Genomic DNA, 55,110 nt, shown 5'->3' on the forward strand with positions numbered 1-55,110 from the left:
GACCGTCCTCGTGGACGCGGGCGTCGACGATGCGCGAGGTGGCATCGAACGAGCCGTCCTCCCAGACCTCGAGGTCGGGCAGGTCGGGCAGGCCGGGCAGGTCGGGCAGGTCGGGGGCGGCGCCCGCCTCGGGCCGAGTGCCGCTCACCGGCCGAGCTCCTGGAGGGCCGCGCGCAGCAGAGCCGACACCCCGGCGCCCTCGGCGGCCTTCGGGGCCACCTTGTCGAGGGCGTCCTCGGCCTGGCGCACGGTCCACCCGAGCCCGACGAGGGCCTCGCGGACCTGCTCGCGCCACGCCTCGCCGGTGTCGAGCGGGACCGGCTCGGCGGCGGCGCCGGAGCCGGGCAGGGCCCCGATCTTGTCCTTGAGCTCGAGGACGAGCCGTTCGGCGCCCTTGCGGCCGATGCCGGGCACCTTGGTCAGGGCGGTGAGGTCGCCGGTGCCGAGGGCGACGCGGACGGCGTCGGGCGAGTGGACGGCGAGGAGGGCGAGCGCGAGGCGCGGGCCGACGCCGGAGACGGTCTGGACGGTCTCGAAGACGAGCTTCTCGTCGTCGGTGGCGAACCCGTAGAGCGTCAGGGAGTCCTCGCGGACGACGAGCGTCGTGGCGAGCTCGGCCTCCTGCCCGTGTCGGACGGAGGCCGCCGTGGCGGGGGTCGTGTGCACGAGCATCCCGACGCCGCCGACGCGGACGACGAGGGAGTCGAGGCCGACCTTGAGGACGGTGCCGGACAGGGACGCGATCATCGGGGGCGGGCTCCTGGGAGGGTGCGGGCGTACGGGGTGGCGGCCGACGGCCGCTGGGCGGTGCGGGTGGTGGGGGCCGGACGCGTCCGGCGCGGGGTGCGCGCGAGCAGCTCGTCGCGGGCCTGCTCGAGGCGGTTCTGGGTGCCGCCGCGCCACACGTGGCAGATGGCGAGGGCGAGGGCGTCTGCGGCGTCGGCGGGCTTGGGCGGGGTGTCGAGGCCGAGGAGCCGGGTGACCATCGTCGTGACCTGCGCCTTGTCGGCCCGGCCGTTGCCGCTGACCGCAGCCTTGACCTCGGTGGGCGTGTGGAGCGCGACCGGCAGACCCCGCCGCTCGGCGAGCATCATGACGATGCCGGTGACCTGCGCGGTGCCCATGACGGTCGAGACGTTGGCGTCGGCGAAGACCCGCTCGATGGCGACGGCCTCGGGCCGGTGCCGCTCGAACCACAGGCGCATCTCGTCCTCGACGGCGACGAGACGGCGCGGCGTCGGGTCGCCCGCCGGCGTGCGGATGACCCCCACCTCGACGAGCGAGAGCCGCCGGCCGGGCAGGCCGTCGACGACGCCGACGCCGCAGCGGGTCAGGCCGGGGTCGACCGCGAGGACGCGCACGCCGGACCTCCTCGTGGGTGGACGTGGACGGGACCGGGACCGGCCTCGAACCGAACAGGTGTTCGGGAACACGCTAACTGCCCTCCCCCGCAACGGGCAGGAGGCACGCCGGTCTCCGGCGTGCCTCCTCACCCGCGGTCGGGCGTGCTCACTCCTCGTCGTCGAGCTGGGCCAGCACGTCGTCGGGGATGTCACCGTTGGCGAACACGTTCTGCACGTCGTCGCTGTCCTCGAGGGCCTCGATGACGCGGATCATCTTCTTCGCGCCGTCGAGGTCCAGCGGCACCTGGAGGTTCGGGACGAACGACGCCTCGGCCGACTCGTAGTCGATGCCGGCGTCCTGGAGCGCCGCGCGGACCGCGACGAAGTCGGTGGCCTCGGAGATGATCTCCCACGTGTCGCCGTTGTCGTTGACCTCCTCGGCGCCCGCCTCGAGCACCACCTCGAGGATGTCGTCCTCGGAGCCGGCCTCCTTGAGGACCGTCACGACGCCCTTGCGGTTGAAGACGTAGGACACCGAGCCCGGGTCGGCCAGCTGGCCGCCGTTGCGCGTCAGCGCGATGCGCACCTCCGCGGCGGCGCGGTTGCGGTTGTCGGTGAGGCACTCGATGAGGACGGCGACACCGTTGGGCGCGTAGCCCTCGTACATGATCGTCTGCCAGTCGGCCGCGCCTGCCTCGGCGCCCGACGCGCGCTTGACGGCACGGTCGATGTTGTCGTTGGGCACCGAGGTCTTCTTCGCCTTCTGGATGGCGTCGTAGAGCGTCGGGTTGCCCGCGGGGTCAGCGCCGCCCTGACGGGCCGCGACCTCGATGTTCTTGATGAGCTTGGCGAAGAGCTTGCCGCGCTTGGCGTCCTTGGCAGCCTTCTGGTGCTTCGTGGTGGCCCATTTGGAGTGGCCGCTCATGCAGTTCCCTCGCGTTCCGGTCTACTGGCTGTGCTGCGTGACGATGCTGACGAACTCGGCGTGGATGCGGCGGTCGCCCCCGACCTCGGGGTGGAAGGACGTCGCCATCAGGTTCCCCTGCCGAACCGCGACGATCCTACCGGCGGCGGGCCCGTCGCTCACACGGGCGAGCACCTCGACGGCGTCTCCGGCCTCCTCGACCCACGGCGCGCGGATGAAGACGGCGTGCACGGTGCCCTCGAGCCCGGCGAACTCGATGTCCTGCTCGAAGGAGTCGACCTGCCGGCCGAAGGCGTTGCGGCGCACGGTGACGTCGAGGCCACCGAGCGTCTGCTGGTCGGAGCGGCCGTCGGCGATGCGGTCGGCGAGCATGATCATGCCGGCGCAGGACCCGTACACGGGCAGGCCCTCGGCGATGCGCCGCCGAAGGGGCTCCTGCAGGTCGAACGCGCGGACGAGCTTGTCCATCGTCGTGGACTCGCCGCCGGGGATGACGAGCCCGTCGAGCTGCTCGACCTCCGTCGGGCGCCGGACGAGCGTGACGTCGGCGCCGAGGTCGGAGAGGGCGGTGGCGTGCTCGCGCACATCGCCCTGGACGGCGAGGACGCCGATGCGGGGTGCTGCCATGGAGGCGAGGGTATGACGCGCCCGCCACCTCGCGGACACCGGGCCCCGCCCGCGGGGTGTCCCGCACCCGAGACACTCCGTGGGCCCGAGGCCCTGACGTCGAGGCCTGCGCCCGGGATACGTTGCGGCCATGACCGTCAGCGCCCTCGACACCCTGCTGTCCGCCGCCGAGGTTGCGGACGCCGACTCGCCCCTGGCCGGTACGCGCGACCTCTTCGAGCTGCCCGAGGACGTCATCTACCTCGACGGCAACTCGCTCGGCGCCCTGCCGCGTGCCGTGGGCCCGGTCCTCGACGACGTCGTGCGCCACCAGTGGGGCCAGCGGCTCATCCGGTCGTGGAACGAGGCCGACTGGTGGGGCGCGCAGACCCGCGTCGGTGACGCAGTGGGCCGGATCGTCGGGGCCGCGCCGGGCCAGGTCGTCGTCACCGACTCGACGTCGGTCAACCTGTTCAAGGCGGTCGTCGGTGCGGCCCGCCTGCGCCCGGGGCGCACGGTCGTGCTCACCGACCCCGACTCCTTCCCGACCGACCTCTACATGACCGAGGCCGCCGCGCGCCTCGCCGGTCTCGAGGTCCGGCGCGTCAGCCCGCGTGACGCAGTGGCGGCCGTCCGCGAGGCGGGCGACGCGCTCGCCCTCGTGTCGTACTCGAGCGTCGACTACCGCACCGGCGAGCTGTGGGACCTGCGGCCGGTGACCGACGCGGCGCACGAGGTCGGCGCGCTCGCCTGCTGGGACCTGTGCCACTCCGCCGGCGTCGTCGAGGTCGACCTCGACGCGAACGGCGTCGACCTCGCCGTCGGCTGCGGCTACAAGTACCTCAACGGCGGTCCGGGCGCCCCGGCGTTCATCTACGTCGCCGCCCGCCACCAGGACGGCTTCGACCAGCCGCTCGCCGGGTGGAACGGGCACGCCCGACCCTTCGACATGAGCCCGGACTACGAGCCGCACGCCGGCATCACGCGGGCCCGCACCGGCACACCGCCGCTGCTGTCGGTGCTCGCCCTCGAGGCCGCCCTCACCGCCTACGACGGCCTGTCCCCCGCCGACGTGCGCGCGGCGTCGCTGTCGGTGACGGACACGTTCCTCGACGCGCTCGGGGCGCTCGGCGTCGACCTGCCCCTCGCGACGCCGCGCGAGCCGGCCCGACGCGGCTCGCAGGTGTCGCTGCGCCACCCGCAGGCCTTCGCCGTGGTCCAGGCCCTCATCGCCCGGGGCGTCATCGGCGACTTCCGCGAGCCCGACATCGTGCGCCTCGGCTTCGCCCCGCTCTACGTGACGCACGTCGATGCGGTCCGCGCGGCCGAGCACGTCCGCGACGTGCTCGAGGGACGCGAGTTCGAGCGTCCCGAGTTCGCCGAGCGCGGCGCCGTCACCTGAGCGCCGGTGTGCCGGCACCGCGACCGTGCGGTGAGGTGACGGTGGGCGAGCCCACCGTCACCTCAGGTCCGGACGCTGGTCCGGCCCTCTACTTGCAGTACACCTCCACGCGGTACGTGATGTCGTCGCCGTCGTTCCATGGAGCGACGGAGACCGACACCGAGTACTTGCCCGAGCCGTTCTTGTACGTCTCGCCACGCGAACCGACCACGTGGTCGATGGTGCAGCCGGACTGGTTCGACACGGTCACCGTGTGAGTGCCCTCCTCGACCGCCTCCACGTGTGCCTCGTCGTACGCGAGGACCGCGGGGTTGTACTCGGAGTACTTGACGTTGGTCGCACCGTTGGTGTCGACCCACCCGGCAGCCATGCCGAGCAGCGGCGTGGCCGAGCCGGACTTCCAGAAGCGGGTGTCGAGCTCGACGATCGCGTTGGCCTTCACCTTGAAGTTGTCCGTCTTGCTGTCCCCCGGCACGAAGCAGTTCTTGTTGCCGGACGCCTTGCAGTTGAGGTCCGCGGTCCGGGTGACCCACACCTTGTAGACCCCGCCCTTGTTCGGCGTGTCGGCGAACGGGAACAGCTGCACCGTGGTCCCGAGGTCCTCCTGGTCGGTGCTCGTCTGGTGGGCCCCCGTGGTGCACGGCGGACCTGCGAAGACGGTCGCGATCCGACCGGTGGCGTCGACGGTGAACTGCCGGCAGCTCACGTCGTCCTGTGAGAGCAGGACCTTGCCGTTCGGGTTGGTCACCTGGAACGAGTACGTGCCCGCCGGAAGCCCTGCGGCTCCGACGGGGGCGTTGATGCCGGGCCCACCGTTGAGGTAGACGTCCTGCTTGTTCTGGTAGTGGTTGAGGTTCACCGGTGCCCCCGTGACGTCGGTGGTGAAGATCGCCCCGGAAAGATTCCCTCCCGGTGCCCCCGAGGCTGATGCGGCCACCCCTAAGAGTGCCGCGGCGGCGACAGCCACGGCGGTGGTCAGCTTGCGCAACATTTGGCCTCCTCGACGATTCCCCTGACCAGTCGAATGTAGGCACTGGCAACGCCGCCAGTCCGCCAAAGAGCGGGACTGCCGGTTTTGAATCGTTCTGTGCCCCAAGGCGATCCGCGTCGCTTGTCGGATGTGACCCGTCTCGTTCCGCATTGGGGCCAGCTTGCCGGAGCCGGCGACATCAACCGCACACAGCCCGCGGTCACGACGGCGGGCGACGCCGTGATGGGTCCACGAGCACGTCGACGTTGGTGCTCCACTGCTCGACCGAACCGACGCCACGAGGCAGGGCGCGCACGGCAGGGTCGGTGACCGCGTCCTCGAGCGAGACCACCACGGCCTCGCGCACGCCGCGGTAGGGGCGGTCCCAGAACGGCTCGACCGGGTCGTCCACGGCCGGCAGCCCGGCCTGCTCCTGCTCGCGCCCCAGCAGACGCAGCGCCTCGACGATTGCGTGCTCTCGCTCGCGCCACCCGCCGGCCCCGAGCGCGCGCCCCAGGGGCGCGACGACGCCGCCCGTGCGCGGCAGGTGCGCCGCACTCGTGCCCAGCCACTTGGCGTACGGCGGCCAGCGGCGTTCGACGAGGTGGGCCAGGTGCAGGGCGACGTGAGTGAGGCGCACGGCCACGACGCGCGAGCCGACGTCGTCGCCCCGCTCCCCCGTGCGTCCGACGAACGGCAGCTCCTGCGCCAGCCGGGCCCAGTCGGTTGCGACGACGTACCGCCAGACGTCGTCCGGATACCAGGCGAGGGTCCGGCGGATCGCCGCGAGCTCGCCGACGTCGTCGACGAAGACCTCGCCGGCGGTCACCTCGAGGACGGCCTGTCCGGTGAGGGCGAGCCAGTCGCCGACGCCCAGCGGCTCGGTCGGGTCGACGCCGAGGCGCGAGAGCGCGAGGTCGCGCGCCGTCTGCACCTGCACGCGATGGCGAACCGTCGGGTCCCAGGTCGTGGCGAACCGCGTGGGCAGGCCACCGACGGCGTCAGGCAGCGCGGCCGCGAGGTACGCGTCGACGCCCTCGACGAGCTCGTGCGGCACGAGGAGGTTGAGCCGCAGGCCCCAGTCGTGGTCGCGCGACATCCCGTCGTCGAGCCCGAGCACGTCAGAGCCGCTGCCGAGCCGGCCTGCCGCACAGCGCAGCCCGGGCCACTCCCTCCGCACGATCGGCTCGACGACGTCGGTCCAGTAGGCACGTGAGAGCTCGGTCCCGGTGGCTGGCACGCCCCGATCCTGTCAGGCAGGGCGGGAGGACGCAGGTCGCCGCCGCGCCCAGGAGGGCACGGCGGCGACCTGGTCGGTCACGTCAGGAATGGCGCCCGGGGTCGACGTCGATGACGTCGTCCAGGTGGTCGGCCGAGAACAGCGACGTGCCGCGGACGCTCGCAGGCAGGCCGAGCGCGTCGACCGCCGAGACGAACAGCGTCGAGATCGGTAGGGACGACCCGTCGGGCGCGGGCTGGCGCACCTCGCCGAGCGCCGCCCCACGATCGGGCAGCCCGGCCCGACGCGCGAAGTCGTTCGCGCTCGACCGCCAACCGCGCACCCAGAGCCGGCCCATGAGGCCGCGCGGGGGCAGCCATCCCTCGCTGAACATCCGCGGTTCGGAGTCGCCCTCCGCGCTGGCCGCGAGGCCCGCGATCTGGGCGTTCTCGAACACCGCGACGACCGGGGAGCCGAGCCGTGCGCTCGTCCGGTCGGGCGTCTCGTCGGGCCAGCGGTCGGTGACGAGGTCGGGGTCGATCCCGGCGACGCTCCACCCGTCGAGCGTCCCGACGCGAGCCGGCACCGGCAGTGCCGAGGCCAGCTCCGAGGTCGACGCCCGGGTGAGCAGCGCGTAGGTCGGCCCCACCGTCACCAGCCGCGCTCGGAGAGGCGGTGCGGCTGGGCGATCTCGTCGACGTTGATGCCGACCATGGCCTCGCCGAGGCCGCGCGAGACCTTGGCGATCACGTCGGGGTCGTCGTGGAAGGTCGTGGCCTTGACGATGGCCTCGGCGCGCTGGGCCGGGTTGCCCGACTTGAAGATGCCCGAGCCGACGAAGACACCCTCGGCGCCGAGCTGCATCATCATCGCGGCGTCGGCCGGGGTGGCGATGCCGCCCGCAGTGAAGAGCACGACGGGCAGCTTGCCGGTCTCGGCGATCTCCTTGACGAGCTCGTACGGGGCCTGCAGCTCCTTGGCCGCGACGTAGAGCTCGTCCTCCGGCAGGCCCTGCAGGCGGCGGATCTCCTGGCGGATCTGGCGCATGTGCGTCGTCGCGTTGGAGACGTCGCCGGTGCCGGCCTCGCCCTTGGATCGGATCATCGCCGCGCCCTCGGTGATGCGGCGCAGGGCCTCGCCGAGGTTGGTCGCACCGCAGACGAAGGGCACCGTGAACTGCCACTTGTCGATGTGGTTGGCGTAGTCGGCCGGCGTGAGGACCTCCGACTCGTCGATGTAGTCGACACCGAGGCTCTGCAGCACCTGCGCCTCGACGAAGTGGCCGATGCGCGCCTTGGCCATGACGGGGATCGAGACGGCCTCGATGATGCCGTCGATCATGTCGGGGTCGCTCATGCGCGAGACGCCGCCCTGGGCGCGGATGTCGGCAGGGACCCGCTCGAGCGCCATGACGGCGACGGCGCCGGCGTCCTCGGCGATCTTGGCCTGCTCAGCCGTGACGACGTCCATGATGACGCCGCCCTTGAGCATCTCGGCCATGCCGCGCTTGACGCGGGTGGTCCCGGTGCTCGTGCCGGCGTGCCGGTCGGCCGCGGCCGCGCCGCCGGGCGTCTGGGTCGTGCTCACGATGTCCTGCCTTCGCTGTGTCGGGGGTGGCCCGTGGGAGGTCACGAGCCCCTCGACTCCAAGGGTAGGGCCCGCGGCGCGGTGCTCCTGACCGGGTCCGGGCGCGGCCGTCTCATTCGGTGACGAGCGCGGAGACCTCGTCGTCGAACTCGATGGTGTGGGGCATCGGGGTGTACCCGGCCAGGTGGAAGACGCGGACCGTCCACGTGCGGCGCACGCGCCGGACGTCGGTGACGGCGTCGTTGTGGAAGCGCCGAGCCAGCTGGACGCGCGTGCACGCCGACGTGACGCGTCCGATGACGTCACGACCGACGGGGTCCTCGCGCAGGTCGGCGACGAGCTCGGCCGGCAGCGCGACGTCGAGGGCCTCGGTGAGGTCGCTCTCGGCCTGCTCGCGCTCCTCCCCGTGCTCCGACGGGGCCTCGAGCGAGTCGGCGGCCGCGTTGGCCACGATGAGCGCCGTGGCGCCGTCGAGCAGCCCGCTGTTGGCCAGCTCGACGGCGGCCTCGGCCCGACGCACGAGGCGGGCATCGAGGGCGGCGAGGGTGCCGCTGAGGCGCACGTGCAGCCGGTCGAGCCGCGCGGCCGTGTACGACAGGTACCAGGCGATGACGACGAGGACGAACAGGACGGCGAAGACCCACGTCAGCAGCTCACTCACCGGGTCCTCCCACCGGGCAGGAAGCGGCTCCACCGGGCCGGCGGTTCGAAGCTGGCGGCCGCCCGTCCCTCGATGACGGTCTCGTAGACGGCCAGGATGCGGTCGGCCACGACGGACCAGTCGAAGATGCGGGCCCGCCGGGCTCCGGCCTCGGCGAGGCCGCGACGCCGCGCCGGGTCGCGGATCAGCTCGACGAGCACGCGCGCGAGGTCGGCCGGGTCCTCGTTGGTGAACATGGCCCCGGCCTCACCGCCGTCGAGCACCCGGGAGAAGGCGCCGAGGTCGCTGGCGAGGACGCAGGCGCCGGCCGACATCGCCTCGATGAGGATGATGCCGAAGCTCTCGCCGCCGGTGTTGGGGGCGACGTAGACGTCGACGGACGCGAGCAGCGAGGCCTTGTCCTCGTCGGAGACGGCGCCGAGGAGCTCGCACGCGGCGGCGACCTCGGGCGGCCAGCCCTCCGTGACCTCCTCGGGGTCTCCCGGCCCGGCGACGAGGACGCGCAGCCCGGGCACGGCACGCAGCACCTCGGGCAGCGCCGCTGCGAGGACCGGCAGACCCTTGCGCGGCTCGCCCATCCGGCCGAGGAAGGCGATCGTCGGCGCGGCCGGCGTGCCGATCCAGGCGCTGCGGCGCGGGGCCGCGGCGAACCGGTCGACGTAGACGCCGTTGGGGATGACGACCGCGTCGCCGCCGACGTGCGTCGTGACGGTGCGGCGAGCGTCCTCGCTCACGGCGATGCGCCCGGCGATCTTCTCCAGGCTCGGACGCACGATCGGGTACGCGGTCTGCATCGTGCGGGACCGCACCATCGAGGTGTGGAAGGTCGCGACGATGGGGCCCTCGGCGGCCATGAGCGCGAGCACGCTGATGCTCGGGGTGACGGGCTCGTGCAGGTGCAGCACGTCGAACTCGCCCTGCTCGAGCCAGCGCCCGACCTTGGCCGCCGTGACGGGGCCGAAGTTGAGGCGCGCGACGGAGCCGTTGTAGCGCACCGCCGTGGCCCGGCCCGCCGACGTGACGTAGTCGGGCAGCGCGGTCTCGCTGTCGGCGGGCGCGAGCACCGACACCTCGTGGCCGAGGCCGATGAGGTGCTCGGCGAGGTCGCGGACGTGGAACTGGACGCCGCCCGGCAGGTCGAAGGAGTACGGGCAGACGATGCCGACCTTCACGGCGTCGCCCCGGCGTCGGTGCTGGGGGTGGGAGCGGTGGCGGAGGCCGAGGGCGCCGGCGTGCGGGCCGGGTCGAGGTCGTCGACGAAGACGCGCTGGAGCATGTGCCAGCTCGACGTGTGCTCGCGGATCGTGACGGCGAGGTGGTCGGCGCACTGCTGGATGAGGTCGGCGGCCCGGACGGCGGTCGTGCCGGTGACGCGTGGCTCGAACCGCGGGCTGAACTCGATGACGGTGCGGTACCCGCCGAGGCCCTGGCCCTCGGGCGCCGGCTCGTACCAGATGCGGGCGGCGTAGAGCGGTGCGCCGGTCATGAGCGAGAGCACGGCGGGGCCCTTGGCCATCCGGGCTCGGTGTCCGAGCAGGTCGACCTCGACGCCGCCGTTCGTGAGGTCGCGGTCGGCGGCGAGGGCGATGATGCGGCCGCCGCCGCGGGCCGCGGCGAGCAGTCCCTGGAACGGGTCGTCCCCGCCCGTCAGCGGAATGATGTCCATGTCGATGCTGCGCCGGAAGGCGACGAACTCCTGGTACACCTCCTCCGGCTTCAGGCGCTCGGCGACGGTCGTCACGGGCATGAGGTTGCCGGCCGACCACGCGGCGGCGAGGTCGAAGTTGCCGAGGTGCCCGACGAAGACCACGGCTGCCTCACCGCGGGCGGAGCGCTCGGCGACCTCCTGCTGACCGCGGGCCTCGACGGCACCGTCCACCTGCTCCCGACGCAGCGACGGCAGCCGGAAAGCCTCGCAGTAGTAGCGCATGTAGGACCGCATGCCGGCGCGCACGAGGTCGTCGAGCTCGGCCTCGGACAGCTCGGGACGCACCCTGCGGTAGTTGGCGCGCAGCCGCTCGATGCCCGACCCGCCGCGGCGCACCGCTAGGTCGGCCACCCGGTCGAAGAGGCCGTAGGCGGCGCGCTCGGGCAGGGCGCGGACCGCGGACCACCCGAGCCGGAAGCCGAGGACGCTCAGCGTGTCCGTGGCCCGGCCGACGACCCCGCTCAACTGCGGGCCTCCCCCGCCTCGAGCGCCTGGCGCCGGACCGTCAGCATCCGCTGCAGGACGGTGACGAAGCTCGCGACCGCGAGCAGGCCGAGGACCACACCGAGCAGGAGCGTCGAGTCGAAGAGGTCGGCGAAGAACGCGGCGACGAGGACGGCGACGAGCCGGTCGGCGCGCTCGGCGATACCGACGTCGGCCGTGTAGCCGAGGCCCTCGGCCCGGGCCTTGGCGTAGGACACGACGCTGCCGAGGATGAGGCAGGCCAGGGCCAGTCCGGCCATGAGCTGGTTGTTGCCGCGGCCGGCGTAGTAGAGCACGAGCCCGCCGAAGATCGCGGCGTCGCCGATCCGGTCGAGGGTCGAGTCGAGGTAGGCGCCCCACTTGCTCGAGCGTCCGGACTCGCGCGCCATGATGCCGTCGACGTTGTCGGAGAAGACGAAGGCGGTGATGACGAGGACGCCGACCCAGATCTGTCCGCGCGGGAAGAAGGCGAGGGCTCCGACACAGACGCCGACGGTGCCGACGATCGTGACGACGTCCGGGCTGATGCCGAGCCGGAGGAAGAGGTGGGCGATCGGACCGAGGACCTTGGTCAGCGACGCGCGCAGGAGTCTGTTGAGCATGGTGGTGACAGCGTAACGACCGGGGCTCAGCGCTCGGGCCATGCGGCGACGAGCCGCGAGCGCGTCTCCTCGAGCAGGACCGGCAGCGCCTTGGTCTGGGCGACGATGGGCAGGAAGTTGGAGTCGCCGCTCCAGCGCGGCACGACGTGCTGGTGCAGGTGGGCGGCCACCCCCGCGCCGGCGACGGCGCCCTGGTTCATCCCGAGGTTGAACCCGTGCGGGGCCGACGACGCCTCGAGGGCGCGGACCGCCTGCTTGGTCAGGGCCGTGAACTCGGCGGTCTCCTCGTCGGTGAGGTCGACGTAGAGCGAGACGTGCCGGTACGGGCAGACGAGCAGGTGGCCCGGGTTGTACGGGAAGAGGTTCATGACGACGTAGCAGTGCTCGCCGCGGTGCACGACGAGGCCCTCGGCGTCGTCCTTGCCAGGGGCCGCGCAGAACGGGCAGCCGTTGCCGGCCTCGTCCGTGGGCTTGTCGCTGAGGATGTAGGCCATCCGGTGCGGGGTCCACAGGCGCTCGAAGCCGTCCTCGACGCGGGCGAAGCCAGCTGCCGGCTCGGGTGGCTCGGGCGCCTCAGGCGCCTCAGGCGCGCTCCCCTGCTCCGTCATGGTTGTCGATCCTAGGGCGCGGGCGTCCGGAGACGTGAGCGGCCCTGCGGTCTCACACACCGCAGGGCCGAATCCATTGAACCGTGTCGCCCGTGGCAGGGGAAATCCGACACGCCCCGGCGGCGCGACTCCAGGGAGGCTGCGCGGCCGGGCACGGCCTCGGACGCAGATCAGCCCCGCGGGTGTGAGATCCGCGGGGCCGAGGTCCTGAGGGCGCGCCGGAGCGCTGCCGGAGGCGTCCTGAGAGAGGTGAAGGCCCGGGAAGTATGAGTTCCCGGGCCTTCTGTTCTGTCCCACCGGAGTGGGTCAGAAACCGTTCCGCCGAAGCGGATCGGTAAGAACAGTTGTAACCCCGGGATCGGGTGCGGCGCAAGGGATCCGCGAAAGAATCCCGGGCTGTTTCCGGCGTGACGGCGTGTCGGTCGGGACACGCCGTCCCAGGCGTCCGAAGGAGTCGCCGAGCGGGCCGGCGCTTGCCCCGTGGCCGGCGCGAACCTAGGGTCCGGCTGTGCCCACCCCGGACGACGCCTACCCCTACCTCAGCGACCTGGTGAAGGCGCTGACCGGCGCCGACCTGCCGCTGCCGGTACCCATGTTCGGCCTCCTCGTGCTCCTCGCGGTCGGGGCGGCCACCGTCGTGCTGCGGATCGAGCTGCGACGCCGGTGGAGCGCCGGCGAGCTGGCCGGAGACCCGGGCGTCGACCCGACCCCGCCGGACGGCGACACCTCGTCTGGGCGCGTCGGGGTCCGCCGCACCTCCCGCGCCGTGACGTCCCTCGAGGGGCTCGACGAGTTCACGACGACCTTCGCCGCCGCCATGCTCCTGTCGGGCATCGCCGGGGCCAAGCTCTTCTCGGTGGCCGAGGACCCCGGCGCCGTGTTCGCCGACCCGGTCGGGCAGGTCTTCAGCAGCAACGGGTTCAACATCATCGGCGGCCTCGTGGTCGCCACCGCGGTGGGCGTCATCCTCCTGCGCCGCAAGGGCATCCGCGTCGCGCCGTTTCTCGACGCGGCCGCGCCGGCCCTGATGCTCGGCTACGCGGTCGGGCGGATCGGCTGCCAGGTCTCGGGCGACGGGGATTGGGGCGTGGCGGCGGGCCTCGCGGGCAAGCCGGGGTGGCTGCCGACGTGGCTCTGGGCCCAGCAGTACCAGGGCAACATCCTCGGCGTGCAGATCCCGGCCCCCGGCGTCCACCCGACCCCGATCTGGGAGACGGCGATGGCGCTCGTCCTCTTCGGCGTCCTGTGGGCGCTGCGCCGCCACCCGTACCGGGCCGGCTGGCTGTTCAGCCTCTGGATCGTGCTCGCAGCGGCCGAGCGGCTCGCCATCGAGCCGTTCCGCGTCAACGAGCTGCACGGCCCGCTGCACCTGAGCCAGGCGCAGTACCTGTCGGCGGTGTTCCTCGTCGTCGGGCTGGCCGGTGTCGTGCGGTTCCGAGCCCGGCGCACGACGGCGCCGGACCCGGAACGCGTCGACCTCAGCCGAGCGTGACGGCGTAGACCTCGAAGCGGTCGTCGCCCGGGAGGATGATCGACTGGAGCTGCTTGGCAGGGTCAGCGGCCACGGTGGTGCCGAACAGCTGGACCGGCGGCCCGTCGACTCCTGAGCCACCCTTGATGCGGTGGTCCATGGCGATGGCGACCTGGTTGCCGTTGTGGCCGCTGCCGGCGGCCCAGTCGGTCAGCGAGATCGGCACCGACTGGACGCTGCCGTCGGTGTAGGTGAGGCGCAGGGCCGTCGAGACGTCGCCGTTGTGGGTCGAGCCGATGACGTGGATCGCGGTCCGGCTCGCCGCGGGCACGAGGATCGTCTGCCCCCGGCCCTCGACGAAGTTCGGCGTCGTGCCCGAGGTGACGGGCGCGGCGTACGTCACGCCGTTCCAGTCCCACGTGGTCCCGGTGGGCAGCAGCGCCGCGTCGTAGCTCCACCCGCTGTTGTCGAAGTTGCCCTCGCTGGGCGAGGACACCGTCGCGGTGCCGTCGTGGTTGCGGGCCGGGGCGAGGTCGACCGCGCAGCCGGTCGCTCCGGGCACGCACGCCAGGGCCTGCTGCAGCTGCACCGTGACGACCTTCGTCACCGGGTCGACGCCCGGGGCCGAGGCGGTGACCTGCACCTCGTGGGACCCGACGCCGAGCCCGGCGGGCAGGGTCAGGGTCACGGGCACCGACGCGCTGGACGGCACGCCGTTGCTGTGCAGCACCTCGGCGCCGTCACCGCTGCCGCCGACCGCGGCCGACCAGCCCTGCGGGGCCGCGACGTCGACCTGCACCGGCAGGCTCTTCGGCGCCTGGCCGACGAGGTCGACCGAGAGGCGGGCCTCACGCGCGCCGGTGGGCACGACGACCGGGTTCGGACGCGCCGTCATCGACAGCGACAGGCGCGGATCGCGGCCGGCCTGCACGGCCGAGGGCGGGACGTCGGCGGGCGTCGTGCCCCAGCGACTCGGCGTCGTGCCCACGGTGTGGGCGATGGTGCCGCCGCCGCGCAGCGCGTCCCAGCCGACCCAGCTCTTGGTGCTCTTCGCCCCGTTGACCGTCAGCGTCTGCACGTAGCGGTTGTCGTCGGAGACTCCGGGCGCCGTGACGGTCAGGCGGCCGCCCTGTCCGGTGCGGACCGACGCTGGGGACGCGACGTCGATGTCGACGCGCTCGAACTGCGGCGAGCTGACGACGAAGAAGTTCGCCCCGCTCATCGTCGGGTAGAGCCCCCACGAGGAGAAGACGTACCAGGCGCTCATCGTGCCGAGGTCGTCGTTGCCGGTCATGCCGTCGGCGCCGTCGGTGAAGAGGGTGAACGCGGCGCGGGCCACGGTCGCGATCTTCGCCGGCTGCTGGACCCACGCGTAGACGTAGGGGGCGAGCAGGTCGGGCTCGTTGTTGGGGTTGTAGGTCGGCTTGCTGTAGTACGCGTACGTCGCCTCGATCCAGTCGGTCCGCGCGGTGCCGGCCGGGTCGGTGAGCAGCTTGTCGTAGGCGAAGAAGTCGTCGAGACGCTTCGCGGTGGACGCGCGACCGCCCATGAGGTCGACGAGGCCCGACGGGTCCTGCGGTGCCAGCCACTGGTACTGGTAGGAGCCGCCCTCGTGGAAGGCGTGCGAGGCCTCGACCGGGTCGTACGGGTCGAGCCACGTGCCGTCGCTCATCCGCGGACGGAAGGCCTGGGTGCCGGCGTCCCAGAGGTTTCGGTACCAGCCGCTGCGCTCGGTGAGCATCGACGCGTCGGCCGTGTGGCCGAGCCCCTTGGCCATGATCGCGAGCGACGCGTCGGCCGCCGCGTACTCCATCGTGGCGGATGCCGGGTGCGCGCAGTCGTTGTCGCCCCCGTGCGACACGCAGTCGGTGCCCACCTTCAGGCCGAAGGGGATGTAGCCGAGCTTCTCGTACCAGTGCTGGCCCGACCGTCCGTTGTACTGGCTGTCGGCCGGTGGCTGCTCGGTCGCGTTCTGCTTGAGCAGCGCGTAGGCCTCGTCCTCGTGCCCGGCGAGGAAGCCCTTGCTCCAGCCCTCCACGAGGAACGGCGTCACGGGGTCGCCGGTCATGATGTTGGTCTCGCTGTTGACGAGGGCCCAGCGCGGCAGCCAGCCGCCCTCGCGACCGATGGCGAGCACCGACAGGTAGGAGTCGCGGGCGACGTCGGGGGCGAGCACCTCGAGCAGCTGGTTCTGCGGGCGGTAGGTGTCCCACAGCGAGAAGTTCTGCCGCGGGGTGTAGCCCTGCGCCACGTGGTTCTTGCCGTCCCAACCGTGGTACGTGCCGTCGACGTCGGACGCGAGGTTGGGGTGCATGAGCGAGTGGTAGAGCGCGGTGTAGTAGGCCGTGCGCCGCCCGGTCGAACCACCGGTGATCCGGGCGTGCCCGAGCTGCTCCTCCCAGCGCTGCGTCAGGGCCGCGCGCGTCGCGTCGAAGTCGAAACCGTCGCCGGTCTCCTTCGCGAGGTTGGCGCGGGCGCCGTCCGCCCCGGTGTAGCTGAGGCCGACCTTCATCGTCACCGACGTCGTGCCGTCGGGGAACGTGACGGCGGCGCCGTTGCCGCCGCCCGTCGTCGACGCGTCTCGGCGACCGCTGGTGAGCGTCGACCCGCTCCACGTGCCGAACGAGCTGAAGGGGCGGTCGAACTCGGCGCGGAAGTACACCGTGTGCTCGTCCTTGCCGGCGCAGAAGTTGCCGTCGTGGATGCGCCCCTCGACGACGCGGTCGCCGACGACGTGCACCTCCGAGTCGAAGACCTTCATGTTGGCCTTGCCGGTGTTGAGCAGGACGTTGGCGGCCTTGCCGGCCGGGAAGGTGAACCGCTGCCAGCCGGTGCGGTCCGTCGCGGTCAGCTCGGCCTGGACGCCGTAGGTCGGCAGTCCGACGCGGTAGTAGCCGGGGCTCGCCTCCTCGTCGGAGTGCGAGTACGTGGACGCGTAGCGCGACGCGTCGACAGTCGTGATCGCGCCGCTCGTCGGCATGACGGGCAGCTCGCCGACGACGGGGCACCCGACACCGGACAGGTGCGTCTGGCTGAAGCCGTAGACGGACTTCTGCGAGTAGTCGTAGCCGCCCTCTCCCCCGGTGTCCGGGCTGACCTGGACCATGCCGAACGGCGCGCTGGCGCCCGGGAAGGTGTTCCCGTTGTCCTGCGTGCCGATGAACGGGTTGACCGCCGACACGAGCGAGTCCGCGGCGGTGGCGGCCGCCGCTGTCGGGGGCGCCCCGGAGGGCAGCACCGGCCCGAGGGCGGTGGCGGCGAGGACGACGGTGCCGAGCGATCTGAGCACGATGCGCATGGGGGCGTTCCTTCACGGGGGCGACAGCGGTGTCTCGCCCGAGACTCGTGTCGTCCGCCCCACCGGGCAACCCGTGACCGCCGCCCTGTCCGAAGTCGACACGACATCGGACAGGACAACGGTCCTGCGCTCAGCGCACGCGCGGAGGGTCAGACCTGCGCTCGGCCCTCGATCGCGGCGAGCACCTCGGCGATGGCATCGTCGACCGGCACGCCGTTCTTCTGCGAGCCGTCGCGGTAGCGGAACGACACGGCGCCGGCGGCGCGGTCGTCCTCACCGGCGATGAGCGTGAACGGCACCTTCGACTTGCTCGCGTTGCGGATCTTCTTCGGGAAACGGTCGTCGCTGGCGTCGAGCTCGACGCGGACTCCCTTGCGGCGCATGCGGTCCAGCACCTCGCCGAGGTAGTCGGCGTAGTCCTCGGCGACCGGCACGCCGAGCACCTGGACCGGCGAGAGCCACACCGGGAACGCGCCGGCGTAGTGCTCGACGAGCACCCCGAGGAAGCGCTCGATCGAGCCGAACTTCGCCGAGTGGATCATGACCGGCTGCTGGCGCGAGCCGTCGGCCGCCTGGTACTCGAGGCCGAAGCGCTCGGGCTGGTTGAAGTCGTACTGGATCGTCGACATCTGCCAGGTGCGGCCGATCGCGTCGCGGGCCTGGACCGAGATCTTCGGGCCGTAGAACGCGGCACCACCCGGGTCGGGCACGAGCTCGAGGCCGGAGGCGACGGCGACGTCCTCGAGGACCTTCGTCGCGACGGCCCACTGCTCGTCGCTGCCGATGAACTTGTCCTTCTTGTCGCCGTCCTCGTCGCGCGTCGACAGCTCGAGGTAGAAGTCGTCGAGGCCGAAGTCGCGCAGCAGGCTCAGCACGAAGTCGAGCAGGTGCTGGATCTCGGCCGGGGCCTGCTCCGGGGTGACGTAGCTGTGCGAGTCGTCCTGCGTCATGCCGCGCACGCGCGTCAGGCCGTGCACGACACCCGACTTCTCGTAGCGGTAGACCGACCCGAACTCGAAGAACCGCAGCGGCAGCTCGCGGTAGGAGCGACCGCGCGAGCTGTAGATGAGGTTGTGCATCGGGCAGTTCATGGCCTTGAGCTGGTACTTCGCGCCCTCGAGCTCCATCGGCGGGAACATCGTGTCGGCGTAGTACGGCAGGTGGCCCGAGGTGTGGACGAGGCCGTCCTTGGTGATGTGGGGCGTGCCGACGTAGTCGAAGCCCTCCTCGATGTGCCGGCGGCGGACGTAGTCCTCCATCTCGCGCTTGATGACGCCACCCTTCGGGTGGAACACCGGCAGCCCGGAGCCCAGCTCGTCGGGGAAGCTGAAGAGGTCGAGCTCGGCACCGAGCTTGCGGTGGTCGCGGCGCTCCGCCTCGGCGAGGCGGTCGAGGTAGGCCTTGAGGTCGTCCTTGGTCGGCCACGCAGTGCCGTAGACGCGCTGCAGCTGCGGGTTCTTCTCCGACCCGCGCCAGTAGGCGGCGGCCGAGCGCATCAGCTTGAAGGCGTTGCCGATGACCTTGGTGCTCGGGATGTGCGGACCCCGGCAGAGGTCGCCCCAGGCCCGGGTGCCGTCGCGGCGGATGTTGTCGTAGATCGTCAGCTCGCCCGCCCCGACCTCGACGCCGGCGCCCTCGGCCGCCTCGTCGGCGTTGCCGCCCTTGAGCCCGACGAGCTCGCACTTGTACGGCTCGTGGGCGAGCTCCTCGAGGGCCTCGGCGTCGGTGACGACGCGACGCTCGAACGTCTGGCCCTCGTTGATGATCTTCTGCATGGCCTTCTCGAGGGCCTTGAGGTCATCGGGGTGGAACGGGGTCTCGACGTCGAAGTCGTAGTAGAAGCCGTCGCGGATGGGCGGGCCGATGCCGAGCTTGGCGTCGGCGTGCAGCTGCTGGACCGCCTGCGCGAGCACGTGCGCGGTCGAGTGGCGCAGCACGGCGAGGCCGTCCTCGCTGTCGACGGTGACCGCCTCGACGACGTCGCCGTCGGCGAGCACGTGGAAGAGGTCACGCAGGGTGCCGTTGACGCGGGCCACGACGACGGAGCGCTCACCCCCGAACAGCTCACCCGCCGTCGTCTGCTCCGTGACCGTTCGCTCGCTCCCGGCGACGGTGACGGTGATCTGTGCAGACACGGTGCGTGCTCCTTCTCGTCACGGTCCCGACCGGGACCGGTCGGGACGCTACGTGTTGGTGGGTGGGCGCCGTCGGGTCACGGCGCGACCAAGGGTATCGAGGACCCGCGGGGACCAGCGACACGGTGCTCCACGGATGGTCCACCGAGGGTGAGCGAGGGACCCCGCGACGGCGACCGGCTGACCTACGCTGGTGCGAGTCGCCGACGCCGTCGGCCGGCCCCGGGAGGCGTGCGTGCGCGTCGATGAGCTGAGCGTGTCCGAGACGGTCGCGGTGGCCGAGACCGCCGAGGCGGAGTTCATGTACGCCTTCGAGCGCGGCGCGCCCACCGAGGCCCAGGTGGCCCTCGGGATGGAGCAGGCCCGGGTCGGTGGCGGCGTCGTTCTCGTCATGGCCGGCGACCCGACCGGGGGCTACTGGAACAAGGCGCTCGGCTTCGGCGTCACCGAGCCTTTCACCGAGGACGTCGCCCGCGACGTCGTCGACCGCTACCGCAGCGCCGGCGCGCCTGCGGGGGTGCTGCAGCTGGCACCCGCGGTGCTGCCCGAGGACTGGGAGGACGTCAGCGGACGCCTCGGCATCGTCGCCGGGAACGTGTGGGCGAAGCTGCTGCGCCCGGCCGACGAGCCTGCCGCTCAAGCACACTCGGACCTCGAGGTCGGTCCACTCGATCCTGGCGAGTCCGAGGCGTGGGCACGCCTGTTCGCCCGTGGGTTCGGCATGCCCGAGCACCCCTCGCTGCTCGCGATGTTCGCCGAGGGTGCGCGGTCGGGGCAGCGCTCCGGCTTCCGTTCCTGGGGCGCCCACGACGGAGCGCGCTTGGTGGCAGCCGCGCAGCTGTTCGTGCATGGCGGCCTGGGCGCGTTCTGCGGGGCCGCGACCGACGAGGACGCCCGTGGCCGCGGGGCCCAGTCGGCCTTCATGCACCAGCGCGTCGAGGCAGCGCGCGCGGCCGGGTGCACCTGGCTCAGCTCCGAGACGTGGCAGGAGTCCGACGGCCACCACAACCCGTCGCTGCACAACATGGAACGGGCCGGGTTCGTGCAGGTCTACGACCGCGTCAACTGGGTGTGGCGCCCCTGAGCGAGCACCCGGGGCCCTGCCGATCAGGTGGGTCCACCTGCCGTAGGGCCCCGGGTGCACTCACCAACTGTTGCGTACCACCGCGTGCTCGACGTCGCCCTTGGCCGACTCGAGCACCGAGAGCGTCGACGTGTCGTCGAAGGCCGTGCGCAGGCGCACGGTCGACGGCAGGCGGACGGGTTTGCGGAACCACACGCTGCTCGTGAGGCCCGACAGGGGCAGCTTGGGTCCGAGCGAGGCGAGCACCCTTGCGTACGAGTACATCCCGTGGGCGATGGCGGTCGGGAACCCGAGCGGCTTGGCGGTGAGAGCGTGCACGTGGATCGGGTTCCAGTCGCCGGAGACCGACGCGTAGGCCCTCCCGGTGCCCTCGCCGAGCCGCCAGAGCGGCCCGGTCGTCACGGCGTCGAGCGGTGCCAGCGTCGGCGGTTCGGAGGCCACGGCGTCAGGGTGCTCGGTGCCGCGCGACAGGTAGGTGCTGACGCCGCGCCAGACGAGCTCGCCGGCGACGCTGGCCTCGGACACGAGGTCGACCTGCCGACCCCGGCGGTGCGGGCGCAGGTCGGCCGCGCGGACCGAGACGTCGAGCACCTCGTCGACGCGGACCGGACGGGTCGCGGTGATGGTGTTCTCCACGTGCACGGCGCCGAGCAGCGGCAGGGGGAACCCGTTGCCGCTCATGATGACCATCTGGAGCGGGAACGCGAGCAGGTGCGGGTAGGTCGGCGGGAGCGTGCCGTCGACGGTGAAGCCGCAGACCCGCGAGTACGCGACGAGGTCGGCGACATCGACCCGCACGCCGGCGCGGGACACCTCGACGTCCGGGAGCTCGTGCGACGACGAGCCGCGGCGCAGGGCCGCTGTGGCGTAGATGCGGCGCAGGTCCGGCGGGCCGTCGAGCGTCGTGTGGCGCGTCATCGGCCTCACGCTCCCAGCAGGCTCTGGCCGCAGACGCGCACGACCTGCCCGGTCACGGCGGCGGCGCCGGGCTGGACGAACCAGGCGATGGTCTCGGCGACGTCGCGCGGTCGGCCGCCCTGCTGGAGGGAGTTCATCCGGCGACCGATCTCGCGCGTGGCGAACGGGATCTTGGCCGTCATCTCCGTCTCGATGAACCCGGGAGCCACGGCGTTGACGGTGATGCCGCGCGCGGCCACCTGCGCCGACAGCGCGGTGACGAGCCCGATGACGCCGGCCTTGCTCGCCCCGTAGTTCGTCTGCCCCCGGTTGCCGGCGATGCCGGCGATCGAGGCGACGCAGACGATCCGTCCGCTGTCTGACAGCCCACCCTCGCCGAGGATCGCCTCGTTCATCCGCAGGATCGAGGCGAGGTTGACCCCGATGACGGAGTCCCACCGCGCGTCGTCCATGTTGACGAACAGCTTGTCGCGGGTGATGCCGGCGTTGTGGACGACGATGTCGAGCGATCCGTGGCGCGAGCGCGCGTGCTCGACGAGGCGCGCACCGGCGTCGGGCGCCGTGACGTCGAGCTGGAGCGCGGTTCCCTTGACCTCGTTGGCGACTCGCGCGAGGGCGTCGCCCGCCTGCGGCACGTCGACGGCCACGACGGTCGCGCCGTCGCGGGCCAGGACCCGCGCGATCTCGGCACCGATGCCGCGGGCGGCACCGGTGACGACCGCGACCTTGCCCGCGAGCGGGCGCAGGGCGTCGGCCGCGGCGCCGGTGGAGGCGTCGACGCGCACCACCTGCCCGTCGACGTACGCCGAGCGGCCCGAGAGGAAGAACTCGACGGCCGAGCGGACGCCGTCGGAGGCCTCGCCGGTGGCGAGCACGAGGTTGGCGGTGGCGCCGGCCCGCAGCTCCTTGCCGATCGAGCGCACGACGCCCTCGAGGGCGCGCTGCGTGGCCACCTCGGCGACACCGGTCACTGACGCGGGGTCAGTGCCGACGACGACGACGCGTCCGTTGCGGGCCAGGCGCTTGACCGCGGGCGCACCGACGACGCGCAGCGCGGCCAGCTCGTCGGGGTGGGTGGCGGCGCTGAGGTCGAGGACGACGGCGCCGAGGCGGGTGCCCTCGGCGACCGCGTCGGCCGACTCGACGGTGACGATCCCGAGCGAGCCGAGCCACTCGGCGAGCGCCGTGGCGAAGCGGCCTCCGCCGGCGACGAGGACGGGTCCCTCGCAGAGCGGCAGACCGGGCTCGTACCGCCGCAGCGGCGTCGGCTGCGGGACGCCGACCTTCTTGGCCACGGGCGAGCTGATGAGCGTGGTGAACAGGTCGGGCACGGGTCAGGCCTCCAGGATCGCGACGACGCCCTGCCCACCGGCAGCGCAGATGGAGATGAGGCCACGGCCGCCGCCGGCCTCCTTGAGCTGCTTGGCCAGCGAGGCGACGATGCGCCCGCCCGTGGCGGCGAACGGGTGCCCGGCGGCGAGGGACGAGCCGTTGACGTTGAGCTTCGAGCGGTCGATCGCGCCGAGGGGGGCGTCGAGGCCGAGGCGCGCCTTGCAGAAGTCGGGGTCCTCCCACGCCGTCAGCGTCGTGAGCACGGTGGCGGCGAAGGCCTCGTGGATCTCGTAGTAGTCGAAGTCCTGCAGGGACAGGCCGTTTCGGGCGAGCAGCCGGGGCACGGCGTAGGCGGGCGCCATGAGCAGGCCCTCGTCGCCGTGGACGTAGTCGACCGCGGCGGTCTCGGCGTCGACGAACCAGGCGAGCGGCTCGAGGTGGTGCTCGGCGGCCCAGTCCTCGCTCGCGAGCAGCACGGCCGACGCGCCGTCGGTGAGCGGCGTCGAGTTGCCGGCGGTCATCGTCGCGCCCTCGCCGCGGCCGAAGACCGGCTTGAGGGCCGCAAGCTTGTCGGCGCTCGTGTCCGGGCGCAGGTTGTTGTCGCGGGTGAGCCCGAGGTAGGGCGTCATGAGGTCGTCGAAGAAGCCGCGGTCGTACGCGGCGGCGAGGTGGTGGTGGCTCGCCGCGGCCAGCTCGTCCTGGGCCTCGCGCGAGATGCCCCACTGGGCGGCCGTGACGGCCATGTGCTCGCCCATCGACATCCCGGTGCGCGGCTCGACGTTCTGCGGCACCGACGGCAGCAGGTCGCCGGGACGCAGGCCGGCGAGGGCCTTGACCTTCGCCCCCGGGGTGCGCGCGCGGTTCGCTGCGAGGAGCGTGTGGCGCAGCCCCTCGCTGACGGCGATGGGCGCGTCGCTCGCGGTGTCGACGCCACCGGCGATGCCGGACTCGACCTGGCCGAGGGCGATCTTGTTCGCGACGAGGATCGCAGCCTCGAGACCGGTGCCGCACGCCTGCTGGACGTCGTAGGCGGGCGTGGCCGGCGACAGACGCGTGCCGAGGACGGTCTCACGGGTGAGGTTGAAGTCGCGGCTGTGCTTGAGGACGGCCCCGGCGACGACCTCGCCGAGCCGCTCCCCCGCGAGGCCGTACCGGGCGACGAGGCCGTCGACGGCGGCGGTGAGCATGTCCTGGTTGCCGGCCTGCGCATACGCGCCGTTGGCCCGGGCGAAGGGGATGCGGTTGCCCCCGAGGACCGCGACGCGGCGGGGCGCTCGGAAGGCGGTGGTGTTGGACGCCATCTGTCTGTACCTGCTCTCGCTGTGGTGGAGGTGTCTGGCTGTCGTTGCTCCCAAGATAACCGAAACTGGCAGTAGTCGATACAGCACGTACCTGTTACTTTCGTGAGATGGACGACGTGAACGAAGCCCGGCCGAGCGGCGCCCGCACGCCGCGTCGCGGTCGGGCCGGCGCAGACGCCCGCGACGGGCGTGACGCCCGGTGGGAGCGCCACCGCGAGGAACGGCGAGCCGCCCTCGTCGACGCGACGATCCGGGCCATCCGCCGCCACGGGGCGACGGTCGGCATGGACGACATCGCCGCCGAGGCCGGCACGAGCAAGACCGTCGTCTACCGGCACTTCGAGGACCGCGCCGGGCTCTACCGGGCCGTGGCCGCACGCATCGACGCGCGGGTCGTCCGCGACGTCGGGGCGGCCCTCGCGCGCAACGACGCCGACAGCGGTGCGGGCGACCCCCGCGGGCTCATCGCCTCGACCGTCGAGGCCTACCTCGCGCTCGTCGAGTCCGACACCGAGGTCTACCGCTTCGTCGTCAACCGGCCCCTCGTCGACCGTCCGCTGCCCGACGACCCCGTCGGCGGCACCGTGGCCCAGGTGGCCGACCGGCTCACCGGGCTGCTGCTGCGCTCGTTCGAGGCGTCGGCGACCGACCCCGCCCGCGCGCGCACCTGGGCCATCGCCCTCGTCGGCTCGGTGCAGGCGGTCGCCGACGACTGGCTCGCGACCGCCCACCGCACGCCCCGCGCCGAGGTGGTCGCGGCCCTCACCGACCTCGCGTGGACCGGCCTTGCGCCCGTCCTCTCCCCTGCCGGCCGGCCCGCACACTCCCCCGACATCCCCTGACATCCCTGACATCCCCTGGCACCCCCGCCAGCACGCCCGCCGAGGAGGCCCGCCGTGTCCGCTGAACCGACCACCGCCCCGATCCTGCCCCCGCCGGGTGCCGACGCCCTGCGCGCCCACCTCGACGGCCCACGTCGGGCCGTGCGCGAGCGCTGCCGCGAGCTCGACCACGCCGTGTTCGGCCCACCGGCCGAGCCGCTCCCGCTCGAGGAGCACCGCGCACGGGTGCGCGACCAGATGCGGCGACTGGCCGCCGAACCCTATGCGGCACAGGGCTGTCCGGAGCGCCAGGGTGGCAGCGCGCAGTACGGCGACTCGGTCACGGCGTTCGAGATGCTCGGCCACAGCGACCTCTCGCTCTTCGTCAAGGCGGGTGTGCAGTGGGGCCTGTTCGGTGGGGCGGTGTCGATGCTGGGCACCGAACGTCATGACGACCTCGTGCCGCGCATCACGAGCGGCGAGCTGCTCGGCTGCTTCGCCATGACCGAGACCGGTCACGGCAGCGACGTCCAGGCGCTGCTGACGACGGCCACCTACGACGCGGCCGCCGACGAGCTCGTCGTCCACTCGCCCTCGCCCGCCGCGCGCAAGGACTACATCGGGGGCGCGGCCCACGACGCCCGCGTCGGCGCGGTCTTCGCCCAGCTCGTCGTCGACGGCGAGTCCCGGGGCGTGCACTGCGTCCTCGTGCCGTTGCGCGACGCCGAGGGCCGCACGCTGCCGGGCGTCACGGCGACCGACTGCGGGCCCAAGCTCGGCCTCGACGGCGTCGACAACGGCCGGCTCTCCTTCGACCACGTGCGCGTGCCCCGCACCAACCTGCTCGGCCGTTACGGCGACATCGACGACGAGGGCCGGTACGCCAGCCCCATCGACAACCCGTCACGGCGCTTCTTCACGATGCTGGGCACCCTGGTCCGGGGTCGCATCTCGGTGGCCGGCGGTGCGGGTGCCGCCGCCCGTTCGGCCCTCGCGGTCACGACGCGATACGCCCTCGGGCGCCGGCAGTTCGCGCCACCCGGCGGTGGCGACGAGGTCACGGTGCTCGACTACCGCACCTACCAGCGCCGGCTGCTGCCCCGCATCGCCGCCGCCTACGCCCTGCAGGTGGCCCAGCACGAGCTCGTCGGCGCGATGGACGACGTGCTGTCGGGCCGTACCCCCGGCGAGGAGGCCCAGCGGCGCCTCGAGACCAGCGCCGCCGGGATCAAGGCGCTGACCACGCGACACACCACCGACACCATCCAGGAGTGCCGCGAGCTGTGCGGAGGGGCCGGCTACCTCCACGCCAACCGGCTCGCGCAGCTCAAGGCCGACACCGACATCTTCACGACGTTCGAGGGCGACAACACGGTCCTGCTCCAGCTCGTGGCCAAGTCGCTGCTCACCGACTACCGCTCGACGTTCGGCGACCTCGACACCGCGGGCATCGTCCGGTTCGGCGCCCGCCTGGCGGCCGGCACCGTCATCGAGCGCTCCGCCGCCCGCGGCATCGTCCAGCGCATCGTCGACGCCTCACCCGGCCGCGACGAGGACCTGACCTTCGCAGCCCGCGGCACCCAGCTGCGGCTGCTGCGCGAGCGGGAGGAGCACCTGCTCGAGGGGCTGGCCCGCCGGCTGCGTCGGGCCGAGGCGCGCGACGCCGACGCGTTCGCCGTCTTCAACGCCTGCCAGGACCACCTCGTCGACACCGCGCAGGCCCACGTGGAGCGAGTCGTCACGGAGTCGTTCGCGGCCGCCGTCGAGGAGTGCGACGACCCGCAGGTGCAGGCCCTGCTCACGCGGGTCTGCGACCTGTACGCCCTCACGACGATCGAGGCGCACAAGGCCTGGTACCTCGAGCACGACCGTCTGAGCCCGGCCCGCGCCAAGGCCCTCACCGCGGTCGTCAACGAGCTGTGCGCCGAGCTGCGTCCGCACGCCGGCCTCCTCGTCGACGGCTTCGGCATCCCCGACGCGTGGCTGACGACCGAGATGAATGACGACCTGATGGGCGCCTGACGAGGGCCGGGTTACGGTGCGCCCCAAGGGAATCGCTCAGGCGTCGGGTCGCTGGTACCGGCCGCGTCGGTGCACGAGCGGCTCGGCGTCGTCGCCGAGCTCCACGTGCTCGACGACGGCCTCGACGAGACGCGACCACCCGACGTCGTGGGTGGTGGCGGGGTCGAGACGGACGCCCGCCCACGTCGGGACGTCGAGCAGGCGCGGCCCCCAGGCCGTCTGCTCCCAGGCTCCGCCCCGGAACGGACCTCCGGGGGCCGGGCGCACGCCGGCGAAGACGTCGGCCACCTCGCGCTGGCGCCAGCCGAGCAGAGCGACGACGGCCGTGCCCTCCTCCTCGAGGCGCTCGAGGAGGTCGGACTCGGGGTGGAGCAGGGCCACGACCCGGGCAGGCTCCCCCGCGGCGACGAGGTAGGAGGACACCGTCAGCCCGGCGCGCTCGACCCCGGCTCCAGCGGTCCACAGCGTCACCGTCGACCCGACGCGACCCCGCAGCCGCCGGACCGGGTCACGGTCGGGCTCGGGTGGCAGGAACGGGTGCTCGGAGTGGATCGTCACGAGGGGCCCGCGCCCGAGTCCGGCGAGACGGCCGGCGCCACGGGCACGCCGGTCACTCCGGCGCTGCGACGAGCAGCAGGTCGTCGACCGCGACCTCGCCCGGCTCGACGACGTCGGCGTAGACGCCGGCGCACTGCGACGGCGTCCGGGTCACCCGCAGGGTGCACTCACCGAGCCGGACGGTGCGCCCGACGAGCCCGGCCAGCACCGAGGCGTCCATGTCGAGCACGACGTTGGCCTTCGGGTGCGTCTCGACGTAGTCGGTGGCTGAGACGAGGTGGACGGCGTTCTTCTTGGACCGGTTGCCGGCCGGCCCGGTCGGCGTGATCTCGACGCTGTCGAGCTCCTGCCCCGGGGCGTCGGAGTCGGGATAGATGAACAGGCTCGACACGGCAGCGTTCATGCGGCTCAGGCTAGTCCGTCCCGCTGGCAGCCGCGCGCGGCGCGCGGCCCCGGGACAACGACGGCCCCTGACCTGTGGTCTCACAGGTCAGGGGCCGTTCGGTGCCGGTGGACGTGAAGGGACTCGAACCCCTGACCTCTCGCGTGTGAAGCGAGCGCTCTAACCAACTGAGCTACACGTCCGGGCGCCCGTGTGCCGACGGCGATCGGGGCGACGGAGGGAAACAATAGCCTGTGGCGGACCGGTGGCGGAAATCGCCCCGTCGGGGGCTGTCCGGAAGCCCGCTCGGCCCGCGCGGCGATGCAGGTCAGTCGATACCGGGCAGCTGAGACAGCAGCTCGTCGGCCCACTGCGGCACGAACGGCGGGACACCGGCCACGGCCAGATAGCCCCAGATCACCGCCCACACGATGACGAGCGTCGCCAGGGCGACGAGGCCGCGCACCCAGACGGCCTGCGCCATGATCCAGTCGTTCCACCGGCTCACGTGACGCTTGGCGAAGTCGAGCCACCGCTGGGCGAACTCGAACTCGCTGGCGAGGATGAGCAGCCCGAAGAAGACGACGAGCCAGCCGGGCCCGGGGGCCGGCACCATGATGAGGCCGGCCACCGTGACCACCGTGCCGACGACGCCCACGGCGGTGCGCCACACGAGGTGCGTCACGCGGTTGCGTCGCAGCCGGGCACGCCAGGCCCAGCGGTCCTCGTCGGCGTCGAGGGTCAGGTTGGGGTCGGAGTAGTCGACCTCGCCCGACGCGTCGGACGCCACGTGCGTCGGCTCGTCCGGGTGGGCGCCGTCGGGGCCGGTCACGGGTCGAGGTCCTGCCCGGACGCCTCGCGGAAGACCCGCTGCAGGGCGTCGGTGACCGGGCGCTCGGCCGGCATGGCCCGTTCGTCGACGGCGTGGACGGGCAGCACGTCCTTGGTCGAGCTCGTGATGAACACCTCGTCGGCCGAGGCGAGCACCTCGACCGGCAGGGCCTCCTCCCGCACGTCGAATCCCGCGGCCCGTCCCCACTCGATGACGAGCTCACGGGTGATGCCGGGCAGCAGCCCGGAGTCGGCAGGAGGAGTCAGCACGACGCCGTCGACGACGACGAAGACGTTGCTGCCGGTGCACTCGCACAGCTCGCCGCGGGTGTTGGCGAAGACCGCCTCGACCGCGCCGACCTCCCGGGCCCGCGCCAGCGCCACGACGTTCTCGGCGTAGGAGGTCGTCTTGAGGCCGACGACCGCCGAGCGCTCGTTGCGGGTCCAGGGCACGACCGTCAGGGCACCGCTCGCCGGCGGCAGGGGCTGCGGCGCGGCGAGCACGATGTAGGTGAGGTCGGCGTCGGCCCGGTCCGAACCCAGCGGACCGATGCCCCCGGTGACGCTGTAGCGCAGGCGCCCGAACGGGATCGGCTCGCCCTCGAGCACCGCGGCCACGCCCTTGTCGACGAACGCGAGGTCGACCGGCGGCAGGCCCAGGCCGGCGGCGGAGCGCTCGAGGCGGCGGTGGTGCCGGGACAGCGCGAAGGGATGCCCGTCGATGATCTTGGCCGTCTCGAAGACGCCGTCGCCGACGGTGACGGAATGGTCGAGGGCCGACACCGCCGGCCCGGTGGGGTCGACGAGCCGTCCGTCGACCCAGACGCGTGTGGTGGTGCTCATGGTTCCTCGTCGTGTCGCCGCTGGGGTGGGCCTCATGGTGTCACAGCGCCTGCTGCCAGCCCGACGAGCCGGGCGGCCTTGAGCTCGGTCTCGGCCCACTCCCCCTCGGGGTCCGAGCTCCACGTGATCCCGGCCCCGGTGCCGAACCGGAGCCATCGGCGTCCGTCGTCGTCGTTCTCGGCCCAGAAGGTGCGGATGCCCACCGCCAGCTCCGCGTCGCCGCGGTCGGCGTCGACCCAGCCGACGGCCCCGCAGTAGGGCCCCCTCGGCGCGGCCTCGAGCTCGGCGATGGCCCTGAGCGCGCTCGACTTGGGCGCGCCGCTGACCGAGCCCGGCGGCAGCGTCGATGCAGCGATGTCGCGCCACGACGCGTCGTGACGCAGCCGGCCGCTCACCGTCGACACGAGGTGCACGAGGCCGGGATGCCGTTCCACGGCGCAGAGCGCGTCGACCGACACGGTGCCCGGCTCGCACACCCCCGAGAGGTCGTTGCGCATGAGGTCGACGATCATGACGTTCTCGGCGTGGTCCTTGGGCAGCATCTGCTCGGGGGTGGGTGCGGTGCCCTTGATCGGACGCGTCACGACGCGGCCGTCCGAACGGGACAGGAACAGCTCGGGTGAGGCACCGACGACGTCGAGCCCCGCCGCGTCACAACGGATGCGGGCAGCATGGGGCGCCGGGTTGCCCTGTCGCAGAAGTGAGTCCAGTGCGTCGAGGTCAGCGTCGGGGTCGAGCTCGTGGCTGACGACGCGGCAGATGTTGACCTGGTACACCGTCCCCGACGCGATCCGGCGCCGGACGTCACGGACCGCTCCGACGTACTCGGAGCGGTCCAGCGACGAGGCCCACTCCCCCGCCAGCGGCGCCCACGGGAGGTCACCCGGCACCGGTACCCCACGCGTCACGTCGGCGAAGCGGACGGCCGTGACCTCACCCTCGAAGGTCGCGACGACGGCCCAGAAGCCCTCGCCGTCGAGGGCGTCGAGGGCGTCGGCGCCACGGCGGACGTCGACGACCGTCGTGGCGACCCGGTCGGCGAAGCGGGCGAGGTCCACCCGCAGATCGTAGGGCCCGCTCCGCCGGCGCTCTCAGCCGGCGAGCGCCGCCTCGACCTCACCGGCGAGCGCCGACGGCTCGGTCGTCGGCGACCAGCGCCCGATGAGCTGGCCGTGGCGCCCGACGAGGAACTTGGTGAAGTTCCACTTGATCCGGCTGCCGAGCAGGCCACCGCCCTCGGACTTCAGCCAGGTGAAGAGCGGGTGCTCGCCGGCGCCGTTGACCTCGACCTTGGCGAACATCGGGAAGGTGACGCCGTAGTTCTTCTCGCAGAACCCGCTGATCTCCGCCTCGGTGCCCGGTTCCTGCCCGCCGAACTGGTTGCACGGGAAGCCGAGCACGGTGAAGCCGCGGTCGCGGTACGCGCGGTAGAGCTCCTCGAGGCCCGCGAACTGGGGCGTGAAGCCGCACTCGCTCGCGGTGTTGACGACGAGGACGACCTCGCCCTCGTACTCGGACAGGGAGATCTCCCGCCCGTCGATCGTGGTCGCCTTGAAGTCGCCGAGGGCGCTCACTGGTCCTCCTGGGTGTCCTGGGATGTCATGGTCGGTGCTGGTGTGTCGTGCGGTGTGCTGATGTGTCGGGTTCGGAGCGCCGGCCCGATCGGTCGGGTCTCAGGCGTCCTCCGGTTCCGGGGGGACGCCGGCACCGTCCCGCTCGTCGCGGTCGGCCCACTCCAACAGAGGAGTGAAGTCGAAGACGGCGTCGTCGATTCCCGCATGGAGGTCGCCGAGCTCGGCGAAGCGCGCCGGCATCGTGGCGATGGTGAGGTCACGCGGCTCGACGTCGGCCACCTCGTCCCAGCGGATCGGTGCGGACACGGTGCCGTGCGGCGTGCCGCGGACGCTGTAGGCCGCCGCGATGGTGTGGTCGCGGGCGTTCTGGTTGTAGTCGACGAAGAGGTCGCTCGGGGCCCGGTCGCGACGCCACCACGTCGTCGTGACCTCGTCGGGCAGGCGTCGTTCGACCTCGCGGGCGAAGGCCAGGGCGCCGCGTCGGACGTCCTTGAAGCCCCAGCGCGGCTCGATGCGCACGTAGACGTGCATGCCCTTGCCGCCGGAGGTCTTGGGCCACCCGACCGCGCCGAGCTCGTCGAGGATCTCGTGCACGGTGAGGGCGGCGCGGCGCACGGTGTCGAAGCCGCACTCCGGCATCGGGTCGAGGTCGATGCGCCACTCGTCGGGCTTCTCGGTGTCGGCCCGGCGGCTGTTCCAGGGGTGGAACTCGACCGTCGACATCTGCACCGCCCAGATGACGTCGGCGAGCTTGGTGACGCACAGCTCGTCGGCGTGCAGGCCGTAGCGCGGAAAGTGCAGCCGGACCGTCTCGACCCACGGCGGGGCCCCGGCCGGCAGGCGCTTCTGGTGGACCTTCTGGCCGTCGACGCCCTTGGGGAAGCGGTGCAGCATGCAGGGCCGTTCGCGCACGGCGTTGACGATCCCGGGGCCGACCGAGAGGTAGTACTCCACCAGGTCGAGCTTGGTCTCGCCGCGTTCGGAGAAGTAGACGCGGTCGGGGCTCGAGAGGCGCACCGTGTGGTCGCCGACCTCGAGCTCCACGGCGGGGGCCTTGCTCGACGCAGCCATGCCCGACAGCCTACGTACCTCGGCGCCCGCACCGTCCCGGCGGACGTGGCCGACGTGCGGGAGGGCCCGTCGACGTGAGTCGACGGGCCCTCCCTGTGGAGCGGACGACCGGGCTCGAACCGGCGACCTCAACCTTGGCAAGGTTGCGCTCTACCAACTGAGCTACGTCCGCCTGCGGACCAGCGGCGCCGGAGCGCCGCGGTGCGTCGTAGACGATAGCGGACGTCGGGCCTCAAGACGAAACCCGGCGAAAACGTCTGTCCGCGTGGCGGTTCGGCTGCGGCGCCGCCGGGTCGGCACCGAGTCGTTCCCGAGTCGTCCGCGAGTCATCCCCGAGGAGTGATGATCGGCCACCTCGGGGCAGGTTCCATGAACGCATGTGCCGCTGGATGGTGTACTCAGGTGACCCGCTCCTGGTCGAGGACCTCCTCTTCAAGCCGGAGCATTCGCTCATCGAGCAGAGCCTCCACTCGACGATGGGGGCCACGACCACCAACGGTGACGGCTTCGGCATCGGCTGGTACGGCGAAGGTTCGGTGCCGGCGATCTTCAAGAGCGTCGACCCGGCCTGGAACGACCAGAACCTCCGCGAGCTCACCCAGCAGGTGCGGACCGGCCTGCTCTTCGCGCACGTGCGCGCGTCGACGGGGACGCCGGTCCAGCGCAGCAACTGCCACCCCTTCCGGCACGGCTCCCGGCTGTGGATGCACAACGGGGCCGTCTTCGGCTTCCACCAGCTCAAGCGTGACCTCATGTTCGCCGTGGACCCGTCGCTCTACCCCGACATCGAGGGGTCGACCGACTCCGAGGCACTCTTCTTCCTCGCGCTGACCTTCGGTCTCGAGGACGATCCCATCACGGCGGTCGCCAAGGCCGTGGGCTTCGTCGAGCACGTGGCGCAGAAGCATGGGGTCGCCGACCCCGTTCAGGCCACGATGGCGACCTCCGACGGCGAGTCCGTCTGGGCGTTCCGCTACTCGACGACCCACCAGAGCCGGACCCTCTTCCACTCGACGAACGTGGCGCAGCTGCGCGCCCTGCACCCCGAGATCGAGATCCTGCAGCGGGCGAGTGACGAGGCGCGGTTGGTCGTGTCGGAGCCGCTGCGCGACCTGCCGGGGGCCTGGCGCGAAGTGCCGGAGTCCTCCTGCGGGATCATCCAGCCCGGTGACGACGAGATCCGCGACTTCGCGCCCATCCCGCCGGCGTTCGTGGCCTGAGCCCCCGTCCCCTGAACCTCGCCTGAACCCCGTCGCCGGTCGGCGACGGGGTTCGGCGGTGGGCGACGCCGGCCCTGCCACGGGGCTCGTCGGCGCACGACATGGGCCGCGCCGGTGGGACGGCGCGGCCCGTGGGAGTCGATGCGTTGCTGCAGTCCTTCCGACTGCTCTTCCTACTGCCCTGCCACTGCCCTGCTCAGAGCCCGAGGATCCGGGCCTTCTGGGCCTGGAACTCCTGCTCGGTCAGCACCCCCGAGGCGCGCAGCTCGCCGAGCTGCTGCAGCCTGGCCAGGTCCGCGTCGGCACCCACGGGAGCGGCGGCCTCCGGAGGCGGCGGGGGCGGCGGCGGCGGGGGTGCGTACTGCGGCTGGGCGTACTGGGGTTCTGCGTACTGGGGCGGCGGAGGCGCCTGCTGCTGCTCCTGGGCTGCCCACCGTCCCGCCTGGCGGCGCGACACCCGGTTCGACACCGCCGTCGCGGTCCCGGCCACCACGGCCGTCCGGGCCATTCCACCGATCAGTCCCATCGTCTGCTCCTCTGCTCTGGCTGAGAGTTCCCGGTCACGCCGGCGTGCTGTCCGCCGCGGGGGCGGCGCTGTCCGCGCTGACCGAGTCGCCCGCCTCGGCCGCACGGGCGGCCTCGAGCTCCTCGAGGCGCGCGACGACCACGTCGGCGGGCACGCGCATGCTCGCCACGACCTCGGCCCCGGCGCGACGCATGGCCGACACGAAGGGGCCCGCCCACGTGTTCTCGTAGACGAGGACCGCGGCGGCGTTGCCCGGCTCGAGCAGGTCGGCGGCCTGCGCCAGGTCCTCCTCGTCGAGCAGGTCCGACTCGACGCCCTCGAAGACGGCGAGGTCGAGCGTGCCGTCACCGTCGAGGTCGGTGATGGCCACGGCCGTCACCGTCCCGTCCTCGCCGCGGACCATGGCCTTCATGTCGAGGATCCGGATGATGCCGCGGTCGACGAGGTCGACGAGGATGGCCATCCCTTCCCCGTTGATCCGGGCGCCCGGGAACTCGAGCGCGAGAAAGTCGATGGGTCCGACGTCGACGTTGACACTCATGTCCTGCCTCCTTGACGGCTGCCTGCAATACACCGACCCTCGCGTCCGGCACCGGCCCCGCACATCGCCCGCTGAGGATGAGTGGAGCAGGCCCCCGCGGCCCTCAGCCCGGGTCGGCGGCGTCCTGCCCGGGGCCGGCGTCGGCCACCTTGTGGATCGCAGTGACACCGATGCCGAGCGACTCCAGCAGGTCGAGGGTCCGCCCGAGCGCGTCGGGGTCTCCGGCCGAGACCGACAGGATCGTCGCCTGTCCGCTGTCGCGGCGCCGGACCGGCGAGCCGAGGTCGGGCAGGTCCGCGGTCAGCTCTCCGTCGAGGACGATCTCGTACCGCTGCATGACCTGCTCCACATCCCAGATGCCCCGAAAACCGGCTCTCCTGCCGGTGCACGTCGTACGCTCTCAAGTATCAAGCCCTCCACACATCCATCGTCGGGGATGACATGGTCGGACCACGTCACGCGCGGATGACGGTGCCTCTGCCGTCCGCCCACACGATCGACCGAGCGCGCCTCGTGCCGCTCATCGACCATCGTCCGGTGGTCGTGCTCGCCGGCATGGCGGGCTACGGCAAGTCGACGCTGCTCGCTGCCGCGTCGAGGCGCCAGCAGGTCAACGGGGCCGCCATCTGGCTGGACGTCGATGACTCCGACCGGTCGCCGGTGCGCCTCGTCGCCGACCTCATCACCGCCGTCGGCCTGTCCGGGCTCGAAGAGCTGGGCGCGAACCTCGAACCCCTCCGAGCCTCCGCCCTGCGCGCAGAGCCGTTGACGCTGGTCGACTCGCTGCTCGAGGTGCTCTACGACGCGGCGCTCCCCCTGACGCTCGTCCTCGACGACCTCCAGGACCTCACCGGCTCGCGGGGTTCCATCCAGATCATCGACCACATCCTGAAATGGGCCCCGGCGAATATGCGCATCGCCGTGGCCGCACGCGTCGTCCCCCCGCTCCGGCTGCAGCGTCTCCGGCTCGACGACCGGCTCGCCTATCTCACGCACGAACAGCTCGCGTTCGGCCCGCAGGAGACGGCCGAGGCCGTGCGCGCCGCCGGTCTGGACCTCGATGCCGAGACCGTCGAGGGGATCCACCGCGCCACCGGTGGATGGCCGGCCGGCGTCCGCATGGCGATCCTCGCCTCGCGCCAGTACGGCCTGCGCAAGCAGGTACCGACCCAGCTGCGGCGCGACCAGGCGCTGGCCGAGTACCTCGCGACGGAGGTGCTCGCGTCCCTGTCGGACGACCTCCGGGACTTCGTCCTCGACGCCACCCTGGACGAGCACGTCTGCCCCTCCCTCGTCGACAGCGTGCGCGGAACGCACAACGCCGAGGCGCTCCTCGAGCAGTGCGTCGCCGACGGCCTCTTCCTCTCCCGCGGCGGCACCAACGCCGAGGAGGCCTGGTACTACTGGCACCCCCTATTCGCCGCCCACATCCACCGACGCCTCGTCGCCGACTACCCCGAGCGGGCCACCGTCCAGCACGCCGCAGCGGCGGACTGGTGGAGCAACGTCGACGCCCCGACCGCGATCCGGCACGCCGTGGCCGCGGGCGACGGTGAGAGGGCCTCCAGGATCTTCGCCGACCGCTGGCTCGAGCTGTTCCTCGAGGGACGGGTGGACGCTGTGCTCGACGCCGTGGACCAGGTACCCGAGGGATCGGCCTACTCGGCGGACACCCACCTGGCCAGGGCGCTCGTCCTCGTGCAGCGCGGGAAGATGGACGACGCGCAGGTGCAGATCGACGCCGCACACGACGCGGCCGTCCTGTTGCCGTCGGAGGCCAAGGCCGTGTTCGAGGACCGGCTGGCGGTCGTCCAGCTGTTCCGTACCGGCTACGGACTGGGTCTGAGCGCGGCGGTCGAGCCGGGGGCTGCGCTGCTCGAGCGCTTCGACCGGAGCCAGCGCCCGCCGGACCCCGCCGTCCTGGCGTCGGTGCAGATGTTCGTCGGCATGGGCGAGGCCCGGCTGCAGGCCGAGCCGGCGCCCACCCTCGAGATGCTCCGGTCATCTGCCGCCACCGCACGCGACACCGGCCTGCTGGCCCTCGAGCTGACGGCGCTCGCGGAGTCGTGCCTGCCCGCCATCGTCGAGGAACGCCTCGACGAGGTACGCGACCTCGCGATCAGCGTCCTTGCGCGGGCGGACGACCGCGGCTGGGTCGGGCTCGCGACGCTGGCTCCGGCCGTCGCCTTCCTCGGATGGCTCGACTACTGGAGGGGCAACGTGCACGAGGCACGGGCGCAGCTGGAGCGGGCCCTGTCGATGATGCTGCCCTTCGACTGGGAGCTGCGTGGCCTCACGCTGAACTACCTGACGAAGGCATGTCTGGCTCTGGGCGACCTCGTCGGCGCCAAACGGGCCATCGCACAGGTCCGAGCAGTGATGGACTCCGGTCGCCGCGCGCCCGGGTGGCCGTCGATGCTCTCCGGGCTGGAGGGGCTCGCCCTCATCGCGGAGGGAAGGACGCGTGAGGCGGTGGCCCTGGCCTCCGCACCCATGAGCGAGCCCGAGTACCCGCTGGCCCGCGCGCACCGGGCGAAGGTGCTCATCCAGGCAGGACGGCCTGCCGAGGCCCTCGCCGAGCTCGACCGGACGACGTCGACAGGCAGGTTGGTCCAGGTGGAGTGCCTCTCACGCTGCCTCGAGGCGGAGGCACGCGCAGAGCTGGGCAGGCCCGACGCGCACGCCTCCCTCGAGGCGGCCCTCGCAGCCGCCGAGCCGGACGAGCTCTACGGGCCCTTCCTCCGCGTCGGCGAGCGACTGCCCGACCTGCTCAAGGCCCACCTGCGCCATGGCACCGCCCACCCGGCTGCGGTGACCCAGGTGCTCGGGCGGATCGCCGCAGGGCAGCGCCAGGAGACCACCGGGCGAGGTGAGCAGCTGACCGAGCGCGAGCACGTGATCCTCCGGTACCTCGCCACCAACCTCACCAACGCCGAGATCGCCGAGGCGGAGTACATCTCGCTGCACACGGCCAAGACGCACATCGCGCACATCTACCAGAAGCTGGGCGTCAGCAGCCGGCGTGCCGCCATCCGCAGGGCCGCCGAGCTGGAGCTCTACTGACCCGTGGCTGCGGCCACGGGTCCGGACTCCGCGTGCGCGATCTACTCCCCATGAAGTGACGCGGCACGCCTCGGACATCGGCATCCTGTCGATGACGCGAAGTCCTTCGCAGGAGAAGGAGGATGCCGATGCAAGCCGTGGTGATCGTGAACGGTGAGGTGGACGAGCGCGACGTCTGGCCCTATGCCACGTGGTGTGACAGCGACGGGATCCGGACGACCTTGACGGTCCGGGTGCACGACAGCCAGGAGCTGGTCGCCGTGCTGGGCAGCCTGACGGCCATGGGTCTGGAGGTCACCTCGACCCAGCTGATGGACGAGCCGGGCGCAGGAGGGGCGGACCACGCCCAGCCGGACCCGTGACCCGCGATCTCGCTCGCAGAGTGCGATGCCGGGTTTGTTCGGTGGCGTGAGGCTGATGTCGAAGCGGTCCCCCTGACCGCCACCGCGACGAGTCGCGACAACGAAAGGACTGGCTCACCATGGACTTCTGGAGCTTCTTCTGGCTGCTTGTGTGGTCCTTCTTCTTCGTGGCCTACCTCATCATGCTCTTCCACATCTTCGGAGACCTCTTCCGGGACAAGGAGCTCGGTGGGTTCTCGAAGGTGCTGTGGGTGCTGGCGCTCTTCATCGTCCCCCTCCTCTCGGCCCTCATCTACCTCATCGTCCGGGGCCGTGGCATGGCCGAGCGCGAGATGCAGGCCGCTGAGGCCCAGATGGCCGCGCAGGAGAAGTACATCCAGCGCGTCGCCGGCGGCTCCACCGCCTCGACCACCGACCAGCTGTACCAGGCCAAGTCGCTGCTCGACAGCGGCGCCATCTCCCCCGAGGAGTTCTCGCAGATCAAGGCCCGGGCTCTGGCATGAGCCCCGCGCCCGCAGCCGCACTCCGGCCCGCGGACGCGGTAGACCGTGACCGGCTGCTCGCCACCTTCCTCGAGCTGGTGGCGATCGACAGCCCGACCGGCCACGAGCAGCAGATCGGTGAGGTGCTCGCAGCCCGCTTCCGCGAGCTGGGGTGCACGACGACGCAGGACGACGTGGGCAACCTCGTCGCCGTGTACCCGGGCACACGCCCGGGGACGGTCCTGGTGTCGACGCACATGGACACAGCCGGGACCGACCGCGGGATCGTGCCCGTCATCGGCGACGACGGCGTGGTGCGCACCGACGGCACGACGATCCTCGGGGCGGACGACAAGTCGGGCCTGGCCGGGTGCCTCGAGCTCGTCCGGCTGCTGCGCGACCATCCGGACTGGTCCCACCCGACGATCGAGTTCGTGTCGACCGTCGGTGAGGAGCGGGGCCTGGTCGGCTCACGTCACCTCGACGTGAGCCGGCTGCAGGCCACCCACGGCTTCGTCCTCGACACCGCAGGGGTGATGGGCTCGGTGACGTACTGGTCGCCGACCTCGGTGTACCTCACCATCACCGTCCAGGGGCGCAAGGCCCACGCGGGGGTCGAGCCGGAGAAGGGCGTCAGCGCCGTCCAGGCAGCCGCGGACGCCATCGCCGCAATGCCCCTCGGGCGCATCGACGAGGAGACCGTCGCCAACATCGGGACGGTGCACGGGGGCGAGGCCCGCAACATCATCCCGGACACCGTCGTGCTCGAGGGCATGGCACGCAGCCACGACCAGGGCAAGCTCGACCGCCAGCTCGCGGCCATGCGGCTCGCCTGCGAACGTGCCGCCGAGGCGCGCGGCGCGACGGTGGACGTCGTCGCCGAGGAGATCTACCGGACCTACCGGATCGCCGAGGACGCACAGCCCTACCGCGAGGCGGCCCGCGCCATCCGGTCCCTCGGGCTGGAGGTCTCGCCGCGGAAGTCGGGCGGCGGGACCGACGGGAACTACTTCAACGCCAAGGGGATTCCGTGCGTGGCGCTCCCGACCGGGATGGTCGACGAGCACGCCACGAGCGAGCACATCGCCATCGACGACCTCGTCCTGGCGTGCCAGGTGCTCGTGGCCGTCGTCACCCAGCCCGTCGACGGAGAGGGACCGCCATGACGAACCGGCGTCTGCGCCGGCTGGCCGCAGCCGCGACCCTCGCGGGCACCCTCGTGGTGGCCGGATGCGGCACCGACCTCACCGCGCAGAACCTCTGCGCCAACGCCAAGAGCCTCGCCACCGCGGTCGACGGCCTCAAGGCGCAGAAGCCCGACGGCAGCAAGGTCGCCGAGCTGACGACGAAGGTCGACGCCGCCCTGGCGAAGCTCGACCATCTGCAGGCCGTCACGGAGGGGCGCTACGACAGCGCCATCTCGACGCTGCGGGCCAACCTCGAGGGCTTCAAGCAGACCCTCGCCGCTGCGGGCAAGGGCGCCTTCACCACGGTCGCCCCCGAGCTCACGGCATCGCTGAAGGACATCAGCGCGGCGTACGCGCAGCTGTCCCAGTCCATCGCCGCCCAGTGCGCGTCGGGCTGAGCCCGCGCGCTGGTGCAAGGGCCGATCGCAGGAAGGAATCGACATGAGCGTCAGTTTCGTGCTCGAGGCACTCGTGGTGCTCGGGGCGATCGTCATGGGAACCCGGGCCGGCGGTGTGGGGGTCGGCCTCTGGGGCGGCCTCGGCGTCTTCGTCCTCGTGTTCGTCTTCCGCGAGCCGCCCGGTGAGCCCCCCGCTGCGGCCCTGGCGATCATCCTCGCGGTCGTGACGTCGGCCGCGATGATGCAGGCGGCCGGTGGCATCGACTGGATGGTCTCCGTGGCCGCCAACGTCATCGAGAAGCGGCCGAAGCAGATCACCCTGATCGCCCCGCTCACCGCGTTCCTCTTCTCCATCGGCGCCGGGACGAGCAACATCATCTACCCGCTGCTCCCGGTCATCTACGACGTGTCGTACAAGAACAACATCCGGCCGGCGCGTCCGCTCACGGTGACCGTCGTCCAGTCCGGCATGGCCCTTGCGGCCTCGCCCGTCTCCGCCGCCATGGCGGCGATGCTCACCCTCACCGACGTCGCGCCCTACAACCTCGGCCTGACCCAGATCCTCGCGATCACCATCCCGGCGTGCGTCGTCGGCATCGTCGTCACCTCGCTCGTCGTCAACCGGATGTGGAAGGACCTCGACGACGACCCCGAGGTGCAGGCCAAGATCGCCTCCGGCGCCCTCCTGGCTCCTCAGCTGGCGGGCACGGGCGAGTCCGCGGCGTCACGGCTCACGTACACCAAGGAGGGCCGCAACTCGGCCCTCGCCTTCCTCTTCGGCGTCGTGGCGATCGTCGTGTTCGGGCTCTTCCCCCAGCTGCGGCCGGCTTTCGCCGCCGAGGGCGAGGAAGCCGTTCCCATCGACATGACGACGACCATCGTCATGGTGATGTTCGTCGTCGGCGTGGCGATCCTCTTCCTCGGCAAGCCCGAGGTGAAGACGGTCCCGGACCAGTCGGTGTTCAAGGCCGGCATGATCTCGGCGATCGCCCTCTTCGGGATCGCGTGGCTCACCGCCACCTTCATCTCCGCCCACGAGGAGTACATCGTCTCGACGATCGGCGGCTGGGTCACCAGCTGGCAGTTCATCTTCGCCGTAGCCGTCTTCCTCGTCGCCGCCCTGACGACGAGCCAGTCGACGGCGACCCGGACCATCGTGCCCATCGGCCTCGCCGCCGGGCTCCCGGCCGGGGTCGTCACCGGCATGTGGGCCGGCGCGCTGAGCGGCGTCTACACCCTGCCGGCCAACGGCACCCAGATCGCGGCCGCCAACTTCGACCTCACCGGCACGACCAAGCTCGGCACCAAGCTGCTCGACCACAGCTTCTTCGTCCCGATGCTCGTCATGTCGGTCGTGACCATCGCCGTGGGCGCCCTCATCGGCGGCATCTTCTTCTGACGCAAGGCATCCCGCACCGCACAGACACAGACACAGACACGACACCGACGCTGGAGGACCGACCATGCACGTACAGGAGATCGCCGCCCGGACCACGGACCTCATGCCCGGTGTCGTCGCGGACCTCGAGACCCTGATCAGGATCCCGTCCATCGCCTTCCCCGGGTACCCGAGCGAGCCCGTCCACCAGATGGCGGACACGACGCTACAGCTGTTCCGCGATGCCGGCTTCACGGACGCCCGCCTCATGGACGTGCCGTCCGGGTACCCGCCGATCTACGGCGAGATCCCCGGGCCCGAGGGCTCACCCGTCGTCGTGCTCTACGCCCACTACGACGTCCAGCCGGCGCCTCCGGAGCAGGGCTGGACGAGCGACCCGTGGACGCCGACGCGCAAGGAGGACGGGCGCGTCTACGGCCGTGGCGCGGCCGACGACATCAGCGGGCTCGTGGCGCACCTCGGCACGCTGCGCGTCTTCGACGGGAAGCCGCCGTGCACCGTCAAGCTGATCCTCGAGGGGATGGAGGAGACGGAGAGCAACCTCGAGGCGTTCGTCGAGGCGCACCCGGAGCTGTTCGCGTGCGACCTCTTCGTCATCTGCGACATGGGCAACCTCCGGGTCGGCGAACCCGCTCTGACGACGGCCCTGCGCGGCGACGTCGCGTGCATCGTCACCGTGCGCACCCTCGAGCACCCCCTGCACTCGGGTGTCTTCGGTGGTCCGGCCCCGGACGCCATGATGGCCCTCGCGCGGCTCCTGTCGACCCTGCACGACGACGAGGGCAACGTGACGATCGAGGGGGTCACCGAGACGACCTGGGAGGGCGCCGAGCTCAGCGACGACGACCTCCGGTCGAGCGCCGACGTGCTCGACGGCGTGGCGCTGACGGGCAGCGGACCGATCGGCGGCCGGCTCTGGGCACGCCCGTCGGTCAACGCGATCGGGCTCGACATGACGAGCATCGCGGCGTCGTCCAACGTCCTCATCCCCCAGGCCCGCGCGAAGATCTCCATGCGCATCGTCCCCGGGTCCGAACCCACTGCCGAGCTCGACGCGCTGGTGCGCCACCTCGAGTCGCACGCGCCGTGGGGCGCCAAGGTGGAGGTCCAGCGCACCAAGGCGGCGCCGCCGTTCCTGTGCCGCACCGACGGTCCGGGGTACGCCGCTGCGCGGGAGGCCCTGAGCGAGGCCTTCGGTCGCCCCGCCGGGGAGGCCGGGTGCGGCGGGTCGATCCCCCTCCTGCGGACGCTCCAGCAGGCGGCACCGGACGCCGAGTTCGTCCTCTGGGGGCCCGAGGACGTCGCCGCGTCGCGGATCCACGCCTCCGACGAGAGCGTCGACGTGTCGGAGATCGAGAAGCTGATCGTGACCCAGGCACTCCTGCTCCAGCGACTGGCGGACGGTCATGTCGGGTAGAGGCTCGCCCGTCGGGACGGGTGGCTCGGTCGGGTCCGGGGCGGGCGCGACCGCCGGAGCCGGAGGCGTCCTCGCCGCCACGTGCCTGTCGACCTTCGTCGTCAACGCCAACACCTCGGCCGTGAGCATCCTGCTGCCCGCCATCAGCGCCGACACCGGCACGGACGTGACGACGCTGCAGTGGGCGGTCACCGGGTACTCCCTCGTCGGTGCCGCCGTCATCGTGACGTCGGGCTCGCTCGGCGACGTCTTCGGTCGCAAGCGCGTCTTCCAGCTCGGCCTCGTGCTGTTCGTCGTGTCGTGCGTCCTCATCGCCCTGTCGCACTCCGGCGGTGCCGTCATCGCCGGTCGCTTCATCCAGGGGGCCGCCGGCGCCACGATCCTCGCCTGCGGCCTGAGCCTGCTGTCCGTGGCGAACAGCGGAGAGGCACAGCTGCGGGCCGTCTCGTTCTGGGGCGCAGCGGCGGCCGTCGGCGCCGCGGCCGGCCCGCTCATGGGTGGTGCGCTCGTCACGGTCGCCGGATGGCAGGGGCTCTTCTGGGTCGACGCGGTGATCGGAGCGATCTGCATCCTCATCGCGGCGGCCAAGGTGTCCGAGTCGCGCGACCCGACCCGTTCGCGGTCCATCGACTACGCCGGCTCGGCCCTCATCGCCCTGACCCTGGGGCCGGTCATCCTGGCCCTGAGCAAGGGGAGCTCGTGGGGCTGGGTCTCGGCCGCGACCATCGGGTGCCTCGCGGTCGGGGTCGCCGCGGGCATCGGGTTCGTCATGGTCGAGCAGCGGGTCGCCGTGCCCATGCTCGACCTGGCACTGCTGCGCAACCGCATCCTCGTCGGCTCGACCATCGCCATCCTCATCGGCGCGGGAACCATCAACGCCCTGATGTACCTGCTCAGCCTCTACTTCCAGGACCCGGACACGCTCGGCTTCACGACGCTGCAGGCGGGCCTCGCCACCCTTCCGGCCACCGTGGGGCTCGTCGCCATCGCGGCGGCGGTGCCGCGGCTCACCGCCCGGCTCGGGGGGCGCCAGGTGGTGGGCCTCGGGTTCCTCCTCACAGCCATCGGCTTCGCCGCCATCGGCTTCGTCGACGCCTCATGGGCCTACCGCGCCTTCCTCCTGCCCCTCGTGGCCGTGGCGGTCGGCATGGGGCTCTCGAACGGGCCGGCCTCCTCGGCGTCGACGGCCTGCGTCCCGGCGCACCAGGTCGGCTCCGCCTCCGGGGTCTCCAACATGGCCCGCTACGTCGGGGCCGCCGTGGCGACGGCGCTCGCCGCCACGATCTACGGCGGCGTCATCGCCGACCGCACGGCGCAGGGCCAGCCGCCGGGCGACGCGCTCGCCTCGGGTCTCGCGGCGGCGTCCTGGGTCATGGCGGTCATCAGCCTCGCGGGCGTGGCGATGGCGGTCGTCATGGGCCGCCACCAGGCCGCGCGGGGCACCCTCCAGGACGCGGCCGCCGCGGCGGCGTCCTCCACCTCCCTGACGCTGCCGACCACGGCATCGGGGCGCGTCACCACCGGTGCCTAGCCGGAGGGGCGACCCGCCCGACGGGCCGACGAGGGGCCCACATCTCAGCCTGCGAGGGGGACGAACCGCGCGGCCGCGAGCGGCAGGGTGGTCCTCGCGGGACAGGCGCGCCCCGAAGACGCAGGTGCCTGCCGACGACACCACTCGCAACCACCGCCGCACGGCCGACCGGTCGACGGCGCCAGGCAAAGGAGCATGACATGGCTGCTTTCACGGTGTGGAAGTTCGACGACCCGGGCGGTGCCGCGCAGGCGGAGTCCGTCCTCGAGGGCTGCCAGACCGACGGGTTCCTCAAGATCATCGACCACGCGGTCGTCACGTGGCCCGTCGGCGAGGACAAGCCCCAGATGTCCCACAGCAACGACGAGAAGTGGCGGGGCACCGGATGGGGCGCGCTGTGGGGTGTCCTCGTCGGTGCCCTCTTCTTCGTCCCGGTCGTCGGCGGCATCGTCGGCGCGGGGATCGGCGCCATCAGCAAGATCACCGAGGACGCGGGGATCACCAAGGAGCAGCTGGAGACCATCCGGACCCAGGTGACCCCGGGCACCTCCGCGCTCTTCGTCGTCACCGAGGACGGTGACCTGGACCGGGTCGGTGAGCGTTTCCGCGGGATGCACAACACCCTCATCGCCACCAACCTCACCGACGGCGAGCGCGACATGCTCCTCGAGAGCTTCGGCGGGCGCTGAGCGCCGGCACGCAGATGCGAACGGCCCCCGACCGGTGTCGCGCAGGTCGGGGGCCGTCTCGTGCGGGTGGGCGATACTGGGTTTGAACCAGTGACCTCTTCCGTGTCAAGGAAGCGCGCTACCACTGCGCCAATCGCCCTCTGGTGGTGCACGATCCGGGCTGCGCCGGACCGCCAACGGAAGGGCCTCACGACCGAGGTCGTGAGGCCTTCCTGCTGGAGCGGACGACCGGGCTCGAACCGGCGACCTCAACCTTGGCAAGGTTGCGCTCTACCAACTGAGCTACGTCCGCACGTGCTGCTCCGGGGCGTGCCCTCGGCTGCGAGGTAGACCATAGCGGACGCGTCGCGCGACGGCGAATCCGCCTGCCCGACATGCCCCGTCGCCCGCCCGCGGCGCCGCGGCGCCCGGACCCCCGAGACGGCGAGAGGCCCCCGGCGGTGCCGGGGGCCTCTCCTGCTGGTGGGCGATACTGGGTTTGAACCAGTGACCTCTTCCGTGTCAAGGAAGCGCGCTACCACTGCGCCAATCGCCCTCTGGTGGTGCACGATCCGGGCTGCGCCGGACCGCCAACGGAAGGGCCTCACGACCGAGGTCGTGAGGCCTTCCTGCTGGAGCGGACGACCGGGCTCGAACCGGCGACCTCAACCTTGGCAAGGTTGCGCTCTACCAACTGAGCTACGTCCGCACGTGCTGCTCCGGGGCGTGCCCTCGGCTGCGAGGTAGACCATAGCGGACGCGTCGCGCGACGGCGAATCCGCCTGCCCGACATGCCCCGTCGCCCGCCCGCGGCGCCGCGGCGCCCGGACCCCCGAGACGGCGAGAGGCCCCCGGCGGTGCCGGGGGCCTCTCCTGCTGGTGGGCGATACTGGGTTTGAACCAGTGACCTCTTCCGTGTCAAGGAAGCGCGCTACCACTGCGCCAATCGCCCTGGGGTGTTGCTACCCGAGGTGGAGACGGGATTTGAACCCGTGTACGCGGCTTTGCAGGCCGCTGCCTCGCCTCTCGGCCACTCCACCGTGTGAAGGCAAGTACCGATTTGCCTCCGAGCGGACGACCGGGCTCGAACCGGCGACCTCAACCTTGGCAAGGTTGCGCTCTACCAACTGAGCTACGTCCGCGGGAACACCAGCGATGTAACTTCCCCGCTCGGTGCGAGGTAGACATTAGCGGATGGATCTGCGCGACACCAAACCGGCCCCACGCTCCCCCACGACCCCCTCCTGAGCCCCGGAGCCCGACGGCTCGGACGCGTCGGACGGCTCGGACGCGTCGGACGCCTCCGGCACGCGGGTGCGGCGGCTGCGCGCCACCTGACGCTCCTCGGCGCGCCGGCGGGCGAGCCACTCGGCGAGGCTCGGGGGCCGGTGCTCGGTCAGCTCGACGGGCCACAGCACGCGGGTGGCCGCGTTGAGGCCGGCCCCGATGAGGATGGCGATGGCGAGGAAGTAGAGCCAGATGAGCAGGACGATGGGGGCGCTGAGCGGGCCGTAGATCGTCGAGCCGCCCAGGGAGGCCTCGAGCGAGATGCGCACGAGGTAGGAGGCGCCGAGCCAGATCGCCAGGGCGAGCAGGGCCCCGGGGACGTCGCGCCACCAGGGCCCGCGCCGCGGCGTCGCCACGTGGTAGAGCGTCGTCAGCGCGACGACGCTGAAGACGAGCACCGCCGGCCAGTAGAGGTAGCGCAGGAAGCCGAGGGAGTCGGGCAGCCACCCCGACACCAGCTGCGGACCGAGCAGCACGAGCGGCAGCAGGATGATGCCGGCCACGGTGCTGACCGTGTAGAGCGCGAGGCTCAGGGCCCGCAACCGGATGATGCCGCGCACGTCCTTCTGCCCGTACATGATCGAGACGGTGTCGATGAAGACGTTGAGGGCGCGCGATCCCGACCACAGCGACAGGAGGAAACCGACCGAGACGAGCTCGGGCCGTCCCCGGCCGAGGACGTCCTGGACCGTCGGCACGAGCAGGTCGCTGATGCTGTCCTCGGTGAGGAAGCGCGCCGCGTACTCCCGGATCGACTCGACGACGGTGTCGACGTTCTCGGGCCCGATCCACGCGCTGACGTAGCCGAGCCCGCCGAAGAGGCCGAGCACGAGCGGAGGCAGGGACAGGAGCATGAAGAAGGCGGCCTCGGCGGCGAGGCCGGTGACCCGGTAGTCGAGGCAGACGTCGACGGTCCGCACCGTGAGCCGCCCGACGGCGAGGCCGCCGGGTACCCGTCGCAGGGTCGCTCGCGCCCGCTCCTTGACCGTCATCGGCACGAGGCTATCCCGCGGCGCGGCGCGCGTGAGGAGCGCGACACCGCGCGCACCGACCCCGACGCGTCGGGGCGTCCTACGCTCGGGCGATGAGCACGCACGAGGTGACCAACCAGGTGCCGCCCTACGAGGGCCACGACCTCCTCGCGGAGGACCCGGCCCTCGCCGAGGCCGTGCGCCGGTGGGTGCCGGAGGCGGACGTCGAGGGCCCGGTCGGGCTGGCCGACCTCGCGCGCCGGGCGGGCTCGGGCGAGGCGCTCGAGCACGGCCGTCTCGCCGACACCCACCCGCCGGTCCTGCGCACCCACGACGCGCGCGGCAACCGCGTCGACGAGGTCGAGTTCCACCCGTCATGGCACTGGCTCATGGAGCGCGCCGTCGGCGCGGGCCTCACGGCCGAACCGTGGACGCGTCCGGCCGGGTCGGGCGCCCACGCGCGCCGCGCCGCCGGCTTCATGGTCTGGTCGCGGGTCGAGGCCGGCCACGGCTGCCCCGTCTCCATGACCTACGCCGCGGGTTCGGCGCTGCGCCACGACCCGACGCTGGCCGGGCGCTGGCTGCCGGCCCTCGCCAGCCGCCGGTACGAGTTCGGCATCCGGCCGGTCACGACCAAGGCCGGGGCCATCGCCGGGATGGGCATGACCGAGAAGCAGGGCGGCTCGGACGTGCGCGCCAACACGACGCAGGCGGCGCCCGTCCCCGGCGGTCCGCTGCCCGGCGAGACGTACCGGCTCACGGGTCACAAGTGGTTCTGCTCGGCACCGATGTCGGACGTCTTCCTCGTCCTCGCGCAGGCGCCGGGCGGGCTGACGTGCTTCGTCGTGCCGCGCGCCCTCGACGACGGCAGCCGCAACCCCTTTGCGCTCCAGCGCCTCAAGGACAAGCTCGGCAACCACTCGAACGCCTCGAGCGAGGTCGAGCTGGACGGCACCTGGGGCAGCCGCCTCGGCGACGAGGGCCGCGGTGTCCGCACCATCATCGACATGGTCGGCGCGACGCGCCTGGACTGCGTGCTCGGCTCGACGGCGACGACGCGCGACGCCGTGGCCCGTGCCGTGCACCACGCTCGCCACCGCAGCGCCTTCGGGGCGCGGCTCGTCGACCAGCCGCTCATGCGCAACGTGCTCGCCGACCTCGCCCTCGAGGCCGAGGCGGCGACGGTCCTCGCGATGCGCCTCGCCCACGCGGTCGACGCCGGCGAGACCGACCTGGCGCGCCTCGGCGTCGCCCTCGGCAAGTTCTGGGTGTGCAAGCGCACGGCCCCCGTCGTCGCCGAGGCCCTCGAGTGCCTGGGCGGCAACGGCTACGTCGAGGAGAACGGCCTGGCCCGCCTTTACCGCGAGGCGCCCCTCAACTCCATCTGGGAGGGCTCGGGCAACGTCAACGCCCTCGACGTCGTCCGGGCGCTCGACCGGGAGCCGGCGAGCCTCGAGGCCCTCGAGAAGGAGCTGCACCGAGTGCGGGGACGCAGCCACGAGCTCGACGCGCTCGTCGACGCCGCGGTGGGCCGGGCCCGATCTCTCGACGCCGCGACGGCAGCAGCCGCCTTCGAGGCGCGGTCGGTCGTCGAGGGTCTGGCGCTCGCGCTGCAGGCAGCCCTCGTCGTCGAGCACTCCCCCGCCGCCGTGGCCGACGCGTTCGTCGCGAGCCGCGTCGCCGGTGGGCGCGGGGCACGGGGCACCGTCTTCGGCACGCTCGGCGCCGACCTCGCCGGCGCCGCCGGCGCGGTGCTCGACCGCGCCGGCTGACGCCGCAGCGCCCTCGGGCGCCTCAGCTCTCCGAGAGCCGGCGCTTCTCCACCTCGACATCGAAGTCGGCGTCGGGCCACTGCAGGTGCATCTCACGCAGGGCCTCGAGCAACAGCTGCTGGACGGCGAGGCGCGCGTACCACTTGCGGTCGGCCGGCACGACGTACCAGGGCGACCCGACGGTCGAGCACTTGTCGAGGGCGGTCTGGTAGGCCTCCATGTAGTCGAGCCAGCGGCTGCGCTCGTCGACGTCGCCGGGGTTGTACTTCCAGTGCTTGTCGGGGCGGTCGAGGCGCTCCTGCAGGCGGGCGCGCTGCTCGTCCTTGGACAGGTGGAGCATCACCTTGACGACCTGCGTGCCGGACCGCTCGACCTCGCGCTCGAAGGCGTTGATCTGCGCGTACCGCTTGCGCCACACCTCCTCCGGCACGAGGTCGTGCACACGGACGACGAGGACGTCCTCGTAGTGCGAGCGGTCGAAGACGCCGAGCTGACCCGGACCGGGAAGGGCCCGTTCGATGCGCCAGAGGAAGTCGTGCTTCCTCTCCTCGTCGCTCGGCGCCTTGAAGGCCGTCGCCTTGACGCCCTCGGGGTTGACCGACACGACGTGGCGCATGATGCCGCCCTTGCCCGAGGTGTCCATGCCCTGCACGACGAGCAGCACCGAGCGGCTCGCGCCGGCCGTCGACTCGGCCCACAGCCGCTCGAGCAGGTCGCCGAGCTCGGACTCCCCCGCAGCCAGCGCCGCCTCGCCCCCGGACTTGCCGCCGTCGAACGCGGGTGTCGACGACGGGTCGACGTCGGCGAGGACGAAGCCCTTCCCGACCCGCAGGGCGTCGGCGAACCCGTTGAGGATCGCGCCCTCACCGACCGCCGCGGCCGCTGCCTCCGCGGCCTTGCGGGCCTTCTTCTCGGCCTTCTTGCGGCCCTTGTCGGACCCCTTCTTCGACCCCTTCTTGCCCATGGTCGTCATCCTGCCCGACCGGCAGCCGCAGCAGGGCCGACGCGCGGCACGCATCGTGGCCACGGGGCCGCGGCCGGAGACGCGGGGTGGCCATACTGGCCGCATGCGCCTCCTCGTGCCGGGCCAGACCGGCCTCGACCCGTTCACCGAGCTCGACGCCGACGGCCTCGTGGCGGCCTACCGGTCGCCGGGCGACACGTGGCTGCGCGCCAACATGGTCACGACGCTCGACGGCGCCGCCACCGGCCCCGACGGGCGGTCCGGCTCGATCAACAGCGACGCCGACCACGTCGTCTTCGAGCTGCTCCGGGCGCTGAGCCACTGCGTCGTCGTCGGGGCGGGCACGGTACGCACCGAGGGCTACCCGGCACTCGCGGTCGACGCGTCGTTGACGGCACTGCGCGCGCAGGAGGGTCTCCCCGAGGCGCTGCCGCTCGTCGTCGTCAGCAACTCGGGGCAGGTGCCGGATTCGGTGCGCCCGTTCACGGACGGCTCGGTGCTGCTGGCGGTGCCGGCCGGCTCGGACGGTCTCGGCGCGGCCCGCGAGGCACTGGGGGCCGGCAACGTCCTCGTGCACGGCACCGACCGCGTCGACCTCGCCTCCCTCGTCGCCGACCTCCACGCCCGGGGGTGGACCCGGGTGCACACCGAGGGCGGTCCGGGCCTGCTGGGCAGCCTGCTCGCGGCGGGGCTCGTCGACGAGCTCTGCTTCACGGTGACCCCGGCGGTCGTCGGAGACGACGCGCGACGGCCGGTCGCCGGTCCCGCGCTCGACGTCGACCTCGACCTCGAGGTGCTCGTCGAGCAGGACGCGACGCTGCTCGGCCGCTGGCTGGTGCGTCGCTGAGCGTCAGGGCCCGACGCGCCGAAGCGGGGAGCCGAGGCCGCCCACGAAGTCGCCGACGACGCGCTCCCACCGTTCGGCGTCGTGGTTCCACTCGCGGCAGTGACGAGCCACCTCCCACCGCTCGAACCGGACGAGGTCGGGCCGTCGCGCCGCGAGCGCGACGGCGGGCCCGATCGGCACGAAGTCGTCGCCGTCGGAGTGGATGACGAGCATCGGCACACGCAGCTCGTCGGCACGGGCCACCCAGTCGGTGCGGGCGACGTCGATGGGCTCGCGGACGCCGACCAGCCGGCGGCTGCGCGCCGAGCCCATGAGGTCGGTGGCGACCCGCACGAGCGGGCCGGGCAGCCGGTGCAGCCGCCCGTGGTGGCGCAGCACGACGCCCCAGTCGAGCACCGCCGAGTCGAGGGCCACCCCGACGACGCGGTCGGCGAGCGGCGAGCGGTCCAGGGCCTGCAGCACGACGGCCCCGCCCATCGACCAGCCGAAGAGGAGCAGCCGACGCGCTCCGTGGGACACGGCGTGGGCCATGGCCGCCTCGACGTCACGCCACTCCGAGAGCCCGAGGTTGTACCGGCCGTCCGGGCCACGCGGGGCGTCACGGTCGTTGCGGTAGGAGGTGACGAGGCAGGTCCAGCCCGCCTCGCGCAGCACCGGCACGGCCCGCAGCGTCTCCTCCCGGCGGGCGCCGCGCCCGTGCACGAGCACGGCCCAGTCGCGCCCGCGCCGGCGTCCCCGCGATACGCCGGCCGCGGGACGCACGACCCAGCCGGGCAGGGGGCCGACGTCCGAGAGCACCGAGACGTCCTCGTCGGGCAGCCCCAGGGTGACGCGTGGCCGGTCCCAGTAGTAGTACTGGTTCCACCGGGCCGGGCCGGGCACAAGCCGGCCCCGGTCGACCGACAGCAGCCGCCGGGTCACCGACGCGTCGTCGGCCGCGACGATCTCCCCGACCCGGGCGTGGCCGAGGCCGCCGTCGAGCCACAGCCCGTAGCGGCCCGGCACGACCGGGTCGGGCGCGGCGGCGAACCGGACGGTCTGCTCGTCGCACTCGAGGACGACGACGTCGTCGGGCTGCAGCTCGTCCGGGGTCAGGACGCGTCGGGCGAAGTAGGCGGCGGCCGCCACCGACCCGGCGGCGGCCCCCACGGCGGTGCCGGCCCCCGCCGCGGCCGCGGCGAGGAGCGGGCGCGGGACCCTCTGGCGCTGCTCCACGGGCCCCATCGTGGCAAAGCCTGCCCCGCGCGTCCCAGCAGCACCACTTTTCGGCGGTTCTCGTATCAAAACGGACGAACGGGAACACGGTAGGAGCAGGGAGCCTCGGGCGGACGCCTCCACCGGCCGGACCCGACCGCTCCCCGGTCCACCACCAGGACCGTCGACGGCAGGGGACGACGACATTCGGGGTCGTGACGTCGCGCCGACCGCCTCGGGGCCGCGCCGGGAAGCACGGGCGCCGGCCACCCACCCAACCCTCGCGTCCCACGAAAGGGGACAACCGTGCTCAACGGAATGCGCCGCGGCGCACTCTCGATCCTCGCAACCGGAGCCCTCGTCGCCGTCCCGACCGTCGCGTCCGGAGCCGGTGTCGCGCCGGCCGGCTACGACGACTCGCTCGACCCGGGCCAGACCGTCCACGTGACCAAGACCGTCACAACGCCGGAGATCCCGCCCAAGCCCGACATCGTGCTCGTCGTCGACGAGACCGGCAGCATGGGCTCGGCGATCGCCAACGTGAAGTCGGAGATGAGCTCGATCGTCACGAGCGTGCAGGGCGCGCAGCCGCTCGCCCAGTTCGCCGTGACCTCCTACCGCGACGTCAGCGACGGCGCGCAGCTCTTCCAGGTCGAGACCGGCCTCACCGGCGACCAGACGACCGCGCAGAACGCCATCGACAGCCTCTCCGCGGGCGGCGGCGGCGACCTGCAGGAGGGCCAGCTCAACGCCCTCTGGGAGGTCGGGTCCGGCGGTAACGCCATCGCCTACCGCCCCGGCTCGAGCCGCATCGTCGTGTGGTTCGGCGACGCCAGCGGTCACGACCCGAGCAACGGCCACACCGAGGCCGATGCCCTCGGCTCGCTGCAGGGCGTGTCGGCGCAGGTCATCGCGATCAACGTCAGCTCAGGGTCCGGCGACGGGCTCGATGCGACCGGTCAGGCCTCGCGCATCACGTCGGCCACCTCGGGCACGTTCTTCCCGAGCGTCGCACCCGGCGGCGTGGCCTCGGCCATCCTCGCCGGGCTCGGCAACCTGCCGGCCGAGGTCACCGCGAACGTGTCGTGCGACCCGGGCCTGTCGGTGGCGTACTCGCCGTCGCTGCCGCAGACCGTGACGAGCGGCACCGACCTCGTCCTCGACGAGGCCGTCACCGTCGCCGCGGACGCGCCGCAGGGCTCGACGCTGACGTGTACGACGACGTTCCTCGTCAACGGCGCCGACGCCGGGCCGGACTTCGTCCAGACGGTCCGCATCGCCGTCAACGACGTGACCCCGCCGACGGCCGACTGCGGGCCGGGCGTCAACCCGGCGGGCAAGACGCCGCCCGGGTACGCGTCAGCCGGCTTCTACCGACTGCTCGCCGACGACAACCTGCCCGGGGTGTCGGTGACGGTGTCCGACACGGCCTCCTCGGCCACCTTCGGCCCGTACGCGCCCGGCACGACGATCAAGCTGACGCAGGCGCCGGGGGCCACCCCCTCGGCCGTGCCCGGCTCGGGCGCCGTCGACTGGCACGTCACGGTCAAGGGCGACCTGCTCGTCACCGCCACCGACGCCGCCGGCAACACCGCCACGGCCACGTGCACGGTGCCGCCGAAGCAGAAGTGACGGACCAGGGCTGAGCCGAGCGGCCCGGGCGTGCGCAACCGGCACGCCCGGGCCGTTCCCCGCCGGGACCCCCACAGGGACGCCCCGGGCACAAATGCGGGTGCCGCAGCGTTGCCCGGACATGAGCGACCAGAGCACCTCCCGCCAGCCGTACGCCGTCCAGCGCACCGACGCGGAGTGGCGCGACGCCCTCTCCCCCGCCGAGTACCAGGTGCTGCGCGGGGCCGGCACCGAGCGCGCCTTCACCGGTGAGTACACCGACACCAAGACCCAAGGCGTCTACTCGTGCCGGGCGTGCGGGGCCGAGCTGTTCCGCAGCGACACGAAGTTCGAGTCGCACTGCGGGTGGCCGTCCTTCTACGCCCCGCTCGCGGGCGACAGCGTCGAGTACATCGAGGACGTCAGCTTCGGCATGAAGCGCGTCGAGGTGCGCTGCGCCACGTGCGGCTCGCACATGGGCCACGTGTTCGAGGGCGAGGGCTACGACACGCCGACCGACCAGCGCTACTGCATCAACTCGATCTCCCTGCGGCTCGAGCCCACCACCGGCACGGCGAGCGACGACGCCTGAGGCTGCTGCGCCTAGATTGGTGCCATGGCCGGGGACGACGACCTGCGCATCGGCAGCCAGGAGCGTGAGGACGCGCTGGCTGCCCTCGCGAGCCACCACGAGGCCGGACGCCTCGACGCGTTCGAGTACGAGGACCGCAGGGGCCGCGCCGCCGACGCGGTGACGCGCAGCGACCTCACGGCGCTGTTCACCGACCTGCCCGAACCGCGTCCGGCGTTCCTGTCCAACCCGCCGGCGAAGGCGGGCCGGGTGACGACACCCCCGGCACGCACGCCGTCGCCGGCTCCGCAGGCGCGCAGCGGCGGGCGCGTCGGTCGGACGCTGGTGAGCCTGTCCCCGTTCATCGCGATCGCCGCGTTCTTCCTGACGCGGTCCTGGCTCGCGTTCCTGCTCATCCCCGTCATCGCCATCATCGCCAAGGCCCTCGACGACGACTGAGCCACGGGCCTGCGCGGGCCCGAGGCCTGCGCGCCCAGCGGCCGGCGGTCAGCGCAGGTTGGCGACGAGCTGCGCGGGCTCGATCCGCGGTCCGGTGAAGAACGGGACCTCCTCGCGCACGTGCAGGCGGGCGCGCGACGCCCGCAGCTCGCGCATGAGGTCGACGATGCGGTGCAGCTCGTCGGCCTCGAAGGCGAGGAGCCACTCGTAGTCGCCGAGGGCGAACGAGGCGATGGTGTTGGCCCGCACGTCGGGGTAGTCGCGCGCCATCTGGCCGTGCTCGCGCAGCAGGTCGCGCCGCTCGGAGTCCTCGAGCAGGTACCACTCGTAGGAGCGCACGAACGGGTAGACGCAGAGGTACTGGCGCGTCTCCTCCTCGGCCATGAAGGCCGGGATGTGGCTCTTGTTGAACTCGGCCGGGCGGTGCAGGGCCGCCGAGCTCCAGACCGGCTCGAGGTGCTGGCCGAGCTCGGTGCGCAGCAGCCGGTGGTAGGCCGACTGCAGCTGCTCGATCGACTCGGCGTGCCACCACACCATGACGTCGGCGTCGCCGCGCAGGCCGGCGACGTCATAGAGGCCCCGGACGACGACGCCCTCGCCGGCGATCTCGGCGAGGAAGCCCTCGAGCTCGGCGAGCACGGCGTCACGGTCGTCGCCCAGGGGCGTGGCCGACGCGAACACCGACCACATGCTGTAGCGGATCGTGTCGTTGATCTCCCGCATCCGGGCCGGGGTCAGGCGCTCGCTCATGCCGCCATCATCCCAAGGCGGCCGCGGCGTCCGGCCACCGGGTCAGCACGGCCCGGGCGGCCGCGCGGCCCGAGCCGATGCACGCCGGGATGCCGACGCCGTCGTAGGCGGCCCCGCAGACGGTGAGCCCCGGCG

At 72.4% G+C, this 55,110-nt stretch carries 54 protein-coding genes and 9 tRNA genes (2 of these 63 cut by a window edge); 20 read left to right on the top strand and 43 right to left on the bottom strand.

Annotated features, from left to right (window positions below; all coding sequences use genetic code 11):
• The 5 genes from ruvB to pdxT all read right to left on the bottom strand — a co-directional run.
• Window positions 1-91 carry the 5' portion of a Holliday junction branch migration DNA helicase RuvB gene (ruvB, locus tag RY076_RS12500; RefSeq protein WP_323099216.1) on the bottom strand. Its footprint begins 1,034 nt before the window's first position, so the window shows 91 of its 1,125 coding nt (coding positions 1-91); the start codon lies at window positions 89-91; its stop codon lies beyond the left edge, outside the window.
• 53 nt (window positions 92-144) lie between these two features.
• The gene (gene ruvA, locus RY076_RS12505) at window positions 145-747 is read right to left on the bottom strand and encodes a Holliday junction branch migration protein RuvA (RefSeq protein WP_323098475.1); all 603 of its coding nucleotides are present in this window, start codon (window positions 745-747) and stop codon (window positions 145-147) included.
• On the bottom strand, window positions 744-1,361 hold the full coding sequence (ruvC, locus tag RY076_RS12510; RefSeq protein WP_323098479.1) for a crossover junction endodeoxyribonuclease RuvC: 618 nt from the start codon (window positions 1,359-1,361) through the stop codon (window positions 744-746). Before ruvC ends, ruvA begins: the two co-directional genes overlap by 4 nt.
• Window positions 1,362-1,509: 148 nt before the next feature.
• Window positions 1,510-2,268 (bottom strand): YebC/PmpR family DNA-binding transcriptional regulator, encoded by a 759-nt coding sequence (locus tag RY076_RS12515; protein ID WP_323098480.1) that lies wholly within the window; start codon window positions 2,266-2,268, stop codon window positions 1,510-1,512.
• 21 nt (window positions 2,269-2,289) lie between these two features.
• Complete coding sequence (pdxT, locus tag RY076_RS12520; protein WP_323098482.1) at window positions 2,290-2,895, bottom strand: pyridoxal 5'-phosphate synthase glutaminase subunit PdxT; 606 nt, start codon at window positions 2,893-2,895, stop codon at window positions 2,290-2,292.
• Between the two features lie 130 nt (window positions 2,896-3,025).
• Here pdxT and kynU point away from each other — a divergent pair, with 130 nt between their 5' ends.
• On the top strand, window positions 3,026-4,276 hold the full coding sequence (kynU, locus tag RY076_RS12525; protein WP_323098485.1) for a kynureninase: 1,251 nt from the start codon (window positions 3,026-3,028) through the stop codon (window positions 4,274-4,276).
• A gap of 88 nt (window positions 4,277-4,364) precedes the next feature.
• Here kynU and RY076_RS12530 read toward each other — a convergent pair whose 3' ends face one another.
• The 9 genes from RY076_RS12530 to RY076_RS12570 form a co-directional block, all read right to left on the bottom strand.
• Entirely contained in the window at window positions 4,365-5,267 is a 903-nt protein-coding gene (locus RY076_RS12530; protein WP_323098488.1) for a hypothetical protein, read from the bottom strand.
• 199 nt (window positions 5,268-5,466) lie between these two features.
• On the bottom strand, window positions 5,467-6,486 hold the full coding sequence (locus tag RY076_RS12535; RefSeq protein WP_323098490.1) for a DUF4037 domain-containing protein: 1,020 nt from the start codon (window positions 6,484-6,486) through the stop codon (window positions 5,467-5,469).
• An 82-nt stretch (window positions 6,487-6,568) separates the two neighbouring features.
• Window positions 6,569-7,120, bottom strand: a complete 552-nt coding sequence (locus tag RY076_RS12540; protein WP_323098493.1) for a hypothetical protein — start codon at window positions 7,118-7,120, stop codon at window positions 6,569-6,571.
• Complete coding sequence (pdxS, locus tag RY076_RS12545) at window positions 7,117-8,052, bottom strand: pyridoxal 5'-phosphate synthase lyase subunit PdxS (RefSeq protein ID WP_323098495.1); 936 nt, start codon at window positions 8,050-8,052, stop codon at window positions 7,117-7,119. Before pdxS ends, RY076_RS12540 begins: the two co-directional genes overlap by 4 nt.
• A gap of 112 nt (window positions 8,053-8,164) precedes the next feature.
• Entirely contained in the window at window positions 8,165-8,713 is a 549-nt protein-coding gene (locus RY076_RS12550) for a hypothetical protein (RefSeq protein ID WP_323098496.1), read from the bottom strand.
• Window positions 8,710-9,885 (bottom strand): glycosyltransferase family 4 protein, encoded by a 1,176-nt coding sequence (locus RY076_RS12555; RefSeq protein WP_323098498.1) that lies wholly within the window; start codon window positions 9,883-9,885, stop codon window positions 8,710-8,712. The genes RY076_RS12550 and RY076_RS12555 overlap by 4 nt, the downstream gene beginning before the upstream one ends.
• Entirely contained in the window at window positions 9,882-10,886 is a 1,005-nt protein-coding gene (locus RY076_RS12560; protein ID WP_323098499.1) for a phosphatidylinositol mannoside acyltransferase, read from the bottom strand. The genes RY076_RS12555 and RY076_RS12560 overlap by 4 nt, the downstream gene beginning before the upstream one ends.
• Window positions 10,883-11,506, bottom strand: coding sequence for a phosphatidylinositol phosphate synthase (gene pgsA / locus RY076_RS12565; protein WP_323098501.1), 624 nt, complete (start codon window positions 11,504-11,506; stop codon window positions 10,883-10,885). Before pgsA ends, RY076_RS12560 begins: the two co-directional genes overlap by 4 nt.
• 26 nt (window positions 11,507-11,532) lie before the next feature.
• Window positions 11,533-12,114, bottom strand: coding sequence for an HIT family protein (locus RY076_RS12570; protein ID WP_323098502.1), 582 nt, complete (start codon window positions 12,112-12,114; stop codon window positions 11,533-11,535).
• A gap of 508 nt (window positions 12,115-12,622) precedes the next feature.
• Between RY076_RS12570 and RY076_RS12575 the strand changes: the two genes are divergently transcribed.
• Window positions 12,623-13,606, top strand: coding sequence for a prolipoprotein diacylglyceryl transferase (locus RY076_RS12575; protein WP_323098503.1), 984 nt, complete (start codon window positions 12,623-12,625; stop codon window positions 13,604-13,606).
• Here the strand turns inward: RY076_RS12575 and RY076_RS12580 are convergent.
• Entirely contained in the window at window positions 13,593-16,883 is a 3,291-nt protein-coding gene (locus tag RY076_RS12580) for a GH92 family glycosyl hydrolase (protein ID WP_323098504.1), read from the bottom strand. The two genes, RY076_RS12575 and RY076_RS12580, sit on opposite strands and share 14 nt — an antisense overlap.
• Window positions 16,884-17,032: 149 nt before the next feature.
• Entirely contained in the window at window positions 17,033-19,018 is a 1,986-nt protein-coding gene (gene thrS, locus RY076_RS12585; protein ID WP_323098505.1) for a threonine--tRNA ligase, read from the bottom strand.
• 256 nt (window positions 19,019-19,274) lie between these two features.
• Here thrS and RY076_RS12590 point away from each other — a divergent pair, with 256 nt between their 5' ends.
• Entirely contained in the window at window positions 19,275-20,102 is an 828-nt protein-coding gene (locus tag RY076_RS12590) for a GNAT family N-acetyltransferase family protein (RefSeq protein ID WP_323098508.1), read from the top strand.
• A gap of 60 nt (window positions 20,103-20,162) precedes the next feature.
• Here the strand turns inward: RY076_RS12590 and RY076_RS12595 are convergent, their stop codons facing one another.
• Genes RY076_RS12595 through RY076_RS12605 form a run of 3 tightly spaced genes read right to left on the bottom strand, consistent with a single transcriptional unit; the run spans window position 20,163 to window position 23,653 of the window.
• A complete protein-coding gene (locus RY076_RS12595; protein ID WP_323098509.1) occupies window positions 20,163-21,020 on the bottom strand; it encodes a MaoC/PaaZ C-terminal domain-containing protein in 858 nt (285 codons plus the stop codon).
• Between the two features lie 5 nt (window positions 21,021-21,025).
• Window positions 21,026-22,351, bottom strand: a complete 1,326-nt coding sequence (locus tag RY076_RS12600) for a 3-oxoacyl-ACP reductase (RefSeq protein ID WP_323098510.1) — start codon at window positions 22,349-22,351, stop codon at window positions 21,026-21,028.
• A 3-nt stretch (window positions 22,352-22,354) separates the two neighbouring features.
• Window positions 22,355-23,653: an acetyl-CoA C-acetyltransferase gene (locus RY076_RS12605; protein ID WP_323098511.1), complete on the bottom strand. Its 1,299-nt coding sequence runs from the start codon at window positions 23,651-23,653 to the stop codon at window positions 22,355-22,357.
• Window positions 23,654-23,760: 107 nt separating this feature from the next.
• Here RY076_RS12605 and RY076_RS12610 point away from each other — a divergent pair, with 107 nt between their 5' ends.
• Both RY076_RS12610 and RY076_RS12615 read left to right on the top strand, forming a co-directional pair.
• On the top strand, window positions 23,761-24,495 hold the full coding sequence (locus RY076_RS12610) for a TetR/AcrR family transcriptional regulator (RefSeq protein ID WP_323098512.1): 735 nt from the start codon (window positions 23,761-23,763) through the stop codon (window positions 24,493-24,495).
• 54 nt (window positions 24,496-24,549) lie between these two features.
• Window positions 24,550-26,496, top strand: a complete 1,947-nt coding sequence (locus tag RY076_RS12615; RefSeq protein ID WP_323098513.1) for an acyl-CoA dehydrogenase family protein — start codon at window positions 24,550-24,552, stop codon at window positions 26,494-26,496.
• A gap of 36 nt (window positions 26,497-26,532) precedes the next feature.
• Here the strand turns inward: RY076_RS12615 and RY076_RS12620 are convergent, their stop codons facing one another.
• The 9 genes from RY076_RS12620 to RY076_RS12660 form a co-directional block, all read right to left on the bottom strand.
• Window positions 26,533-27,054, bottom strand: coding sequence for a flavin reductase family protein (locus RY076_RS12620; RefSeq protein ID WP_323098514.1), 522 nt, complete (start codon window positions 27,052-27,054; stop codon window positions 26,533-26,535).
• 52 nt (window positions 27,055-27,106) lie between these two features.
• Window positions 27,107-27,457, bottom strand: a complete 351-nt coding sequence (locus RY076_RS12625; protein ID WP_323098516.1) for a hypothetical protein — start codon at window positions 27,455-27,457, stop codon at window positions 27,107-27,109.
• Window positions 27,458-27,565: 108 nt separating this feature from the next.
• Window positions 27,566-27,639: transfer RNA gene (locus RY076_RS12630), tRNA-Val, on the bottom strand.
• Between the two features lie 125 nt (window positions 27,640-27,764).
• Entirely contained in the window at window positions 27,765-28,268 is a 504-nt protein-coding gene (locus tag RY076_RS12635; RefSeq protein WP_323098518.1) for a TIGR02611 family protein, read from the bottom strand.
• Entirely contained in the window at window positions 28,265-29,110 is an 846-nt protein-coding gene (locus tag RY076_RS12640; protein ID WP_323098519.1) for an aminotransferase class IV, read from the bottom strand. The genes RY076_RS12635 and RY076_RS12640 overlap by 4 nt, the downstream gene beginning before the upstream one ends.
• A 32-nt stretch (window positions 29,111-29,142) precedes the next feature.
• Window positions 29,143-30,168 carry a chorismate-binding protein gene (locus RY076_RS12645; RefSeq protein ID WP_323098520.1) on the bottom strand — a complete coding sequence of 342 codons (1,026 nt, stop codon included), beginning with the start codon at window positions 30,166-30,168 and terminating at the stop codon, window positions 29,143-29,145.
• Window positions 30,169-30,201: 33 nt separating this feature from the next.
• On the bottom strand, window positions 30,202-30,684 hold the full coding sequence (locus RY076_RS12650; RefSeq protein ID WP_323098521.1) for a glutathione peroxidase: 483 nt from the start codon (window positions 30,682-30,684) through the stop codon (window positions 30,202-30,204).
• Window positions 30,685-30,783: 99 nt separating this feature from the next.
• Window positions 30,784-31,755: a non-homologous end-joining DNA ligase gene (gene ligD / locus RY076_RS12655; RefSeq protein ID WP_323098524.1), complete on the bottom strand. Its 972-nt coding sequence runs from the start codon at window positions 31,753-31,755 to the stop codon at window positions 30,784-30,786.
• Window positions 31,756-31,851: 96 nt separating this feature from the next.
• Window positions 31,852-31,927 (bottom strand) — tRNA-Gly (locus tag RY076_RS12660).
• Between the two features lie 205 nt (window positions 31,928-32,132).
• Between RY076_RS12660 and RY076_RS12665 the strand changes: the two genes are divergently transcribed.
• Window positions 32,133-32,975 carry a class II glutamine amidotransferase gene (locus RY076_RS12665; protein ID WP_323098525.1) on the top strand — a complete coding sequence of 281 codons (843 nt, stop codon included), beginning with the start codon at window positions 32,133-32,135 and terminating at the stop codon, window positions 32,973-32,975.
• Between the two features lie 196 nt (window positions 32,976-33,171).
• Here the strand turns inward: RY076_RS12665 and RY076_RS12670 are convergent, their stop codons facing one another.
• The 3 genes from RY076_RS12670 to RY076_RS12680 form a co-directional block, all read right to left on the bottom strand.
• Window positions 33,172-33,501, bottom strand: coding sequence for an SHOCT domain-containing protein (locus RY076_RS12670; RefSeq protein ID WP_323098526.1), 330 nt, complete (start codon window positions 33,499-33,501; stop codon window positions 33,172-33,174).
• Between the two features lie 34 nt (window positions 33,502-33,535).
• Window positions 33,536-34,042, bottom strand: coding sequence for a DUF6325 family protein (locus tag RY076_RS12675; protein ID WP_323098527.1), 507 nt, complete (start codon window positions 34,040-34,042; stop codon window positions 33,536-33,538).
• A 103-nt stretch (window positions 34,043-34,145) separates the two neighbouring features.
• Window positions 34,146-34,379: a hypothetical protein gene (locus RY076_RS12680; RefSeq protein ID WP_323098528.1), complete on the bottom strand. Its 234-nt coding sequence runs from the start codon at window positions 34,377-34,379 to the stop codon at window positions 34,146-34,148.
• Between the two features lie 134 nt (window positions 34,380-34,513).
• Here RY076_RS12680 and RY076_RS12685 point away from each other — a divergent pair, with 134 nt between their 5' ends.
• The 9 genes from RY076_RS12685 (at window position 34,514) to RY076_RS12725 (ending at window position 44,570) form a co-directional block, all read left to right on the top strand.
• The gene (locus tag RY076_RS12685) at window positions 34,514-37,105 is read left to right on the top strand and encodes a LuxR C-terminal-related transcriptional regulator (protein WP_323098529.1); all 2,592 of its coding nucleotides are present in this window, start codon (window positions 34,514-34,516) and stop codon (window positions 37,103-37,105) included.
• A 128-nt stretch (window positions 37,106-37,233) separates the two neighbouring features.
• Entirely contained in the window at window positions 37,234-37,467 is a 234-nt protein-coding gene (locus RY076_RS12690) for a hypothetical protein (RefSeq protein WP_323098530.1), read from the top strand.
• A gap of 119 nt (window positions 37,468-37,586) precedes the next feature.
• Entirely contained in the window at window positions 37,587-37,970 is a 384-nt protein-coding gene (locus RY076_RS12695; protein WP_323098532.1) for an SHOCT domain-containing protein, read from the top strand.
• Window positions 37,967-39,115 (top strand): M20/M25/M40 family metallo-hydrolase, encoded by a 1,149-nt coding sequence (locus RY076_RS12700; RefSeq protein WP_323098534.1) that lies wholly within the window; start codon window positions 37,967-37,969, stop codon window positions 39,113-39,115. Before RY076_RS12695 ends, RY076_RS12700 begins: the two co-directional genes overlap by 4 nt.
• Window positions 39,112-39,534: a hypothetical protein gene (locus RY076_RS12705; RefSeq protein ID WP_323098535.1), complete on the top strand. Its 423-nt coding sequence runs from the start codon at window positions 39,112-39,114 to the stop codon at window positions 39,532-39,534. Before RY076_RS12700 ends, RY076_RS12705 begins: the two co-directional genes overlap by 4 nt.
• Before the next feature lie 43 nt (window positions 39,535-39,577).
• Window positions 39,578-40,933, top strand: coding sequence for an anaerobic C4-dicarboxylate transporter family protein (locus tag RY076_RS12710; RefSeq protein ID WP_323098536.1), 1,356 nt, complete (start codon window positions 39,578-39,580; stop codon window positions 40,931-40,933).
• Between the two features lie 64 nt (window positions 40,934-40,997).
• Window positions 40,998-42,350 (top strand): M20/M25/M40 family metallo-hydrolase, encoded by a 1,353-nt coding sequence (locus RY076_RS12715; protein ID WP_323098539.1) that lies wholly within the window; start codon window positions 40,998-41,000, stop codon window positions 42,348-42,350.
• The gene (locus RY076_RS12720) at window positions 42,340-43,881 is read left to right on the top strand and encodes an MFS transporter (RefSeq protein WP_323098540.1); all 1,542 of its coding nucleotides are present in this window, start codon (window positions 42,340-42,342) and stop codon (window positions 43,879-43,881) included. The genes RY076_RS12715 and RY076_RS12720 overlap by 11 nt, the downstream gene beginning before the upstream one ends.
• Window positions 43,882-44,081: 200 nt before the next feature.
• Window positions 44,082-44,570, top strand: coding sequence for a DUF1269 domain-containing protein (locus RY076_RS12725; RefSeq protein WP_323098542.1), 489 nt, complete (start codon window positions 44,082-44,084; stop codon window positions 44,568-44,570).
• A 67-nt stretch (window positions 44,571-44,637) separates the two neighbouring features.
• Here RY076_RS12725 and RY076_RS12730 read toward each other — a convergent pair.
• The 8 genes from RY076_RS12730 to RY076_RS12765 all read right to left on the bottom strand — a co-directional run bounded on the left by RY076_RS12730 (window position 44,638) and on the right by RY076_RS12765 (window position 46,828).
• Window positions 44,638-44,709: transfer RNA gene (locus RY076_RS12730), tRNA-Val, on the bottom strand.
• Between the two features lie 77 nt (window positions 44,710-44,786).
• A tRNA-Gly gene (locus RY076_RS12735) sits at window positions 44,787-44,862 on the bottom strand.
• A 168-nt stretch (window positions 44,863-45,030) separates the two neighbouring features.
• Window positions 45,031-45,105, bottom strand: a tRNA-Val gene (locus RY076_RS12740).
• 77 nt (window positions 45,106-45,182) lie between these two features.
• Window positions 45,183-45,258, bottom strand: a tRNA-Gly gene (locus tag RY076_RS12745).
• A 168-nt stretch (window positions 45,259-45,426) separates the two neighbouring features.
• Window positions 45,427-45,501 (bottom strand) — tRNA-Val (locus tag RY076_RS12750).
• Between the two features lie 17 nt (window positions 45,502-45,518).
• Window positions 45,519-45,589, bottom strand: a tRNA-Cys gene (locus tag RY076_RS12755).
• Window positions 45,590-45,618: 29 nt separating this feature from the next.
• Window positions 45,619-45,691: transfer RNA gene (locus tag RY076_RS12760), tRNA-Gly, on the bottom strand.
• 45 nt (window positions 45,692-45,736) lie between these two features.
• Window positions 45,737-46,828 (bottom strand): YihY/virulence factor BrkB family protein, encoded by a 1,092-nt coding sequence (locus RY076_RS12765; RefSeq protein WP_323098544.1) that lies wholly within the window; start codon window positions 46,826-46,828, stop codon window positions 45,737-45,739.
• Window positions 46,829-46,920: 92 nt separating this feature from the next.
• On the opposite strand from RY076_RS12765, the gene RY076_RS12770 reads away from it, so the two are divergent.
• Complete coding sequence (locus RY076_RS12770) at window positions 46,921-48,579, top strand: acyl-CoA dehydrogenase family protein (RefSeq protein WP_323098545.1); 1,659 nt, start codon at window positions 46,921-46,923, stop codon at window positions 48,577-48,579.
• Between the two features lie 22 nt (window positions 48,580-48,601).
• On the opposite strand, the gene RY076_RS12775 is transcribed toward RY076_RS12770, so the two are convergent.
• Window positions 48,602-49,543, bottom strand: coding sequence for a polyphosphate kinase 2 family protein (locus tag RY076_RS12775; protein WP_323098546.1), 942 nt, complete (start codon window positions 49,541-49,543; stop codon window positions 48,602-48,604).
• 103 nt (window positions 49,544-49,646) lie between these two features.
• Between RY076_RS12775 and RY076_RS12780 the strand changes: the two genes are divergently transcribed.
• Window positions 49,647-50,390 carry a dihydrofolate reductase family protein gene (locus tag RY076_RS12780; RefSeq protein WP_323098548.1) on the top strand — a complete coding sequence of 248 codons (744 nt, stop codon included), beginning with the start codon at window positions 49,647-49,649 and terminating at the stop codon, window positions 50,388-50,390.
• A 3-nt stretch (window positions 50,391-50,393) separates the two neighbouring features.
• On the opposite strand, the gene RY076_RS12785 is transcribed toward RY076_RS12780, so the two are convergent.
• The gene (locus RY076_RS12785; RefSeq protein ID WP_413785773.1) at window positions 50,394-51,614 is read right to left on the bottom strand and encodes an alpha/beta hydrolase family protein; all 1,221 of its coding nucleotides are present in this window, start codon (window positions 51,612-51,614) and stop codon (window positions 50,394-50,396) included.
• A 276-nt stretch (window positions 51,615-51,890) separates the two neighbouring features.
• Here RY076_RS12785 and RY076_RS12790 point away from each other — a divergent pair, with 276 nt between their 5' ends.
• The 3 genes from RY076_RS12790 to RY076_RS12800 all read left to right on the top strand — a co-directional run bounded on the left by RY076_RS12790 (window position 51,891) and on the right by RY076_RS12800 (window position 54,225).
• On the top strand, window positions 51,891-53,216 hold the full coding sequence (locus tag RY076_RS12790) for a vWA domain-containing protein (protein ID WP_323098552.1): 1,326 nt from the start codon (window positions 51,891-51,893) through the stop codon (window positions 53,214-53,216).
• Window positions 53,217-53,337: 121 nt separating this feature from the next.
• Complete coding sequence (gene msrB, locus RY076_RS12795) at window positions 53,338-53,787, top strand: peptide-methionine (R)-S-oxide reductase MsrB (RefSeq protein WP_323098554.1); 450 nt, start codon at window positions 53,338-53,340, stop codon at window positions 53,785-53,787.
• 24 nt (window positions 53,788-53,811) lie between these two features.
• Complete coding sequence (locus RY076_RS12800; RefSeq protein ID WP_323098555.1) at window positions 53,812-54,225, top strand: DUF1707 SHOCT-like domain-containing protein; 414 nt, start codon at window positions 53,812-53,814, stop codon at window positions 54,223-54,225.
• Between the two features lie 48 nt (window positions 54,226-54,273).
• Here RY076_RS12800 and hemQ read toward each other — a convergent pair whose 3' ends face one another.
• Window positions 54,274-54,975 (bottom strand): hydrogen peroxide-dependent heme synthase, encoded by a 702-nt coding sequence (gene hemQ / locus RY076_RS12805; protein ID WP_323098556.1) that lies wholly within the window; start codon window positions 54,973-54,975, stop codon window positions 54,274-54,276.
• Between the two features lie 7 nt (window positions 54,976-54,982).
• Window positions 54,983-55,110, bottom strand: partial view of a protoporphyrinogen oxidase gene (gene hemG / locus RY076_RS12810; RefSeq protein WP_323098557.1) — the end only. Its footprint extends 1,276 nt past the window's final position; only the last 128 of its 1,404 coding nucleotides appear in the window; its start codon lies beyond the right edge, outside the window; it ends in the stop codon at window positions 54,983-54,985.

Origin of the sequence: Intrasporangium zincisolvens (assembly GCF_034724055.1) — a bacterium.
Taxonomy (GTDB): Bacteria; Actinomycetota; Actinomycetes; order Actinomycetales; family Dermatophilaceae; genus Monashia; species Monashia zincisolvens.

What these genes read in the sequence shown, in the direction of transcription:
- RY076_RS12710 (WP_323098536.1), top strand. Translation starts at nt 39,578, where the DNA reads ATGAGCGTCAGTTTCGTGCTCGAGGCACTCGTGGTGCTCGGGGCGATC.
- hemQ (WP_323098556.1), bottom strand. Translation starts at nt 54,975, where the DNA reads ATGAGCGAGCGCCTGACCCCGGCCCGGATGCGGGAGATCAACGACACG.
- RY076_RS12580 (WP_323098504.1), bottom strand. Translation starts at nt 16,883, where the DNA reads ATGCGCATCGTGCTCAGATCGCTCGGCACCGTCGTCCTCGCCGCCACC.
- RY076_RS12665 (WP_323098525.1), top strand. Translation starts at nt 32,133, where the DNA reads ATGTGCCGCTGGATGGTGTACTCAGGTGACCCGCTCCTGGTCGAGGAC.
- pdxT (WP_323098482.1), bottom strand. Translation starts at nt 2,895, where the DNA reads ATGGCAGCACCCCGCATCGGCGTCCTCGCCGTCCAGGGCGATGTGCGC.
- RY076_RS12690 (WP_323098530.1), top strand. Translation starts at nt 37,234, where the DNA reads ATGCAAGCCGTGGTGATCGTGAACGGTGAGGTGGACGAGCGCGACGTC.
- RY076_RS12675 (WP_323098527.1), bottom strand. Translation starts at nt 34,042, where the DNA reads ATGAGTGTCAACGTCGACGTCGGACCCATCGACTTTCTCGCGCTCGAG.
- msrB (WP_323098554.1), top strand. Translation starts at nt 53,338, where the DNA reads ATGAGCGACCAGAGCACCTCCCGCCAGCCGTACGCCGTCCAGCGCACC.
- RY076_RS12785 (WP_413785773.1), bottom strand. Translation starts at nt 51,614, where the DNA reads ATGGGGCCCGTGGAGCAGCGCCAGAGGGTCCCGCGCCCGCTCCTCGCC.
- pgsA (WP_323098501.1), bottom strand. Translation starts at nt 11,506, where the DNA reads ATGCTCAACAGACTCCTGCGCGCGTCGCTGACCAAGGTCCTCGGTCCG.
- ruvA (WP_323098475.1), bottom strand. Translation starts at nt 747, where the DNA reads ATGATCGCGTCCCTGTCCGGCACCGTCCTCAAGGTCGGCCTCGACTCC.
- RY076_RS12765 (WP_323098544.1), bottom strand. Translation starts at nt 46,828, where the DNA reads ATGACGGTCAAGGAGCGGGCGCGAGCGACCCTGCGACGGGTACCCGGC.
- RY076_RS12680 (WP_323098528.1), bottom strand. Translation starts at nt 34,379, where the DNA reads ATGCAGCGGTACGAGATCGTCCTCGACGGAGAGCTGACCGCGGACCTG.
- RY076_RS12595 (WP_323098509.1), bottom strand. Translation starts at nt 21,020, where the DNA reads ATGACGCGCCACACGACGCTCGACGGCCCGCCGGACCTGCGCCGCATC.
- RY076_RS12530 (WP_323098488.1), bottom strand. Translation starts at nt 5,267, where the DNA reads ATGTTGCGCAAGCTGACCACCGCCGTGGCTGTCGCCGCCGCGGCACTC.
- RY076_RS12605 (WP_323098511.1), bottom strand. Translation starts at nt 23,653, where the DNA reads ATGGCGTCCAACACCACCGCCTTCCGAGCGCCCCGCCGCGTCGCGGTC.
- RY076_RS12715 (WP_323098539.1), top strand. Translation starts at nt 40,998, where the DNA reads ATGCACGTACAGGAGATCGCCGCCCGGACCACGGACCTCATGCCCGGT.
- RY076_RS12770 (WP_323098545.1), top strand. Translation starts at nt 46,921, where the DNA reads ATGAGCACGCACGAGGTGACCAACCAGGTGCCGCCCTACGAGGGCCAC.
- RY076_RS12725 (WP_323098542.1), top strand. Translation starts at nt 44,082, where the DNA reads ATGGCTGCTTTCACGGTGTGGAAGTTCGACGACCCGGGCGGTGCCGCG.
- RY076_RS12515 (WP_323098480.1), bottom strand. Translation starts at nt 2,268, where the DNA reads ATGAGCGGCCACTCCAAATGGGCCACCACGAAGCACCAGAAGGCTGCC.
- RY076_RS12705 (WP_323098535.1), top strand. Translation starts at nt 39,112, where the DNA reads ATGACGAACCGGCGTCTGCGCCGGCTGGCCGCAGCCGCGACCCTCGCG.
- ligD (WP_323098524.1), bottom strand. Translation starts at nt 31,755, where the DNA reads ATGGCTGCGTCGAGCAAGGCCCCCGCCGTGGAGCTCGAGGTCGGCGAC.
- RY076_RS12610 (WP_323098512.1), top strand. Translation starts at nt 23,761, where the DNA reads ATGGACGACGTGAACGAAGCCCGGCCGAGCGGCGCCCGCACGCCGCGT.
- RY076_RS12695 (WP_323098532.1), top strand. Translation starts at nt 37,587, where the DNA reads ATGGACTTCTGGAGCTTCTTCTGGCTGCTTGTGTGGTCCTTCTTCTTC.
- RY076_RS12780 (WP_323098548.1), top strand. Translation starts at nt 49,647, where the DNA reads ATGCGCCTCCTCGTGCCGGGCCAGACCGGCCTCGACCCGTTCACCGAG.
- RY076_RS12570 (WP_323098502.1), bottom strand. Translation starts at nt 12,114, where the DNA reads ATGACGGAGCAGGGGAGCGCGCCTGAGGCGCCTGAGGCGCCCGAGCCA.
- RY076_RS12700 (WP_323098534.1), top strand. Translation starts at nt 37,967, where the DNA reads ATGAGCCCCGCGCCCGCAGCCGCACTCCGGCCCGCGGACGCGGTAGAC.
- RY076_RS12625 (WP_323098516.1), bottom strand. Translation starts at nt 27,457, where the DNA reads ATGAACGCTGCCGTGTCGAGCCTGTTCATCTATCCCGACTCCGACGCC.
- RY076_RS12640 (WP_323098519.1), bottom strand. Translation starts at nt 29,110, where the DNA reads ATGAGCACCACCACACGCGTCTGGGTCGACGGACGGCTCGTCGACCCC.
- RY076_RS12775 (WP_323098546.1), bottom strand. Translation starts at nt 49,543, where the DNA reads ATGGGCAAGAAGGGGTCGAAGAAGGGGTCCGACAAGGGCCGCAAGAAG.
- kynU (WP_323098485.1), top strand. Translation starts at nt 3,026, where the DNA reads ATGACCGTCAGCGCCCTCGACACCCTGCTGTCCGCCGCCGAGGTTGCG.
- RY076_RS12670 (WP_323098526.1), bottom strand. Translation starts at nt 33,501, where the DNA reads ATGGGACTGATCGGTGGAATGGCCCGGACGGCCGTGGTGGCCGGGACC.
- RY076_RS12720 (WP_323098540.1), top strand. Translation starts at nt 42,340, where the DNA reads ATGTCGGGTAGAGGCTCGCCCGTCGGGACGGGTGGCTCGGTCGGGTCC.
- RY076_RS12800 (WP_323098555.1), top strand. Translation starts at nt 53,812, where the DNA reads ATGGCCGGGGACGACGACCTGCGCATCGGCAGCCAGGAGCGTGAGGAC.